The organism is Paenalcaligenes sp., from assembly GCF_030152715.1.
Lineage (GTDB): Bacteria > Pseudomonadota > Gammaproteobacteria > Burkholderiales > Burkholderiaceae_B > Paenalcaligenes > Paenalcaligenes hermetiae.
In genome coordinates, this window is record NZ_JASLIX010000048.1 from 1 (window position 1) to 50,041 (window position 50,041).

52 protein-coding genes and 1 tRNA gene are annotated in these 50,041 nt (G+C 47.3%); 16 read left to right on the forward strand and 37 right to left on the reverse strand.

The window, feature by feature from the left end; translation table 11 throughout:
- The 4 genes from Q1V74_RS03445 to thrS all read right to left on the reverse strand — a co-directional run.
- The coding region (locus tag Q1V74_RS03445) for a PTS sugar transporter subunit IIA (RefSeq protein ID WP_300647065.1) at nt 1-318 on the reverse strand (318 nt) is incomplete at its 3' end.
- Nucleotides 308-1,273 (reverse strand): glutathione synthase, encoded by a 966-nt coding sequence (gshB, locus tag Q1V74_RS03450; protein WP_260648825.1) that lies wholly within the window; start codon nt 1,271-1,273, stop codon nt 308-310. The genes Q1V74_RS03445 and gshB, both read right to left, overlap by 11 nt.
- A gap of 72 nt (nt 1,274-1,345) precedes the next feature.
- Nucleotides 1,346-1,870: a translation initiation factor IF-3 gene (gene infC, locus Q1V74_RS03455; protein WP_260648963.1), complete on the reverse strand. Its 525-nt coding sequence runs from the start codon at nt 1,868-1,870 to the stop codon at nt 1,346-1,348.
- Nucleotides 1,871-1,917: 47 nt separating this feature from the next.
- Nucleotides 1,918-3,840: a threonine--tRNA ligase gene (gene thrS / locus Q1V74_RS03460; protein ID WP_300647066.1), complete on the reverse strand. Its 1,923-nt coding sequence runs from the start codon at nt 3,838-3,840 to the stop codon at nt 1,918-1,920.
- 355 nt (nt 3,841-4,195) lie between these two features.
- Between thrS and Q1V74_RS03465 the strand changes: the two genes are divergently transcribed.
- The 4 genes from Q1V74_RS03465 to Q1V74_RS03480 all read left to right on the forward strand — a co-directional run bounded on the left by Q1V74_RS03465 (nt 4,196) and on the right by Q1V74_RS03480 (nt 6,129).
- Nucleotides 4,196-4,272 (forward strand) — tRNA-Val (locus Q1V74_RS03465).
- Nucleotides 4,273-4,390: 118 nt separating this feature from the next.
- Nucleotides 4,391-4,963: a PACE efflux transporter gene (locus Q1V74_RS03470; protein ID WP_300647067.1), complete on the forward strand. Its 573-nt coding sequence runs from the start codon at nt 4,391-4,393 to the stop codon at nt 4,961-4,963.
- An 81-nt stretch (nt 4,964-5,044) separates the two neighbouring features.
- Entirely contained in the window at nt 5,045-5,815 is a 771-nt protein-coding gene (locus tag Q1V74_RS03475) for an ATP-binding protein (protein WP_260648828.1), read from the forward strand.
- Nucleotides 5,816-5,847: 32 nt separating this feature from the next.
- The gene (locus Q1V74_RS03480) at nt 5,848-6,129 is read left to right on the forward strand and encodes a hypothetical protein (protein WP_300647068.1); all 282 of its coding nucleotides are present in this window, start codon (nt 5,848-5,850) and stop codon (nt 6,127-6,129) included.
- 37 nt (nt 6,130-6,166) lie between these two features.
- Here Q1V74_RS03480 and Q1V74_RS03485 read toward each other — a convergent pair whose 3' ends face one another.
- A complete protein-coding gene (locus Q1V74_RS03485) occupies nt 6,167-7,099 on the reverse strand; it encodes an ABC transporter substrate-binding protein (RefSeq protein WP_300647069.1) in 933 nt (310 codons plus the stop codon).
- A 929-nt stretch (nt 7,100-8,028) separates the two neighbouring features.
- On the opposite strand from Q1V74_RS03485, the gene Q1V74_RS03490 reads away from it, so the two are divergent.
- Both Q1V74_RS03490 and Q1V74_RS03495 read left to right on the forward strand, forming a co-directional pair.
- Nucleotides 8,029-9,000, forward strand: a complete 972-nt coding sequence (locus Q1V74_RS03490; protein WP_300647070.1) for a ribonucleotide-diphosphate reductase subunit beta — start codon at nt 8,029-8,031, stop codon at nt 8,998-9,000.
- Nucleotides 8,990-10,717, forward strand: a complete 1,728-nt coding sequence (locus tag Q1V74_RS03495; RefSeq protein ID WP_300647071.1) for a ribonucleotide reductase N-terminal alpha domain-containing protein — start codon at nt 8,990-8,992, stop codon at nt 10,715-10,717. Before Q1V74_RS03490 ends, Q1V74_RS03495 begins: the two co-directional genes overlap by 11 nt.
- Before the next feature lie 51 nt (nt 10,718-10,768).
- Here Q1V74_RS03495 and Q1V74_RS03500 read toward each other — a convergent pair whose 3' ends face one another.
- The gene (locus tag Q1V74_RS03500; protein WP_260648833.1) at nt 10,769-11,284 is read right to left on the reverse strand and encodes a hypothetical protein; all 516 of its coding nucleotides are present in this window, start codon (nt 11,282-11,284) and stop codon (nt 10,769-10,771) included.
- Between the two features lie 50 nt (nt 11,285-11,334).
- The gene (locus tag Q1V74_RS03505; RefSeq protein WP_300647072.1) at nt 11,335-11,829 is read right to left on the reverse strand and encodes a hypothetical protein; all 495 of its coding nucleotides are present in this window, start codon (nt 11,827-11,829) and stop codon (nt 11,335-11,337) included.
- Nucleotides 11,830-11,885: 56 nt separating this feature from the next.
- Between Q1V74_RS03505 and Q1V74_RS03510 the strand changes: the two genes are divergently transcribed.
- Nucleotides 11,886-12,266 (forward strand): pyrimidine dimer DNA glycosylase/endonuclease V, encoded by a 381-nt coding sequence (locus Q1V74_RS03510; protein WP_300647074.1) that lies wholly within the window; start codon nt 11,886-11,888, stop codon nt 12,264-12,266.
- On the opposite strand, the gene fdxA is transcribed toward Q1V74_RS03510, so the two are convergent.
- Together fdxA and nhaA are read right to left on the reverse strand one after the other, a co-directional pair.
- The gene (gene fdxA, locus Q1V74_RS03515; protein WP_260648836.1) at nt 12,249-12,581 is read right to left on the reverse strand and encodes a ferredoxin FdxA; all 333 of its coding nucleotides are present in this window, start codon (nt 12,579-12,581) and stop codon (nt 12,249-12,251) included. The two genes, Q1V74_RS03510 and fdxA, sit on opposite strands and share 18 nt — an antisense overlap.
- Before the next feature lie 12 nt (nt 12,582-12,593).
- Complete coding sequence (nhaA, locus tag Q1V74_RS03520) at nt 12,594-13,940, reverse strand: Na+/H+ antiporter NhaA (RefSeq protein WP_300647108.1); 1,347 nt, start codon at nt 13,938-13,940, stop codon at nt 12,594-12,596.
- 156 nt (nt 13,941-14,096) lie between these two features.
- On the opposite strand from nhaA, the gene Q1V74_RS03525 reads away from it, so the two are divergent.
- The gene (locus Q1V74_RS03525) at nt 14,097-14,480 is read left to right on the forward strand and encodes a YkgJ family cysteine cluster protein (RefSeq protein WP_300647076.1); all 384 of its coding nucleotides are present in this window, start codon (nt 14,097-14,099) and stop codon (nt 14,478-14,480) included.
- Here Q1V74_RS03525 and Q1V74_RS03530 read toward each other — a convergent pair.
- Genes Q1V74_RS03530 through surE form a run of 5 tightly spaced genes read right to left on the reverse strand, consistent with a single transcriptional unit; the run spans nt 14,477 to nt 19,207 of the window.
- Nucleotides 14,477-15,391 (reverse strand): DMT family transporter, encoded by a 915-nt coding sequence (locus tag Q1V74_RS03530; protein WP_300647077.1) that lies wholly within the window; start codon nt 15,389-15,391, stop codon nt 14,477-14,479. The two genes, Q1V74_RS03525 and Q1V74_RS03530, sit on opposite strands and share 4 nt — an antisense overlap.
- A 25-nt stretch (nt 15,392-15,416) precedes the next feature.
- On the reverse strand, nt 15,417-16,784 hold the full coding sequence (rlmD, locus tag Q1V74_RS03535) for a 23S rRNA (uracil(1939)-C(5))-methyltransferase RlmD (RefSeq protein ID WP_300647078.1): 1,368 nt from the start codon (nt 16,782-16,784) through the stop codon (nt 15,417-15,419).
- A gap of 18 nt (nt 16,785-16,802) precedes the next feature.
- Nucleotides 16,803-17,639: a peptidoglycan DD-metalloendopeptidase family protein gene (locus Q1V74_RS03540; protein ID WP_300647080.1), complete on the reverse strand. Its 837-nt coding sequence runs from the start codon at nt 17,637-17,639 to the stop codon at nt 16,803-16,805.
- Between the two features lie 14 nt (nt 17,640-17,653).
- Entirely contained in the window at nt 17,654-18,445 is a 792-nt protein-coding gene (locus Q1V74_RS03545) for a protein-L-isoaspartate(D-aspartate) O-methyltransferase (protein WP_300647081.1), read from the reverse strand.
- An 18-nt stretch (nt 18,446-18,463) separates the two neighbouring features.
- On the reverse strand, nt 18,464-19,207 hold the full coding sequence (surE, locus tag Q1V74_RS03550; RefSeq protein ID WP_300647082.1) for a 5'/3'-nucleotidase SurE: 744 nt from the start codon (nt 19,205-19,207) through the stop codon (nt 18,464-18,466).
- 106 nt (nt 19,208-19,313) lie between these two features.
- On the opposite strand from surE, the gene plsY reads away from it, so the two are divergent.
- The gene (gene plsY / locus Q1V74_RS03555) at nt 19,314-19,943 is read left to right on the forward strand and encodes a glycerol-3-phosphate 1-O-acyltransferase PlsY (RefSeq protein WP_300647083.1); all 630 of its coding nucleotides are present in this window, start codon (nt 19,314-19,316) and stop codon (nt 19,941-19,943) included.
- A gap of 18 nt (nt 19,944-19,961) precedes the next feature.
- On the opposite strand, the gene tsaD is transcribed toward plsY, so the two are convergent.
- Nucleotides 19,962-20,996 carry a tRNA (adenosine(37)-N6)-threonylcarbamoyltransferase complex transferase subunit TsaD gene (gene tsaD / locus Q1V74_RS03560; protein WP_300647084.1) on the reverse strand — a complete coding sequence of 345 codons (1,035 nt, stop codon included), beginning with the start codon at nt 20,994-20,996 and terminating at the stop codon, nt 19,962-19,964.
- A gap of 94 nt (nt 20,997-21,090) precedes the next feature.
- Between tsaD and Q1V74_RS03565 the strand changes: the two genes are divergently transcribed.
- Nucleotides 21,091-22,383 carry an NCS2 family permease gene (locus tag Q1V74_RS03565; RefSeq protein ID WP_300647085.1) on the forward strand — a complete coding sequence of 431 codons (1,293 nt, stop codon included), beginning with the start codon at nt 21,091-21,093 and terminating at the stop codon, nt 22,381-22,383.
- 108 nt (nt 22,384-22,491) lie between these two features.
- On the forward strand, nt 22,492-22,863 hold the full coding sequence (gene trxA, locus Q1V74_RS03570; protein ID WP_260648845.1) for a thioredoxin: 372 nt from the start codon (nt 22,492-22,494) through the stop codon (nt 22,861-22,863).
- Nucleotides 22,864-22,905: 42 nt separating this feature from the next.
- Here trxA and Q1V74_RS03575 read toward each other — a convergent pair whose 3' ends face one another.
- From Q1V74_RS03575 to Q1V74_RS03600, 6 genes are read right to left on the reverse strand one after another with little or no spacing between them, the layout of a single operon-like run.
- Nucleotides 22,906-23,517 (reverse strand): YigZ family protein, encoded by a 612-nt coding sequence (locus tag Q1V74_RS03575; RefSeq protein ID WP_300647086.1) that lies wholly within the window; start codon nt 23,515-23,517, stop codon nt 22,906-22,908.
- A 2-nt stretch (nt 23,518-23,519) separates the two neighbouring features.
- The gene (locus tag Q1V74_RS03580) at nt 23,520-25,127 is read right to left on the reverse strand and encodes an ABC-F family ATPase (RefSeq protein WP_300647087.1); all 1,608 of its coding nucleotides are present in this window, start codon (nt 25,125-25,127) and stop codon (nt 23,520-23,522) included.
- Nucleotides 25,128-25,162: 35 nt separating this feature from the next.
- A complete protein-coding gene (locus tag Q1V74_RS03585; protein ID WP_300647088.1) occupies nt 25,163-26,113 on the reverse strand; it encodes an LD-carboxypeptidase in 951 nt (316 codons plus the stop codon).
- On the reverse strand, nt 26,110-26,619 hold the full coding sequence (tadA, locus tag Q1V74_RS03590) for a tRNA adenosine(34) deaminase TadA (protein ID WP_260648849.1): 510 nt from the start codon (nt 26,617-26,619) through the stop codon (nt 26,110-26,112). The genes Q1V74_RS03585 and tadA overlap by 4 nt, the downstream gene beginning before the upstream one ends.
- A 3-nt stretch (nt 26,620-26,622) precedes the next feature.
- Nucleotides 26,623-28,113, reverse strand: coding sequence for an NAD(P)H-hydrate dehydratase (locus Q1V74_RS03595; RefSeq protein ID WP_300647089.1), 1,491 nt, complete (start codon nt 28,111-28,113; stop codon nt 26,623-26,625).
- Between the two features lie 10 nt (nt 28,114-28,123).
- Nucleotides 28,124-28,882: an NAD-dependent deacylase gene (locus Q1V74_RS03600; protein WP_300647090.1), complete on the reverse strand. Its 759-nt coding sequence runs from the start codon at nt 28,880-28,882 to the stop codon at nt 28,124-28,126.
- 47 nt (nt 28,883-28,929) lie between these two features.
- Here Q1V74_RS03600 and crcB point away from each other — a divergent pair, with 47 nt between their 5' ends.
- Both crcB and Q1V74_RS03610 read left to right on the forward strand, forming a co-directional pair.
- On the forward strand, nt 28,930-29,313 hold the full coding sequence (crcB, locus tag Q1V74_RS03605; RefSeq protein ID WP_300647091.1) for a fluoride efflux transporter CrcB: 384 nt from the start codon (nt 28,930-28,932) through the stop codon (nt 29,311-29,313).
- 11 nt (nt 29,314-29,324) lie between these two features.
- Nucleotides 29,325-30,311 carry a bile acid:sodium symporter family protein gene (locus tag Q1V74_RS03610; protein WP_300647092.1) on the forward strand — a complete coding sequence of 329 codons (987 nt, stop codon included), beginning with the start codon at nt 29,325-29,327 and terminating at the stop codon, nt 30,309-30,311.
- Between the two features lie 60 nt (nt 30,312-30,371).
- On the opposite strand, the gene betT is transcribed toward Q1V74_RS03610, so the two are convergent.
- The 15 genes from betT to Q1V74_RS03685 form a co-directional block, all read right to left on the reverse strand.
- Nucleotides 30,372-32,348 carry a choline BCCT transporter BetT gene (gene betT / locus Q1V74_RS03615; protein WP_300647093.1) on the reverse strand — a complete coding sequence of 659 codons (1,977 nt, stop codon included), beginning with the start codon at nt 32,346-32,348 and terminating at the stop codon, nt 30,372-30,374.
- 132 nt (nt 32,349-32,480) lie between these two features.
- Nucleotides 32,481-33,287 (reverse strand): prolipoprotein diacylglyceryl transferase family protein, encoded by an 807-nt coding sequence (locus Q1V74_RS03620; protein WP_300647094.1) that lies wholly within the window; start codon nt 33,285-33,287, stop codon nt 32,481-32,483.
- 22 nt (nt 33,288-33,309) lie between these two features.
- Nucleotides 33,310-33,978: a phosphoribosylanthranilate isomerase gene (locus tag Q1V74_RS03625; protein WP_300647095.1), complete on the reverse strand. Its 669-nt coding sequence runs from the start codon at nt 33,976-33,978 to the stop codon at nt 33,310-33,312.
- Nucleotides 33,979-34,042: 64 nt separating this feature from the next.
- Nucleotides 34,043-35,704 carry a TRAP transporter large permease subunit gene (locus tag Q1V74_RS03630; protein WP_300647109.1) on the reverse strand — a complete coding sequence of 554 codons (1,662 nt, stop codon included), beginning with the start codon at nt 35,702-35,704 and terminating at the stop codon, nt 34,043-34,045.
- Nucleotides 35,704-36,333 (reverse strand): TRAP transporter small permease subunit, encoded by a 630-nt coding sequence (locus Q1V74_RS03635; RefSeq protein WP_300647097.1) that lies wholly within the window; start codon nt 36,331-36,333, stop codon nt 35,704-35,706. Before Q1V74_RS03635 ends, Q1V74_RS03630 begins: the two co-directional genes overlap by 1 nt.
- A gap of 114 nt (nt 36,334-36,447) precedes the next feature.
- On the reverse strand, nt 36,448-37,263 hold the full coding sequence (gene truA, locus Q1V74_RS03640) for a tRNA pseudouridine(38-40) synthase TruA (RefSeq protein WP_300647098.1): 816 nt from the start codon (nt 37,261-37,263) through the stop codon (nt 36,448-36,450).
- A complete protein-coding gene (locus tag Q1V74_RS03645; RefSeq protein WP_300647099.1) occupies nt 37,260-38,573 on the reverse strand; it encodes a FimV/HubP family polar landmark protein in 1,314 nt (437 codons plus the stop codon). Before Q1V74_RS03645 ends, truA begins: the two co-directional genes overlap by 4 nt.
- Before the next feature lie 3 nt (nt 38,574-38,576).
- Complete coding sequence (gene asd / locus Q1V74_RS03650) at nt 38,577-39,698, reverse strand: aspartate-semialdehyde dehydrogenase (RefSeq protein WP_260648861.1); 1,122 nt, start codon at nt 39,696-39,698, stop codon at nt 38,577-38,579.
- Between the two features lie 32 nt (nt 39,699-39,730).
- Nucleotides 39,731-40,804, reverse strand: a complete 1,074-nt coding sequence (gene leuB / locus Q1V74_RS03655) for a 3-isopropylmalate dehydrogenase (protein WP_300647100.1) — start codon at nt 40,802-40,804, stop codon at nt 39,731-39,733.
- Between the two features lie 30 nt (nt 40,805-40,834).
- Nucleotides 40,835-41,485, reverse strand: a complete 651-nt coding sequence (gene leuD / locus Q1V74_RS03660; protein WP_260648863.1) for a 3-isopropylmalate dehydratase small subunit — start codon at nt 41,483-41,485, stop codon at nt 40,835-40,837.
- A gap of 14 nt (nt 41,486-41,499) precedes the next feature.
- The gene (gene leuC / locus Q1V74_RS03665) at nt 41,500-42,903 is read right to left on the reverse strand and encodes a 3-isopropylmalate dehydratase large subunit (RefSeq protein WP_260648864.1); all 1,404 of its coding nucleotides are present in this window, start codon (nt 42,901-42,903) and stop codon (nt 41,500-41,502) included.
- A gap of 155 nt (nt 42,904-43,058) precedes the next feature.
- Nucleotides 43,059-43,883, reverse strand: a complete 825-nt coding sequence (locus tag Q1V74_RS03670; RefSeq protein WP_300647101.1) for a M48 family metallopeptidase — start codon at nt 43,881-43,883, stop codon at nt 43,059-43,061.
- A complete protein-coding gene (gene aroC / locus Q1V74_RS03675; protein ID WP_300647102.1) occupies nt 43,883-44,968 on the reverse strand; it encodes a chorismate synthase in 1,086 nt (361 codons plus the stop codon). The genes Q1V74_RS03670 and aroC overlap by 1 nt, the downstream gene beginning before the upstream one ends.
- A 70-nt stretch (nt 44,969-45,038) precedes the next feature.
- Nucleotides 45,039-46,499 (reverse strand): protein adenylyltransferase SelO, encoded by a 1,461-nt coding sequence (locus Q1V74_RS03680; RefSeq protein WP_300647103.1) that lies wholly within the window; start codon nt 46,497-46,499, stop codon nt 45,039-45,041.
- Complete coding sequence (locus tag Q1V74_RS03685) at nt 46,499-46,891, reverse strand: DUF2069 domain-containing protein (protein WP_300647104.1); 393 nt, start codon at nt 46,889-46,891, stop codon at nt 46,499-46,501. The genes Q1V74_RS03680 and Q1V74_RS03685 overlap by 1 nt, the downstream gene beginning before the upstream one ends.
- Nucleotides 46,892-46,953: 62 nt before the next feature.
- On the opposite strand from Q1V74_RS03685, the gene Q1V74_RS03690 reads away from it, so the two are divergent.
- Genes Q1V74_RS03690 through Q1V74_RS03700 form a run of 3 tightly spaced genes read left to right on the forward strand, consistent with a single transcriptional unit; the run spans nt 46,954 to nt 49,872 of the window.
- The gene (locus Q1V74_RS03690; RefSeq protein WP_300647105.1) at nt 46,954-48,288 is read left to right on the forward strand and encodes a YihY family inner membrane protein; all 1,335 of its coding nucleotides are present in this window, start codon (nt 46,954-46,956) and stop codon (nt 48,286-48,288) included.
- A complete protein-coding gene (locus tag Q1V74_RS03695; protein WP_260648870.1) occupies nt 48,272-48,724 on the forward strand; it encodes a CBS domain-containing protein in 453 nt (150 codons plus the stop codon). Before Q1V74_RS03690 ends, Q1V74_RS03695 begins: the two co-directional genes overlap by 17 nt.
- 50 nt (nt 48,725-48,774) lie before the next feature.
- A complete protein-coding gene (locus Q1V74_RS03700) occupies nt 48,775-49,872 on the forward strand; it encodes a nitronate monooxygenase (RefSeq protein ID WP_300647106.1) in 1,098 nt (365 codons plus the stop codon).
- Here Q1V74_RS03700 and Q1V74_RS03705 read toward each other — a convergent pair.
- The coding region (locus Q1V74_RS03705) for a hypothetical protein (RefSeq protein WP_300647107.1) at nt 49,811-50,041 on the reverse strand (231 nt) is incomplete at its 5' end. The two genes, Q1V74_RS03700 and Q1V74_RS03705, sit on opposite strands and share 62 nt — an antisense overlap.

Genomic DNA, 50,041 nt, shown 5'->3' on the forward strand with positions numbered 1-50,041 from the left:
CAGCATACAGACATTGACCCCTGATAAAAGATGTACGTGAAAGCCTTTTAAAAAAAGCTGACGCTGCACCCCTGTGGCAATATGATAAGGAGTAGAGCCATATAGATCACAAAGCATCAACACATGTTGTTTATTTTGGGCTCGCAATTCATTCACAAGTGTGTCGATCCACGGCTCCGGCAAATCCGTAGGCAAAATATCCGCCACGCGCACACTAGGCGGTGTAGCTAATACATGCTGAGCGCAGGCATAGAGCGCTTGCCCCAACGGCGCGTGTGTCACGAGCACTACCGCTAAGGCTGTAGGATCAGGTTTCATTTCCAACCACAGTGGCTAAGGCTTGTGCAAACAGCTCTCCGACATGACAGTCGGTCTGCTCGGTAATCTCTACAAAACACGTTGGGCTGGTGACATTTATTTCTGTAACATAGTTACCAATCACATCCAAGCCCACAAGAAACAAACCACGCTCGACGAGTTTAGGCGCTATGCTATTAGCAATGTGCCAGTCATGCTCGCTAAGCGGTTGTGCTACGCCTCGCCCACCTGCTGCTAAGTTACCCCGCGTTTCTCCCGCTAAAGGAATCCGCGCCAAGCAATACGGCACTGGCTGACCATTAATAATCAAAATCCGCTTATCGCCCTGTGTAATTTCTGGAATATAACGCTGGACCATTAGGCTTTCTGTGCTATTTTTGCTGAGCGTCTCTAAAATCGCCCCCACATTCACCTCGCCTTCGCGCATACGAAAAATCCCCATACCGCCCATGCCATCCAACGGTTTGACGATCACGTCTTTATGCTGCTGATGAAAAGCGCGAATTCGATCCATATCCCGCGTCACCAACGTCGGGGGTGTGAACTCAGGAAATTCCGTAATCGCCAGCTTTTCGGGGTGATTACGTAATGCTGCGCCAGTATTAAATACTTTTGCCCCTTGGGCTTCGGCGAAGCTAAGCAAGTGTGTGGCGTAAAAATACTCCATATCAAATGGAGGGTCTTTACGCATAATAACTGCACTAAAGGCATTTAGTTCCAGCTCAGTGGGCGCTCCGGTTTCCGTCCACCAGTTAGCGCTATGCAAATCGGCATCTGCCGCAATATGAATAGGGGTGGTGCGAGCTTTGACACGACTATTATCGATATACATATCGGACAATAGCGTCACGCTAATTTGATGGTTATGCGCTATTAATGCGCGCATCATCGCTACTGATGTGTCCTTATAGGCGGACAATGACGGCAACGGATCAATAATAAATAAAACGTGCATAATGAATCCTGTAATAAACCCCTTCGTAACGCAAGGCCACGAAGGGGTTAAAGGCAAGTAACGCTATAAGGATTAGGTGGTTTTCTTGCGTGGCGCAAGCACCATCACCATTTGTCGGCCTTCTAGGCGTGGAAAAGATTCCACCTGACAAATATCCTCTACGTCGTCACGTACACGTTCCAAAACACGCATTCCTAGCTCTTGGTGAGCCATTTCGCGGCCTCTAAAACGCAGTGAAACTTTGACCTTGTCCCCGTCCTCGATGAAGCGGCGGACATTACGTAGTTTTACGTTATAGTCCCCTTCGTCCGTGGCCGGACGGAACTTCACCTCTTTGACCTGAACCACTTTTTGCTTGGCTCGAGCTTCTTGTTGGCGCTTTTGTTCCTGATAACGGAACTTGCCGTAGTCCATGAGACGGCACACTGGTGGCGTTGCATTAGGTGCAATTTCCACCAAATCCACATCATGTTCTTCTGCTAAATCTAACGCCTGAGCTACTTTTACGATGCCAAGCTGTTCACCATCAATTCCAATAAGTCGCACTTCATTAACACGGATTTCACCGTTGATGCGATGTTTCTTTTCGGTTGCGATGTCTAAGACTCCTAAGTAATTAAATCAAATCTATGCCAAATGATTGGCTATTGACGTGTGTCAATGTCATTTTGCAGACGATCTGCAAAGTCGGCCAGTGGCATAACCCCTAAGTCGAGGCCCCCACGACCGCGCACAGCGACCGTACCTGCCTCACGCTCCTTATCCCCTACAACTAAGATATAAGGGACTTTTTGCATACTGTGTTCACGAATTTTACGGGTGATTTTTTCACCACGCAAATCGCTATTAACACGGTAGCCTTGTGCTTTTAGCTGATCCGCTACCTGTTTTGCATAATCGGCAGAAGATTCAGCAATACAGCACACCACAGCATGCTCGGGTGCTAACCATACAGGTAAAGCCCCCGCGTAGTTTTCTAATAGAATACCAATAAAGCGCTCAAATGACCCCAAAATGGCACGGTGCAACATAACGGGAGTACGCCGCTGGTCATTGGCATCCACATATTCCGCCCCTAAGCGTGCTGGCATGGAAAAATCCACTTGAATCGTACCACATTGCCAATGACGGCCTATAGCGTCTTTTAAGGTGTATTCAATTTTAGGCCCGTAAAAAGCGCCATCACCCTCGGCGATTTCAAATTCGCAATTGGTACGGCGTAAGCTTTCCATGAGAGCCGCCTCGGCTTTATCCCAAACCGCATCATCGCCAATGCGTTTTTCTGGACGCGTAGCGACCTTATAAAGTATTTCAGTAAAACCAAAATCCTTATAGACTTTTTGCAACAGCGCCGTGAAGTTAATGCATTCTTCTTGTAGCTGGTCTTCGGTACAGAAAATATGCCCGTCGTCCTGCGTAAAACCACGCACCCGCATCATGCCATGCAATGACCCCGAGGGCTCATTCCGATGACACTGCCCGAATTCGCCATAACGGATAGGTAGCTCACGGTAAGAGTGTAAGCCCTGATTAAAAATCTGCACATGACCAGGGCAGTTCATGGGTTTTAACCCGTACACACGGTTTTCTGATTCCGTGGTAAACATATTTTCAGAGTAGTTATCCCAGTGACCCGTTTTTTTCCACAAGGATAAATCCAAAATCTGCGGCGCTTTGACCTCTTGGTAACCATTTTGCTGGTAGATTTTACGCATGTATTGTTCTACCTGCTGCCAAACCGTCCAGCCTTTAGGGTGCCAGTAAATCAACCCGGGTGCGTCCTCGTGAAACTGGAACAAACCGAGCTCACGCCCCAAACGACGGTGATCACGCTTTTCGGCCTCTTCTAGCATGGTTAGATAGGCCTTTTGATCCTCTTTTGTTGCCCACGCTGTACCATAAATACGTTGCAACATTTCATTGTTGCTATCGCCACGCCAATAAGCGCCTGCGACCTTCATCAGCTTAAAGACTTTTAGCTTGCCTGTAGATGGCACGTGGGGGCCACGACACAAGTCAATAAAATCGCCCTCTCGATATAAGCTAATGGTCTCGCCCGACGGAATGGACTCGATGATTTCAGCCTTGTACGTTTCGCCAATGCTTTTAAAAAACGCCACGGCCTCATCGCGGTCCCACTCTTCACGCGAAACGGGAATATCCGCTTTGGCGAGCTCCGCCATTTTTTTCTCAATCGCCGCCAAATCCTCTGGCGTAAAGGGGCGCTTATAAGCAAAGTCGTAATAAAAGCCATTATCAATAACAGGACCAATCGTTACCTGCGCATCAGGGTAAAGCTCTTGTACGGCATAAGCTAATAAGTGAGCCGTAGAGTGGCGAATGATTTCCAAGCCCTCGGGGTCCTTAGCGGTGATAATCGCTAGCTCGGCGTCCTGATCAATGACATAACTGGTATCTACCAACGTAGGCTCAGCCCCTTTTGTCGTCACTCGCCCTGCAAGAGCAGCACGCCCTAAACCTGCGCCAATAGAATGAGCTACGTCACCAACAGAAACAGGCCCATCAAATGAGCGCTGTGAACCATCGGGTAAGGTAATCTGAACCATACAACATCCTAAAAAATAAAAAACGCGGCACCAAGGCCGCGTTTAAGGTATCTGTGATTGGCTTGAATCAACGAGCGAACACAATGCGGCCAATATTATTGTCGCCAGCTAGTCGTTCGCGTTGTGGTCATAAGAGATCCTATTCGTTATTCAAGATTAGTAGTTACTAACAAGTTTACCATTATCACCCCTATTACGCAGCCCAAAGGCATGATTTTTGTTGCTCTATCACGACGCTTGGGTTAAATTATGACCTTTACTAGATAGACACTGTGTTAAGTAAAAAGTTCCCCCCATACTAAACAGCAAAAAACACTTGACACAAAAACATAATCTACGCTATAGTTATATTTTTAGGCGGTTAGCTCAGTTGGTTAGAGCGCTACGTTGACATCGTAGAGGTCGCTGGTTCGAATCCAGTACTGCCTACCAGAATTCATGTTTCACTAGACGTCACAAACCGTCTATAAACACCACAAACCCGCACAGTCATTGGCTTTGCGGGTTTTTTGTTGTCTACTTTCTACCTCGTTTGATCTGACCAGATTTTTTGACAAAAAAGCGTGAGTGCGGTAAAAAAGCAGCGCAGGCGGAAACCGTGGCGCTGCATCCTTGTTTTTCTTCATCGACCGGGACGGGCCGGCTCTTGCATCTGGAGCCTGTCTTAGGCTCAATGGAGTTTATGTTGATTACACTTAGTCCTATCAAAAGACGTATTGTTTACGTCACCATCTTTGAAATTTTTGCTATTTTATTCTCCACATGGATTCTGATGGCACTTAGCCATAGCGATGCTCAAGAATCCTTGCCTGTGGCTATTATGGTTTCCGTAGCCGCTGTGATCTGGAACTACATCTACAACACCCTTTTTGAATCTTGGGAGCGCCGTCAGCATGTTACGGTGCGCAGTCTACGTATTCGTAGCGTGCACGCGATCGGGTTTGAGGGCGGGTTATTATTGATCTGCTTACCGATTTATATGCTGTGGTACGGGGTTGGGCTTTGGAAAGCCTTTACTATGGAAATCGCCCTTTTACTCTTTTTCCTGGTTTATACCTTTGTCTTTACCCTGATTTTTGATAAGATTTTTACCCTTCCCCATCTACAAAATCAAGCCGAGTAATCAGAAGACCACTAAGCATATAACCATATAGGGTATGATGAATTCATTAAAACAAAACCATTCATCACAGCAGGACCCAGTATGGCAATTAGTAAAGATTTTCACGGTGGTTTTTCTCGATTCTTTGATCAGCCGACCCGAGACACATTAAGAGATCTTCTTAAATATGGCTCGGGCGAGGCAAATCAATTTGACTTCAAAGAGATCTGGCCAGAAAAACATAAAATTGCCAAACATATCCTTGCTCTAGCAAATTCCGGTGGCGGCGCGCTGATCATTGGTGTAAAAGACAATGGCGACTTAGAAGCTTCAGGTATACCACCAGGTGGCAAAATCGATAAAACCGATGTCGCCAAGCAGGTTTCTGCATACCTACCTCGCAGCTTAAAATTTGATATTTTGGATTTTGACTATCCCATCGATTCAGAATACGCCAAAATCAAAGGCAAATCCTTTCAGGTGGTTATTGTGAACTGTGACGAAAGTGAGCTGCCTTATCTTTGCTGTAAAGACCACCCTGAACTAAAAAGCAACGTGGTTTATATACGCAAACGCCAAGAATCCACCGAAGCCAATCACGAGGATTTACAAGAGGTGATTAATCGCCGCCTAAAATCTGGGGCGTCGACGCCAAGCATGATCAGCTTAAAAGAAGATCTGGATCAGCTTAAAACCCTTTACAAAGAAATGGATTCTTTTAGTCGTCTTATTCCTATTGAAAGCATTAACCGTTTATTAGGCTACAAACCAAGCCAATATGCCCCAGAGGAATCACTAGAAGAGTTTGTGGCTGAACTAATTCGGCTAAAAAAGGAAAAAATCAAACGGGATTTAGGAATAAGTCTCAGCTAAGCTAACGTTTTTATTTTTTATAAAGGACACCCATGTCAGAATCGATTTCCAATCAAGACCAGCAGGTATTACTCGGCATTGCTTTTGCTGATCAAGCTCTCATCGCTGCTCAAATTGCCCTTTTTGCTGGGAAAACCAATGATGCTAAGGAAACCATTGCCCTATTACACGCTATTGCCGATGAGGTTTCTAACCGCTATCAACTGACTGGGGTGGCCAAAGACACCATGAAGCTACGCATGGAAAAAACCATTCATTTAGCGTCGGCGATTTTAGGGGATAAAACCAGCCAGTCAGAACAAACCGCGCATTAAAAATTCGCGCCCCTAACGGTACTAGGGGCGCTACACATTATTTGCTGTGCTGCAAAGCCACTTGAATTTGCTGCATATTTTGTAGCAAAGCCTCTAAGCCGGCACCATCTAATAAATACCAGTGTGCGGGATCCAAATAAATGATCTGTGGTTGGCGCTCTGTTTGGGTTTGCTCCACCGTCTTCAATAGCTGTTGTGCAGGTGTCGCATCCGCTTTATTTACCGCTGTATCACGATCAATCACATAAATCCAATCTGGATTAATACGCTCAATATCCTCTAGGGTTAGCTCTACCCCTTTGCCTTCGGGGAAATCCGTAAGCGCTGGCCGCACCCCAAATTCATTAAATATCACCCCATAGCGGGACTGTGGCCCTTGAGCAATCAGCTTGTTATTGGTGGTGAGCAGTAATAAGCCTGTACCAGCTTGTGCTGTTGCCTGACGCAAGGCTGCCAGTTGCGTATCCAAGCGCTCAATATAATACGCAGCTCGTTGTTCCTTGCCATACCATTGGCCTAATCGCTGCGTGATTTGTTTTACGCTTTGCACTAAATGCGCTTGATCAAAGCTTAAATCAACAGTAGGTGCCAGCTGCTGTACTGCTTCCAAAGCGCGGGAAGAGCGTCGCCCTACAACAATCAGATCAGGATTGAGCTCACGTAAGACCTGCTCATCTGGCTCAAACAAGGAGCCCGTCTTAACGTAGCTATTCGCTTCATACTGGGCAAGGAACTGTGGATAGCGTGCACTAGGCACCCCAGCCACAGGAATCGCTAAAGACTGAAAAATATCTAACAGTGCCAAATCCTGTACAACTACTTTTTGTGGGAGTGCTTGTAAGGTCATAGATTGACCAGCATATTGCGCTGTGATTGCCATTGGTGCTGTCGACACACACCCCACAAGCCCAGCCAGACTCAACACTACCACACCAACCGTTTTTTTCATTTTTAATGTGCGTAAATTCATGATTTCCTTTTTGATCGTTACCCCAACTATCGCCCATTCAAGCGAGACAAGACGCAAAATACGCGACCTACTATTTGGCCCCGATTATAACCACAAATGAGAATCATAATCATTTTCTAAACAGGTTGAACTCGACCTAAATAAAAACGAAGTGGTAGAATGTGGCTCTTTGCTCAACAAACATGTAACAAGTTGCGAACTGACACTACGTGCCAATACGTATAATCCACCTGAACTCATCTTGCTAAGACCTTTATATACCAACAAAAACCGTGTTTTTTTGCTTAAATTTTTCAACTATAGCTTCACAATCCATCACTATTTTTCCGTATCTTAAAAACAAGGTACCCTTGTCTATACCACAACTTAGGCGTATTATTACTACTGCAAAACACTAAATGTTGTGTTTAATGTGTTTATACTCCTATAGACTCCATGCGTTAAAAACAACAGTACAGCGTGTTTTTTCGTCTCATTAAACAACGACTCGACTTGTTAAATGACGGCAAAGCCCGATCTAGCAAAGCCTTGCGTTTAATGAGCTGTTTTTACAAATAATCAACCCCCTTGTTTTGTGCTTTTTTGCTGTGCATGGTTGTACTAGAATAGCCAGCGGTATCATCGTTCTGCCTCACAACAATGTGTATTGATTGTGTTGGAGCACAAAGCTAAACCACTGCATCATGTATTTTTAGGTGAAAAATACTGTGTAAAACATCAGTCATACCAATTAAAAATTAGGGCGATATTCTGCCCAACCACCCGAATTACCCACTTAACTTAGGGCGATGTATCGCCCTTTGGACGCACTGCTGTCGTCTATAGCCTTTGCGCTACCGATTAGCAACAACTCCGCGCCCATGAATCAGATAAAGGATTAGGAGTTTATGATCTACAAAAGTCAAATAGAGACCCCTACGGATTCCTACGTGGCTAGGTATCCTTGGGCAACGGAAATGGCGATTGGCCAACAGGATATCTATTGGACTGCCGAAGAATTAGGTGTAGAAGAAGACGAACAAGATTTCAAAATCAACCTAAACGAGGCGGAACGTCATGGTGTTATTACTGCGCAATCCATCTTGACCCAATACGAGCTGATGTTAGGCGGCGAGAACCTTTGGGGCGGCAAGATCCCCAAAATGTTCCCTCGCCCAGAAATCGCGCGTATGTGTGCCAAGTTTACGGATGTTGAGCTGCACGTCCACGCGCCCTTCTATGACATCGGTAATGTCGTCATGGGCAACTCCACCGATGAGTTCTATACCCAATGGAAGCGCGATTCCGTGCTCACTGAACGCATTGCTTTTATTGATAGCTATGCCGATAGCGATTGTCCCCTCGAAGTCACCGCCGCTTTGGCCATGCTCGAAGGGGTCGTCCTCTATTCCGCCTTTGGGTTTTTCAAAGGGTTTAACAGCCGCGGTTTTAACCTGATCCCACATTTTGTTTCCGGTATTGACGCCTCGGCCAAAGACGAGAATTTCCACTCTATTGCCTCGAGCTTTTTGCACAAAGAATGCAAGCACGAGCGTCGTGCTTTGGGTTATCACACCGACGAAGATGACCGTAAACTGCGCGAGGCCATCTGGAAAATGGCCGAAGTCCTTTATCTGCACGAAAGCCGCATTATTGATCTGATGTTTGAAATCCCCGGCAACCGCGTTACCACCAAAGACGAACTACTCGAATTTGTGCGCGATCGTATCAATATTGTGTTGGAGCGCCTTGAGATGCCGAAAATGTTTGATCAAGAACCTGGGCTGATTTCCGGCTGGTTCTATAACCAATTAAACACGGTTAAGGTTCCTGACTTTTTTGCGGGCACACAAATTCAATACCGCCGTAACTGGGATCGTTATAAGCTTACATTCAGAAAAGAGGTAGAAAATGTCCTTTAAAGAGTCGGGGATTAGCGAAGAAAAAATCCAAATGTTTGAGCAGCTCAGTGCCGAGCGCAAACATTTGCAAGAAATTGGCCATCTCCCCCCTTGGTACATTACCCAAGGCTGGCAGCTTTTCAAAGAAAAATACCAATACAAAGACGAGCCAGCCGTTTTGGGTCGCCATCGCACCATTGCCAAAACTCTAGCGCAATATATGGTTGGCGAGGAAGCCAAATGGGAAGAGCTCTTTTTCAATGAGCTTTGGAATGGCATTTTGTCACCCGCAACCCCAGCTCTGTCGAACACGGGTACCGATCGGGGCATGAACGTCTCTTGCTCTGGGCAATTTGTTGGCGATAGCGTTGTGTCTTTTTATGATGGCTTAAAAGAAATGGCACTGCTATCAAAAAACGGTTTTGGTACCAGCGCTGACTTTAGCTCCATTCGTCCACGTGGCGCACCGATCACCGCTGGTGGCGAAGCCAGCGGCCCTGTGCCCGTCATGGAAGACTTTTTTACCTGCGCCTCTAAAATCAGCCAAGGCGGTAATCGTCGTGGTGCTGTCGCCGGCTATTTGGATATCGAACACCCTGACTGGGACGAAGCCGTCGATTTACTCATGCGCGACCCAGACGGTAAAAACTTTGGTTGGACCGTACGCGATAGCTTTATCGAAGCCCTAAAAAATGGTGACCCTGAAGCTAACCGTAAATTTACTCGGGCTCTGTATGTAAAACTGGTCACAGGTAAAGGTTATTTCTTCTTTATCGATAAAGCTAACCGACACCGCCCTCAGATGTACAAAGATCACGGCCTAGATATTAAAGCCACGAACTTATGTACCGAGATCATGCTCCATAGCTCAGAGGAGTACACTTATTCCTGCATTTTGGCTTCGATGAACTTAGCCAACTGGGATAAAATTAAAGATTCGGATTCCGTATTTATTGCTACCGTATTCCTTGATTGCTTGTGCGAAGACTTTATCCGCAACAGCAAAGGGGTGCCTGGCTTAGAAAAGGTGCGTGAATTCACCATCAAAGGGCGTGCAATTGGCCTCGGTGCTATGGGTTTTCATACCTATCTCCAATCTAAGGGCATCCCTTTTGCCAGCTTAGAAGCCCAGTTCCTCTCTAACGAAATGGCAAAACACATTTCAGAGGAATCTTTACGTGCTTCAAAATGGTTAGCAGAAAAATTTGGCGAGCCCGAGTGGTGTAAAGGCTATGGCGTACGCAATACCCACCGTACCGCTTATGCGCCTACCAAATCCACCGCCTTACTAATGGGTGGTGTGAGCGAGTCCTGGTCACCTGATCCAGGTATGGTTTTTGATATGGCTTCGGCTGTGGGTGAACTACGCCGTATCCCCCCTGTGTTCTACGAAAAAATGAAAGAAAAAGGGGTTTACAACGAGGAAACCATTCGCGACATCATTAACCATATCGGTAGCGTACAACACGTGGATTGGCTCACACCCGAAGAAAAGCAAGTCTTTATGAATGCTTATGAAATTGAGCAAAAAATCATCTTGCGTCACGCTTCCCAACGCCAGAAATACACGTGCCAAGGTCAGTCCTTGAACTTTTTTGTCGCCGAAGAAGGCTCCGAAGACCAAATTGCGGAACTCATCACCATGGCCTTTTTGGATGAAAACATCCTTAGCCAATACTACTTCTACTCTAAGAGCGGTGTTGTTGTTCCTGACGAATGTCTATCTTGCTCCGCATAAAAAATTAGCCCACTTTCATCGTGGGCTTTTTTTATCTTTGCTCGGATTGTATTAAATCGTACAAACCCGCTCTACAGTAAAAGAGTCGGCGGCTAACATGATTTCATAACCGGACATAATCGCTTGCTCAAGGGCTTCGGCACGAAAAGCGAGTTTTTCTAGCATGGCTTCAATCTGCTCATCAGAATCCAACATCGCATATTCGCCATATAAATCATAACAATTAGGGCTCCAGCAGAAGGAAAAATCCCCATTCGGGCGGATCAAAGCGACCTCGCCTGCCTCGCCGGCGTGCTCTTGGGCTTTGTCTAGGCTACCCGTACCATAAACCGCACGTGATCTAAATGGGATACCAAACTGTTGTGTAAACCAGGCATCAATACGATGGTGTGCGGGCACTGGAATATTTTTGGGCTGACGATTAACTGGAGCATAAATCGTCATTTTGTCTTCGGTAAGAGGACGTGAAAACCCACGGTACACAGGTAAACCCGTGGTTAATGTCTCCCAATCCTCTGCTTTAAACCAAGTACCTTTGCTGCGATCAAATAGATTATGAGTGTTCATTTTAATAGTTTTCCGCAATAAGGTTAGAAAAAAGTTATGTAAGAAAAAGCTTATTCATCTAGCCATTTTATATCACGTAAGTGCCAAGTCTCATGCGTTCGATCAAACTCAACCTGTGCCTCGTAGGTTTTTTTGTGCGTACCACCTGATCGATAGGTAGCTTCTACCGTAGCTTGAATCACAAACTGACATTGACCAATGGCTTTAGAGCTTGCTTTAGGTAAAAACGGGAACTGCACAGACTTCATTTCTGTCATCGACGCTTCGATAGGCTCTTTGGTTTTATTAAACGCCTTTACCACATCGGTGCAAATGGCCGCAATGCGTTTTTCCTCACGATCTAGTGCTGATTGTGAGCGCTTATAAACGAATTCATTCCAAAAGGCTAAGCCTAACATCAAACTCGCCCCTACCGCTATGTAATAAAAGCCCTTACGCTTAATCGGCGCGTATTCAGCACTATCATTATCTCGAAAATATAAGCCACCCCCTTTAATCATCAACCAAATAGAAGACAAGGCGATGACAATCACTATCCACAACATAAATAACAACCTAAAATACGCAAACAAGTCCTGATTGTAATACGTTTATTAAAAACATGACCCGAATTAACTGCATTCCTGTAAACGAGCTCACTCGTGCACATCTCATAGCCGAATATCGTGAGCTTCCACGCGTATTTAAGCTCGCACGCAAAGCGGCCCAACGGGGCTTTCAGGCCAAAGACGGACCAAAAGACTACACCCTAGGCAAAGGACATGTTTTATTTTTTTATACGCGCTTGAGCTATTTAGCTAAACGCCAAGCACAGCTTGTACACGAAATGCAAAAGCGCGGCTATCAACCCCAGTTCACGGATTCCTTATTTGAGACGTATGCGGATATTCCCGCTTATATGTGGAATGATTGGGTACCGACAGCCGCAGCTTTAAAAATTAACAGACAAAGGATTCAAGAGCGCCTAGGTGTGTCGCAATAAATGCTTTTTAGGTAAAACACCCGCCCATTGCTCATGATCTGGCAAAGGGGCTTGAGCACGACGAATACGTTTCCAATTAGGATCATTGGCTAAGCGGGCATTGATTTCAATAAACTCCGCTTGATCTGGTGTAATCTCTGCTGCATTCACGATAGCACCGACTGGACACTCTGCCACGCAGATAGAACAGTCGATGCACTCGTCTGGGTGAATCACAAGAAAATTTGGCCCTTCGAAAAAACAGTCCATGGGGCATACGGTGACGCAATCCGTATACTTACACTGAATACAAGCTTCTGTTACAACGAAGGGCATAATCCAACTCGGTTAAATTTGACGCAAACGTCGAGTATACACCACGCCCCAGACTAAACCGAGTACAGCAGCCACCAACGAAGCGGTTAACACACCCAGCTTAGCAGCACCGAGTAAGACCTCATCACTAAAGGCCAGCGTGCCAATAAATATTGACATCGTAAAGCCAATACCTGCCAATACCCCAATGAGGCTAACGCCAGACCAGCTCACTCCTTCTGGTAATTGGCAAATTTTTAGCCACACTGCCAATCGGCATGCCATAAAAATCCCGAGCGGTTTGCCTAATACTAAAGCAAAGACCACACCGAACATAACGGTCTGCGCGCCCCCACTGGAAATATCAATGCCCTGAAAGCTAACCCCAGCATTTGCCAAAGCAAAAATCGGCATCACTAAAAAAGATACCCAAGGATGAAGCTGCATTTGCACACGCGCTACGGGAGGCAACAGTTCTCGTTGTGCCTGACGAATATTCGCAATGGATTGCAATAGCACGGTTTCATCCGTGTCCGGTTTTTGGCTTTGTTGACGCAACTGCTGTAGATTTTTTTCTACAAGCTCTAACGGATCAGCGGGTAAAGGACGCGCATAAACGGGGGTCATAAGCCCCAAAATCACCCCAGCTAATGTAGGGTGTGCTCCCGTTTTTAATACCCCAAACCATAAAATGGCCCCGGGTAAAATATAAGCATAAGCAGAAGCAATACCTAAACGCTGCCAAGCGATCACTAACACCACGCCCAGCAACACATACCAAAAACCCGTATAGTCCAAACCGCCAGAGTAGAAAAAAGCAATGATTAGCACCGCCACAATGTCATCAATGATAGCAATGGCGAGCAGCAAAATACGTACATTCGAAGGAATCGATTTGCCCAATAAGGCTAATACCCCCACTGCAAACGCAATATCGGTTGCGGTGGGTACAGCCCAGCCTGCACGTAGCGTAGGGTCAGAGTTTAGCGCCACATACACAAGCGCCGGCACAATCACCCCACCAGCTGCGGCCGCTAAAGGAAGCGCGGCTTGTCGTAAGTCAGATAGCGCCCCCTGATGAATTTCCCGACGAATTTCCATACCGACGGCTAAGAAGAAAATCGTCATCAGGGCATCATTAACCCAAAAATGCAGACTGTTGGACATGGCCCAATCGCCCAGCTGAAAACCTACCGTTTGAGTCCAAAAGTCATGATAAGACTGTGCATAAGGCGAGTTTGCCCAAATCAAAGCCACTATAGCAGCCAAAATTAAGACAACGCCACCAAAGGCTTCGATATGAACTAAACGGGAGACTTGTTCCGAAACGGACTGACTGATGCGATGGCCAAGAGGAATAGAAGAGGTGTGTTTTTTCATCATCTCTTTAGAATACAAGTGCATAAGCGGCCCGACTTATGCGTTATCTATTTGCCTAACCCCATGCTAGACAAATACCCGCATAAAGCGTAACGTAATTTATCTGAGTATGCAAACCTCATTCTAGTTTTTTAACTTCATAATGACACGACGACAATGACCAGCTTTAATCCTTGTTTAAGCTGTGGGGCATGTTGCGCCCATTATCGAGTTTCATTCTATAGTGGAGAGCTTGCCGGAGAAACCGGTGGCACCGTACCGATTGAGCTAACAACTAAAATAGGCCCTTTACGGGCCTGCATGAAAGGTACGGAAACTGGCAACGGGCGTTGTATTGCCCTACGTGGTGAGCTTGGGCAGGCGGGAGTTTATTGCTCAATTTACGAACAACGCCCCAGCCCTTGCCGTGATTTTTATGTATATGATAACGATGGCCAGCCCAATCCAGCTTGTCAAAAGCTCCGTTTATCCTTAGGCCTGCCCCCTTTAGCCCCGCAGCGGCCGCGCTTGGTGTCTGATAAGAAAATACAAAACACTTAACGATCGGCGGATTTAACGGTGCGGTTAACTAACACAATACCCAACACCACACACACCGCACCAATAGCAAAAAAGGCATCCACACGCTCTCCCAGTAAAACCACACCTAGTATTACAGCAAACAAAGGGGTTAAAAAAGACAATACTCCTAAGCGCGATGCCAAATAATGACGTAACAGCCAAAACCATAATAGCAGGCTTAAAAAAGACACCACAAAAATCTGAAAGCCTAAATTCACTACTAATAGGCTATCCCAATGCACGGTATCTTGCTCAAAAACATACGCCGCCCCTGTTAATACCACGGCAGCAACCACAAGCTGATAAAACAAGGTCTCTGTCGCTGGTGCGTCATTTAGTCGAGAGCTACGCACCACTACCGTCGTAGCCCCCCACACGGCCCCACCCAAAATGGCTAACATATCACCAAACAACATATTGGGATTCAAGGCGGTATTTTGGCTACCGTCCCTACCTAAAAAGCTAATTGCTATACCTAAAAAGGCTAAAAAGACCCCCACCCACTGAACGCCTTGTAAGCGTTCCTGAGCAGAAGTCAGATGCAAACCTAATGCAGCAAAAATTGGAGCAGTATAAAGAAAAATAGACACATGAGAAGCAGAGGTATAACGCAATGCCTCTCCCATTAAGAAAAACTCGCCACTAAATAACAAGCCAATCACTAGGCCCGGCAGCCACCCTTTGCGTACCGTCAGTAATGGCTTGCCCTGAAGGAGCACCAGTAAAACTGTCAACACAGCGGCGCCCCCAGAGCGAATCCCAATCTGCAAAATGGGGGACATAGCGGTGGCATTATATTTAATCGCTATTTGTGCCAGCGCCCAAATAAAGCAAATTAACGCCATGCCCCCCATAGCGCGAGCATCCAAAACAGAGCGTGTCGCGCTCACAAGCCGTCTCCTGAATTAATAAAAATTAATCGTTCATAAGAGTGGTATCGTCTTCGATTGTGGTTTTTAAAGGCCCTGTCTGCCCTGCTTCAAACACAGCGATTGACTCAATATGACCAGTATGAGGAAACATATTAATCACACCAGCTGCTTGTAGCTCATATCCACCCACATGCACCAATATGCCTGCATCTCGTGCCAACGTGGCTGGGTTACAGGAAACATACACAATACGTTTAGGACGCTCTTGCAACGATAAAGCAGAATAAGCCTTAGCAACTGCCAACGCGCCATCACGAGGGGGATCTATCAACACCCGGTCAAAATAACCTAATTCACGCAACCAGCTCTGATCCACCTCGAATAAGTTCAGCGTACTAAATTGGGTTTTATGGTCTAGGTCATGACGTGCAGCCGCTTCTGTGGCTCGCTCTGTAAGCGCCGTACTGCCCTCGATGCCCACCACCTCTTTAGCAAAACGTGCCATGGGTAAACTAAAGTTCCCTAAACCACAGAACAAATCCGCAACACGGTCTGTGGGCTCTATGGCTAACAGGCGTAAAGCACGACGAATTAGCTCGCGGTTAATTTGGTGGTTTACTTGTGTGAAATCCGTGGGCTTAAAAGGCATGCGCAAGTCATAGTCAGGCAAATCATAATAAAGCCTGTCCACGTCTTCTGGCACTAATGGATGTACTGAATCTGGCCCTTTGGGCTGCAGCCACCAACTCACCTGATAAGTTTGCCCAAACTGTAATAGCGTTTGAATATCCGTATCGGTTAAGGGTTCTAAATGGCGCAGCGTAAGCACCATACAGGCATCCCCCACAGCCAACTCAATTTGTGGGATACGATCTGGACGCGATAACGTTCCTAACATATCGCGTAAAGGACGCAACAGATCAGAAACGGCGGCAGGCACGACCAAGCACTGATCCATGTCCATGACATAGCTGCTATTGCGTTCCCTAAAGCCAACCAGCATCCCCCCTTTTTTCTGTACAAACCGAGCAGAAAAACGGGCGCGATAGCGATAACCAAAGTATGGGCCATGCATAGCAGCGAGCATTTGTTTGGGCTTGACCTTGCCGATATGCGTAAAAGCGTCCTCAAGAGCACGTTGTTTAATAGCTACCTGGGCAGCAGGCTCTAGATGCTGCATCACACAGCCACCACAAATACCAAAAGAAGGACACGGGGGCTCAACCCGCTGCGAGGAGGGTCGTATGACCTCCAAGAGCTTAGCCCGGTCATAATTGGTTTTTTGGCGCGTTACCTGAGCTCTGACTAATTCGCCGGGCAACGCGCCATCTACAAACACAACTTTGCCATTATGGTGAGCTACACCGCGGCCTTCTAAGTCTAACGATTCAATTTCTAATAAATAGCTCATGTTACGCGCTACAAAAAATTAACGTGAGGGTAAATAGGAAAGAGGGTTGATGGGTGTTCCACGTCGGCGAATCTCAAAGTGTAAACGCGGCGAGGTGGTATCGCTTTGACCTAAAGTAGCGATTTTTTCCCCTTTTTTAATTTCTTGTCCTGTTTTCACCAACAACGTGTCATTGTGGGCATAAGCAGTAATAAAACCGTTAGTGTGTCCCAATAAGATCAAATTACCTAAGCCACGTACACCATTGCCTGCATACATGACCTTGCCATCTGCTGCGGCGACCACTGGATCCCCAATTGCACCCTCGATGTCAATACCTTTGGTGTTCGCTGTAAACCCTTGAATAATCGGTCCATTAGCTGGCCAACCCCAGTTGATGACATTCGCATCGCTGGCTCGCGGACTACTTGTATTAACGGAAGACGCCGGTGTGGTTTCGGTTTTAGGTGGCGTCGCTGGTGTTTCTACAGGAGTCGTAGTTGGGCTTGTAACAGGAGCAGGTGCTACCGCCACAGCAGAAGAGCCCCCGTTAATTTGCAAAACCTGCCCTACTCGTAATTGAGAAGGGTCTGTAATACCATTCGCATTCGCAACGGCTTGAACGGTTGTGCCATGCTGCTGAGCAATTTTAAAAAGCGTGTCCCCCGGTTGCACGGTATAGCTTTGTCCACTCACAGTAGGCACAGGGGCACTGGGCGTTGAACTATGAATATCGGTAATCGGTGCCGGTGTATTCGTACTACAACCGGCCAGCACCATCGACATCACCAACGAGCCTGTCAATACCCAATGAAAAGGACGTTGAATAACCGACGACATGGCAACGGATGACAGGATCGTGCCGGTTTGCTGCATATTGCTCTCCTGAGTTAAATTTGTATTCCAGATTTTAGAGGAACAAAGCGCACCGCTTCAAGCTCATGCTTTTGCCAATGATTTGGAGCCGTGCGCTGAATATAAGCTAAGCGTTGTTCTGTTGTACCAATAGGAGCGATCAGACGCCCACCAATAGCCAACTGATGTAATAAGTTTTGTGGTATTGTTTTGCCGGCAGCTGCAATAATAATGGCATCAAAAGGTGCGGCCTGCTCCCAACCTAACTGACCATCACCAAATTTTAAACGAACTCGATCCTTTAAGCCTAATGCTTCTAAATAGCGCTGTGCCATTTGATAAAGCGGATAAATGCGCTCAATGGTATGAACCGTTTCAATCATTTGAGCCAATACCGCTGCCTGATAACCACAGCCTGCTCCTATTTCTAACACCCGTTGCGGTTTAGAGGGATAGCAGGCCAAGGCGATCATTCGCGCAACAATGAACGGCTGTGAAATAGTTTGACCATAACCAATGGGTAGCGCATTGTTTTCATATGCTCGACTCGCTAAACCCTGATCTACAAAAATATGGCGAGGAACTTGCTGCATCGCCGCTAAGACCGGCTCATACTCAATACCTTGCGCGCGCAAGCGCTCGATCATCATGCCACGAGCCCGCTCTGAATTCAAACCTAAATTAACGCTTGTTAGCAGTTGCAATGCCTTCACAGCCTGACTTTGCTTTGATTGGGGTAAATCAAGCCGCGTATTGCTACACACAATACTTTTTCCATCATCCAATCGAGACTGGCCGAAACGATTCTTTGTTCCAGAATGTGTCATAACCACGATAAGAAGGCATTAGGCATTAACCCAATTTTCTATTTGGCTTAATTGCTCGTGATGGGTAAGATCAAAACGCAATGGGCTAATAGAAACTTGTAGATTTTGTGTTGCACCAAAATCCGTATCTTTGGCTGCATCTAAAGCTTGACCCGCTGGACCAATCCAATAGATAGGCTCCCCATAGGGAGTGCTACTTTTAATCACGGGTTCGGATGGATGGCGCTTACCAAGACGAGTTACTTGATAGCCTTTTAATGCATCATAGGGAACAGCAGGAATATTCACATTTAGCAGTGTTCCAGTACCTAAGGGCTGTTGAATAGCCCGCTGCACTACCTCTTTGGCGACCCGCGCTGCGGTATCTAAGTGCGGCCACCCTTTTTCTACTAATGAAAAAGCAATGGCTGGTATTCCAAACAAATGCCCCTCCATTGCTGCGGCCACTGTTCCTGAATATAAAGTATCGTCCCCCATATTGGCACCATTATTGATGCCTGACACAATCAGATCCGGCTTAAAATCCAATAGTCCAGTTAAGGCGATATGAATACAATCAGAGGGCGTACCATTGACATAATAAAAACCATTATGCGCCTGCTGTACAGAAAGAGGACGGTTCAGTGTGAGCGAGTTGGATGAACCACTGCAATTACTTTCTGGAGCAATCACCGTTAGTTCCCCTAAGCCAACCAATGCATCATAAAGGGCTTGAATCCCTTTTGCTGTATAACCATCATCATTAGCGATAAGAATTTTCATATAATTGCTCATTAAGATTGCAAAACGTCACCATTGTACCTGTTTTGCTTTGTAGAATTGAGGGCATCAAGTAGAATTGCCCCACTTTCTTATACAGGGATGCTTCATGCTTTGGATTATTGCTTTGGCTACTGTTGTGGCTGCCTATGGATTAGGCTCTTTACCTTTTGCGGTGATTGTAAGCCGCTTAATGGGTTTAGCCGACCCCCGTACATTTGGTTCAAATAACCCAGGGGCGACCAATGTATTACGCTCAGGGAATAAACTTGCTGCTGCCCTAACGCTTATAGGTGATTTATTAAAAGGCAGCGCTGCAGTGTGGTTAGCGCAATGGGTCAGCCACAGTTTTGAACTCAACACCCTTGTCGTCGCCGCCAGTGCTATCGCTGCATTTTTAGGGCATGTTTTCCCATTTACCCTAGGGTTTAAAGGCGGTAAAGGCGTCGCTACGGCAATTGGTATTTTAATTGCTATCCAACCAGCCTTAGCACTTGCTTGCGCTTTAACCTGGCTCTTGGTCGCCTATGCCACACGTTACTCATCCCTATCTGCTATTATCGCAGCCATATTAGCCCCCGCTTATTATTTCTTAGGTGCAGGTAGCTTGTGGCCCATGGATAAAAATCTTGCCCTTTGTGTAGGGGTGCTTAGTTTGTTGCTGCTTTGGCGCCATCAAGCCAATATCAGCCGCCTATTACTAGGTACAGAAAGCCGTATTGGCCAAAAAACCAAATAAAACAAGCCAAGCATTCCGTTAATGTGTTACATCCTCTAGATCCCAACGCGGCTTCACCTTAAAACTGGAGGATGTGTCCGGCTGCTGTACGCCAGACTTAACACGCATTGCCGCAGCAAAAGCAATCATTGCCCCATTATCCGTACATAGGCTCACTGGTGGGAAATACACCTGAGCACCCATTTTTTCAGATTCGATTTCTAACTGACGACGCAATAAACGATTCGCTCCTACTCCCCCAGCAACCACTAAGCGTTTTAACCCGCTTTGCTTTAGGGCTCGAAGTGACTTGATCGCCAATACATCGACAATCGCGGCCTGTGTAGCAGCAGCTAAGTCCGCTCTATCTTGCTCCGTTATTACGGATGATTCCGCTTCTAATTTACGTAAAGTCGTTAAAACAGCCGTTTTAAGCCCACTAAAACTAAAGTCTAAATCCCCGCTGTGCAGCATAGGGCGTGGCAGCTGAAAACGCTCCACATTGCCTTTTTCAGCTAGAGCCGATAAGGCTGGCCCACCAGGATATGGTAAACCCAGTAATTTCGCACTTTTATCAAAGGCTTCGCCCGCCGCATCATCCAAGGTCTCGCCCAATAGCTGATACTGCCCAACCCCGTCCACTTGCATGATTTGGGTATGGCCACCTGACACCAATAACGCAACAAAGGGAAAATCAGGCGCCGGATCGGCCAATAATGGAGAAAGCAAATGGCCCTCGAGATGATGAATGGGTAGTGTAGGAATACCTCTGGACCACGCTAAAGCACAAGCAAAGCTCGCCCCCACCAACAGAGCCCCATTTAGCCCAGGACCTGCCGTATACGCAATGGCATCAATGTCCTCTAGAGTCATCCCTGCCTGTGCGAGTACTTCTTTGGTTAAAGGTAAAACGCGCCGAATATGATCCCGTGAGGCCAGCTCTGGCACAACACCACCGTAGGCGCGATGCATGGCAATTTGACTATGTAGGCCATGCGCGATCAAGCCTTTTTCTGTACACACTATCGCGACACCGGTTTCGTCGCAAGAACTCTCGTATCCAAGTATTTTCATAATTTATTTCTAGTTGTTGCCATAGCGCCTTCGCGCAAATCAGCATAAAATCGCATAATTATCTATTTTACGACTTTTATCCACAGGAAACCTTATGTTTGAGCGCCTATTTAAGCTAAGCGAACATGGTACCACTACCAAAACGGAGATCATGGCAGGAATCACCACCTTCCTGACCATGTCTTATATTATTATCGTGAACCCAAGTATTTTATCGAGCACCGGTATGGACCATGGGGCGGTGTTTGTTGCGACGTGTTTAGCCGCCGTAGTCGGTACACTGATTATGGCCTTTGTAGCAAACTGGCCCATTGGCATGGCGCCAGGCATGGGGTTGAACGCTTTTTTTGCTTTTACTGTGGTTGCTGCACTCGGTTATAGCTGGCAACAAGCACTAGGGGCTGTTTTTATCTCCGGGGTGATTTTTCTATTACTGACTGCCACCGGTATACGCTCTTGGATTATTGAGGGGATCCCTCGCTCCTTACGCGCAGCGATTGCGGCAGGTATTGGCCTATTCCTAGGCATTATTGCCATGATGAATGCAGGCATCGTTGTCGACCACCCTGCCACAAAAATCGGTATTGGTGATCTAACCCAACCAAGCGCCCTGTTTGCTATCTTGGGTTTTTTTATCATCACCGCACTAGATGCCCTTAAAATACGGGGGGCGATCTTAATTGGTATTTTAACCGTTACCGCTCTTGCCACACTAACAGGCCATAATGATTATCAGGGCATTTTCTCTATGCCTCCAAGCATTGCGCCCACGTTTATGCAGCTAGATATTATCGGCGCGTTACACATGGGGCTTGCTCATGTGATTTTAGTCTTAGTATTGGTCGAGGTATTCGATGCCACTGGCACCATGCTCGGCGTTGCTAAACGGGCCAACCTCATTACCGACGACAATCCCGGCCGCTTAGGCCGAGCCTTGTTTGCAGACAGTACAGCTATCGTTGCGGGCTCTCTAATCGGCACCAGTAGCACCACCGCCTATGTAGAAAGCGCCTCTGGCGTACAAGCCGGTGGCCGCACAGGGCTGACTGCGCTAACGGTTGCCGCTTGTTTCTTATTAGCGTTGTTTTTTTCACCCTTAGCAAAAATGGTTCCCGCCTACGCAACCGCGCCGGCATTACTTTATGTGGCTGGGCTAATGCTGCGCGAAGTGGCTGAAATCAACTGGAATGACATGACGGAAGCCGCCCCCGCTGCACTAGCGGCTCTGACCATGCCATTTACCTACTCCATTGCCAACGGACTGGCTTTTGGTTTTATTAGCTATGTAGTGATTAAACTAAGCACAGGAAAAATCCGCGACATTCATCCCGCAACGGCAATTGTGGCAGGGTTATTTATTGTGAAATACGCATTTTTTCCGGATTAAGGGGTTTTTTTATTTTGAAAACGCGTTACACTACAGATATAACATAGTTATAACTACCAATTATAAAGCGGCTATATTAATAGCCGCTTTTTCATTTAAGGAAGAATTATGAGCACCGTAGATCTTACTCAAGACACCTTCCAAGCGGCCATTGATAGCGACAAACCTTTAATCATTGATTTTTGGGCCCCTTGGTGTGGTCCATGTCAGCAGTTTGGCCCTACTTACGAAGCCGTCGCCGCTAAGCACCCTGATATGACTTTTGCTAAAGTCAACACGGAAGAAGAGCAAGACCTAGCCGCCGCTATGCGTATCCGCTCTATCCCTACTATCATGGTATTCCGCGAAAAAGTCCTGTTGTTCCAACACTCCGGTGCTTTGGCAGAATCACAGCTTGAAGAGCTCATTACCCAGGTCAAAGCAGTCAATATGGAAGAAGTCCACGCGGAAATCGCGGCCCAACAAAATAACCAGGCCTAATTTTCCCGCATACATACCCCGCTTGTACAGCGGGGTATTTTTTTACTCTAAAGACTGACTATCCGTCTGCTCTTGTTTAGACCAAAACCCTTGGCCTCGTGTCAGATTAGTAAACGCTTGTTCAAAAGCCTCGACCTGATCCAAAGGTAAAGCCAAATGCCACTCAACCCCCGTTGCTCCAAACTGCTCGGCTAGCACTTGGGCTTGATACTGAGCAAAACGGGAGCGCACCAAATCACTATCGCTGTATTCACATGAACACAATACCGTTTGCAGCGGCACAATAGGACTTTTAGGTGCTAAACGCAAACACGACGCGGCCACGCCCCCATAAGCGCGTACCAATCCACCCGTACCCAGCTTAACACCGCCAAACCAACGAATCACCAGTACCACTACTCGATCGCAGCTTTGCCCCTCTATGGCCTGGAGCATAGGACGCCCTGCCGTCCCCCCTGGCTCGCCATCATCATTAAAACGATACTCATCACCGATTTTATATGCCCAGCAGTTATGGGTCGCATCAGGCACACTGTGCTGCTCTAAAAAAGCCATGGCGTCGCTCGCGCCCTGTACTGGCGCAGCGATCGCTAAAAACCGGCTTTTTTTAATGTCTTCTTCGTATTGGTAAATATCGTCTAATTGATAAAGCATGGTTACACTGTTGTTTGGCTATCCCGATAAGCTAAGTAGTCGTCATACGCACCGACATAATCCACCAGTTTACCATTGGGGAAAATTTCAATAATTCGTGTGGCAACACCAGAGACAAACTCACGGTCATGCGATACAAAGATTAAAGTGCCCGCATATTTTTCTAACGCCATTTGTAAGGACTCGATAGACTCCATATCTAAATGGTTAGTGGGCTCATCTAGCATGAGCACATTATGCCTAGATAGCATTAACCGACCGAAACTTAAACGGTTTTTTTCCCCGCCAGATAATACTTTTACGGATTTTTTAATATCATCGCTAGAAAATAACAAACGCCCTAGTACCGAACGTAAGGCCTGATCATCATCCCCAGGCTGGCGATAATCAAGTAGCCAATCAAAAAGGTTACTGTCCTGGGTAAAAGCATCGGAGACGTCTTGCGCCATATAACCAATGTCAGCGTTCTCAGCCCATGTTACTTTCCCCGCATCCGGAGCAAGATCCCCATACAATAAGCGTAATAATGTTGTTTTACCTACGCCATTCGCACCAACAATAGCAATACGCTCGCCTGCCTCTATCGTAAGATTCAGCTGATCAATAATAGGACGGTCATAAGCTTTGCTCAGGGCTTCTGTGCTCACAGCTAACCGATGCAACGGCTTAGCTTGTTCAAACCGAATATAGGGGTTTTGGCGAGAAGAGGGTTTGACCTCAACCGTCTCTGACTTAATACGATCAATTTGTTTAATGCGCGAGGTTGCCTGACGCGCCTTAGATTTGTTGGCTGAAAAACGTCGCACAAAATCTTGCAGTTCACTAATGCGTTCTTTGGCTTTGGCATTGGCATGCAACAAACGTTCCCGTGCTTGCGCCGAGGCCAACATATAATCATCATAGTTACCCGGATAGATACGCAGCTCACCATAATCCAAGTCAGCCATATGGGTACACACTTGGTTTAAAAAGTGACGGTCATGACTAATAATAATCATCGTACTGTCATAACTATTTAAGGTTTCTTCGAGCCAACGAATCGTATTAATATCCAAGTTGTTGGTGGGCTCATCAAGCAGCAGCACATCAGGATTAGAAAACAAAGCTTGCGCTAACAATACCCGCAACTTCCAACCTGGGGCTAATTCACTCATTAATAAATGATGCTGCTCGGTGGGGATCTCCAGACCTAAAAGTAGCTCTCCAGCTCGTGCCTGTGCGGTGTAGCCATCGTATTCCGCGAATAAGCTTTCTAGCTCTGCGGCACGCATATAATCGTCTTCGCTGGCCTCCATGTCTGCATAAATGGCGTCGCGCTCAGTCATGGCCTGCCACATTTCCGTATGCCCCATCATTACCACATCTAATACAGTATGCGTCTCAAAGGCAAACTGATCTTGGCGCAGCTTACCTAAGCGCATGCCTGGATCTAACGTCACACTACCGGCTGTGGGCTCCAAATCGCCACCAATGATTTTCATGAGAGTGGATTTTCCCGAGCCATTCGCTCCGATGAGGCCATAACGATTGCCCCCTCCAAATTTGGCATTTACATTTTCGAATAAGGGTTTGGGTCCAAATTGGATAGTTAGGTTTGAAGTCGTAATCACAACAAAATATCTTAAAAAATAATCAATAAAGGGGCTTATTCGTGATGATGTTCTTCGATCAGCAAATACGCCATATCATCCTCGGTAGCCACACCAATTTTTTTGCCGATGGGTAAGGTGGCTTTCAAAGGCACATGCCCATATGGCAAATTTAAAACCACCGGTTTTTTGACCGTTTGGCGTAACCACTGTATAACGGTCTGTATATCGTAGCCTCGGTCATGCTCAGCCAAATGGTAACCTGTGAACTGCCCCAAAATAATGGCTTGCTGCTGGGCCAGCACCCCCGCCTGCCAGAGCTGATTTAAATAGCGTTCAATACGATAAGGATGCTCGCCCACATCTTCTAAAAACAAAATGCCATCGGACACCTGAGGGAAATAAGGCGTTCCTAATAAAGAGCAAAGCATGGCGAGGTTCCCCCCCCAAAGCACACCCCGTGTATCAACGGCATCGGAGCCTTCTGCCTCAAAGCTCAGCACCTCGAGCTGATTGGTCATGGCCTCATGGAATAAGTCCAATGTTAGATCGTCGGGCTGCTCCACCCCAAAATCAAAAGCCGCACACGGCCCTGCGTAGCTTATAGCCCCCGTCTGGGCTAACAAAGCCAAATTAAACGCCGTAAAATCACTATGCCCTACAAAACGCTTACCGCTTTGCGCCACGGCTTTCCAATCAATGAACGGTAACAGCCGGCTTAGCCCATAGCCTCCTCGGCTCGACAACACCACATCATGGGGCTGGTTTAACGCCCGCTCTATGGCTGCTAAGCGTTGAGCGTCACTGCCTGCAAAACGCTGGTGCACGGCTAGTGCATCTCCATCCAGTTGCACTTGCCAACCTAAGGCGCGTAAATGCTGCTGAGCCCAATGTAATTGACTGGCATCTTCTACCGCACTAGAAGAAGAAATAATATAAATGCCCTCGGGCGTGGCGGCATGACATGAGGCCTGCTCACCCTTTTGCGTGATTGATTCGGTTTTCATAAAGTCTGTTTACGTTGTTTAGCCAACTGCCGGCGCTCTTTAAAAAAGTCTCGCAATAACTGCGCCGCTTGATCTTGATAAAGCCCAGCTTGTACCTGAGTGTGATGATTCAGAGCAGTATGCTCATGCAAGCAAAGCTGGCTGCCACACACACCGGTTTTAGGATCGGCTGTGGCATACACAATCCGCGCAACGCGTGCATGCAGCAACGCACCTAAACACATCATGCACGGCTCTAGGGTCACAAAAAGCTGCGCACCCGGTAAGCGGTAATTTTGCTGTTGTTGCGCGGCTTGGCGCAGTGCCTCAATTTCGGCATGCCAAGTCGGATCAGCCTGCGTAATAACCTGATTGTAGCCCTGCCCAATGATTTCACCTTGGGCATCGACCAAGACCGCCCCTACCGGTACTTCCCCTGCCTGCCACGCTCGCTGCGCCAATTGTAGCGCTAATTGCATGGTCTGCTCATCACTTTGACTAAATTTTTCTCTCACATCTACATTCATGGGTTAATTCATACGCCCTATTTGCTGCCAAATTGTCGGAATAGACTGCACGAGATCTTCTGCGATTAAACCAGCCCCCAAGATCAAGCCAGCCTGACTATGCATCCATACCGCCATATTGGCCGCCAACCAAGGTGACATCCCTTGTGCTAAAAGGCCCGTCATCATACCAGCTAATACATCACCGCTACCGGCTGATGCCAAATACGGTGAGGATTGCGTTTGCACCGCCGCCCGTCCATCGGGGCTTGCAACCACAGTGTCACTACCTTTTAGAAGCACGATCGCACCGCTGCGTGCGGCAGCCTGACGTGCCCGCTCAACTTTATTTTTCTGATTTGAATGTAAAGCCAAATCGGGAAATAGTCGTGCAAACTCCCCCTCATGTGGGGTCAGAACCACTTGCGCTGCACTAGTATGTATGCCCTCAAATAAAGACTCTGGCTGCGAAGCAAAAGCGGTCAATGCTCCCGCGTCCACCACCCAACTTGAAGCCTGAGTTTGCAACAAACCACGCATAACAAGCTCTTGTGTGCTGGGCTCTGGCGCCAAACCGGGCCCTATCAGTACCGTTTGATAGGTAGAGCTATGACTCAGAGCCGCCGCTTGGCTTAGGCTGTGCCAACGTTTTACCATCACCGATTGCATGCTTTGTGCATAAATAGCCCATACATCTGACGCGCAAGCAATTGTCGTGGCTCCTGCGCCTGCCCGCGCACACGCTAAAGCACTCAAACGCGCTGCCCCCGTCATTTCACTGCCCCCATACACCAAGGCTGCACCGCGCTGATACTTATGCTGCAAAGGTTGTGGCGACGGGATCGCCGACTGCCACAACGCCGGTTGGTTTTCATATAGGTACGAGGGGGGTGTCACATCCTCTTCGCATAAGCCAATATCCACGACCTTAATCTCACCACACAAAAATCGACTAGGAGCAAGCACATGTGCTAATTTTTTTCTAAAAAATGTAATTGTTAACGCTGCTTGTAATGGAGCCTCTGCCCAACACCGGCCATTACCATCAATACCAGTGGGTACATCGATCGCACAAATAGAGGCGGAGCTGGCCTGCAAGCTCTGTAATACTGTCTGAAGCGCAGCAGACAGTGGGCGCTGCAACCCCATACCAAGTAGCGCATCCACCACAATATCCGCTGCCTCAAAAGCCGTCTCATCTAAAGGCTCGAGCGCGACTAGACACTGCTCTCGATGAGCCTGCGCTTCAGCAGAACGCGCTCGCTGCGGTGCATACTCCATCACTCGTACTGCACGCCCCCAGCGATGTAACTGCGAGGCGAGGCGATACCCATCGCCCCCATTATTACCCGGCCCACACAAAACCAAGATTTTTCCTGTTGGCCAACGAACATGGATTTGCTCTGCCGCCGCTACCCCAGCTCGATCTATTAAGCTATAGGCACTGATCCCCCGCGCTATCGCCGCCCTATCAGCCGCATACATTTGCTCTGTATCTAAAATAGAATCCATCATTCTGTGATCTTTAGTTATGTATACCGAGTTTTTCTACTATTTGTGGTAGAACATGAGCCGCCGTCGACCGAATATTAATGTCACAGAGCTCATCTAATGCTGTAGGGTTCGGATTAATCTGAATCACCTGTGCCCCTTGATCTTTTGCCCATTGAGGAACTAGCGCTGCTGGCTGCACTAACCCTGATGTGCCAATCGCAAGCACTAAATCGGAGTTTTCAGCCTCATAAATAGCAGCGCGTAAACTGGCCTCATCTAGGGCCTCGCCAAACCATACTACGCTAGGTCGCACCAAGCCACCACATAACTTGCAATGGGGCGGATCAATTAGCTGACCAATCTGCTCTGAGGTCTCCTCAAGCGCTGTAGGCTTATGGGGGGCTCGGCAACGATGACAATGTGATGCAAACAGCTCCCCATGCACATGCACCACCCCATAGCTTCCAGCTCGCTCATGTAAATCATCCACATTTTGTGTCACGATCCGCAGTGGATAAATACGTTGCCATGCCGCAATCGCACGATGACCCGCATTTGGCTCAACCTCTGCCACTTGTTGTCGGCGCCACATATACCACCCCCAAACCAAAGCAGGGTCTCTCTCAAATGCTTCTGGGGTCGCCAAATCCATTGGGTCATATTGCTCCCATAATCCTGTTAGCTCATCCCTGAAGGTTGGTACCCCACTTTCTGCTGACATACCGGCGCCACTGAAGATTAAAATACGGCGAGCTTGCCCTATGGTATTCATTAACTCATCATTAATCATGTAGACTCTCTCTATAAGATAAAACATTGTCGTCCTAAGGAGACATTTTGCTACTTAAACAGACGCTCATCGTAGGCCTAGGCGGAGGCTTAGGTGCAGTCACACGTTGGCTTATTGGCGTATCTTTGAACCAACTGTTCCCCTTTATCGCTCTTGGCACTCTCGGCGCCAACTGGCTTGGTGCTTTTTTTATGGGGTTACTTTTTGGTGCGGTTCAATTTGCTTTCTCCCTAAACGCTTATTGGCAGCTTTTTTTAGCTACCGGTTTTTTAGGTGGGCTTACTACCTTTTCCACCTTTACTGCCGAAGGCTTTACTTTGCTCCAACAACAATATTTTTTCTATTTGTTTTTACACCTATTACTACATTTAGTAGGATCTTTTTTGTGCTTTTACCTTGGCTGGTTTCTTATTAAAACGCTAAGTTCATAGGTTGATAACGTATGCTTGCTCGATTACGTCTAATTTTTGATAATTTCACACTTATTCTCATTACCGTAGTGATTACAGCTACGCTCTTGCCAGCCAAAGGGGATGCTGCCATATTCTTCGAGTGGCTCACTCGGTTTGCTATTGCTTTATTATTTTTTATGCATGGTGCCAAGCTCTCACGCGAAGCCATTATTGCTGGCATGATGCACTGGCGCTTACACCTATTAGTATTTAGCTTTACCTTTATTGCCTTTCCTATCATTGGTTGGCTAAGCAAACCCATTCTAACGCCTTTATTAGGGGTGCCTTTAACCATAGGTGTCTTGTATTTATGCGCTCTACCTGGCACCGTACAATCAGCTATTGCGTTTACCTCTATCGCTAAAGGCAATATTCCTGCTGCGGTGTGTAGTGCCTCGGCTTCTAGTCTAATTGGTATTGTAGCGACCCCCGTGGTCCTGAACCTAATGCTTGATACTAATGCTGGCACAACCGGTATGGGTAAAGCCATTATCGATATTAGTTTACAGTTACTCCTACCCTTTTTAGTAGGACATTTATCACGCCCTTTGACTGCCCACTTCATGGTCAAAAACGCTCGCTGGCTCAAAAACGTCGATCAAAGTTCCATTTTGCTCGTGGTTTATACTGCTTTTAGTGCCTCTGTGGTTAGCGGCTTATGGCAAACTGTTCCCCTACCCGCATTAGCCGCCTTATTTATCGTATGCATGGTGCTTTTGGTTTTTGTATTATGGTTAACCACTTTCCTAGCACGTCGCTTTGGGTTTAATCGTGAAGACGAAATTACCATTGTTTTTTGCGCCTCTAAAAAGAGCTTAGCAACCGGGGTACCCATGGCCCAGGTATTATTTAGTAGCGCTATGCTTGGCCCTGTGCTATTGCCAATCATGATTTTTCATCAAATACAACTCATGGCTTGCTCGATGCTTGCTAGCCAATATGCAAAGCAAAGCTCCGCCGACTCTGAACACGTATAAGCCACAGAAAAAAAGCCACTCGGGATTACGCCCAAGTGGCTTTTGCATTAGCTATATCGATTAACGAATCAGATGTAGATAATGTAAGTGACGTTCGTATTGATCTAAAATATCATCAATCACTTCGGCTCGACTCCAGCCCATCACGTCGTAATTCTGACCGCCCTCACGTAAATGCACTTCGGCACGGAAATACTTACGTTCCGAGTTATTATCATCGTCTTCCTCCTCGTCATTTTCCACAAAAGCAGGCAAAGGATAAGCTTCTGGGCGCACTTTATACACAAAGTCTAACTCACTATCGTGCTCCACATGTAAAGCAACCTGTTTAGCGGTTTGCTCTACCGTAGTATTGGCCCCCTGCTTGGTTAGCGCCGCGGCGACCTCTTCTAGTGCTGGCGTCACCACATCTTCCATAAAGCGCTGAATATGACGACGACGTGGATAAGTAGTTAAATTACGTAAACGACGCTGCCAATCTAGCGTAGTAGGCCCGCCATGACGTGGGGCCAAGTGTAGCTGTGTGTGCGTATCACGCTTGGTCACATCCTCACGCAACGCTTTGACTAACCCCCACATCACCACAAGCAATACGCAAGCAAAAGGCAAAGCAGAAGCCAGTGTAGCGGTACTCAATGCTTGAAGACCATCAGCTAAGAGCAAAGCTATCGCCATCCCCCCCATTGCTAAGGCCCAAAATAACCGTTGCCATACGGGTGTTTCGGCATTGCCACCCGAGGCTAACATGTCGACCACTAAAGCTCCTGAGTCAGCCGAGGTGACAAAGAACACCAGCACCATGACCACAGCAACCAGACTCAAGAAGGAAGAGAAAGGGAAATTCTCTAAAAATACATACAGTGCTAAGGAGCTATCTTTTAAGGTCGCATCAGCAATTGCCTGCACGCCTTGGTTCATCACCAAGTCAATAGCACTGTCCCCGAATACGGTCATCCAAAGGAACGTAAAAGCGGTGGGTAATAAAATCACACCAGCAATAAACTCACGGATGGTACGACCACGGGAAACACGCGCAATAAACATGCCCACAAAAGGCGACCAAGATAGCCACCAGCCCCAGTACAGCAAAGTCCAACCACCAAGCCAATCCGTTTTCTCGTAAGCATATAAATTAAAAGTTTTGCCTACAATTTCAGATAAATAGCCCCCCGTATTTTCTACATAAGCCTTAATCAAAAAGACGGTCGGCCCCAAAATCAATACAAATAGCAGTAATGCCACTGCCAAAATAATATTGAGTTCAGATAGACGGCGCACTCCTTTATCCAGCCCTAACGACACCGACAAAGAGGCTAATAATGTAGCGCCAATAATCAATAAAACCTGTACGGTAGAGTTAACGGGAATATCAAACAAATGGTTCAAACCACTGTTGATCTGCAGCACCCCAAAACCTAGCGATGTGGCTACCCCAAGTACAGTACTAACCACCGCAAAAATATCCACAGCATTACCAATTGGGCCATGGATGCGCTCACCAATCAAAGGGTACAGCGCTGAGCGCAAGGTCAAAGGTAAACGATAGCGATAAGCAAAAAATGCTAAGGCTAAAGCTACTATTCCATAAATCGCCCAGGCATGGAAACCCCAATGGAAGAACGTAATACGAATGGCTTCACGGGCAGCTTCAGGGGTATTAGGTTCGCCCACTGGTGGTGCCAGAGTATGCATTAATGGTTCGGCTACACCAAAGAACATTAAGCCGATCCCCATCCCTGCCGAAAACAGCATGGAAAACCAAGTAATGGTGTTGTAGTCTGGAGTACTGTGATCTGGCCCTAGCTTAATATCGCCAAAACGGCTGAACATACAAAAAACGGTGACCAGTAGAATTACTGCCACCACCAAAATATAAAACCAGCCGACATCATTTACAATCCAGCTCTGCACTTGATCAAATACTTTGAGTGAACCTTCGTGGAATACGGTCACCACAAAAGCCAGCAAAAGCAAAATACCGGCCGAGCTGAAAAAAACCGGCTTGCTTATTGTGCTTGTTGAGGTCTTTTCATTCATAACCTAAACCTATTGATGAATAAGGTTTTTTATTCTAACAATCTGTTATGACTTTACCACCCCAAAAAGTTATAAAAAGACAAATCCGTAACAAATTAAAACAAAATAAGGGCTGTTTTGCACAAATAGACGCTATTTAAGTGTAGATAGGTAAGCGTTAAGCGTTGCCTGAGAAAGCTCGCCCATACGATAACTTTGTATGCGACCCTTTGCATCAATAAAAAGTGTCGTCGGCAGCCCACGGCTTTGAATTAGCTCAGCGAGCTGCGTATTTTTATCAAGTAATACGTTTTCTAATTTTAGCGACTCTGTATCTAGATACTGTTGCACAATCTGTGCGGTTTCCGCCTGGTTAGCAAAAACAAAATGTAAGTCCGGATGGGATTGTTGCGCCGCTTCTAAAACCGGCATTTCACGTCGACATGGTGGACACCAGCTTGCCCATAAGTTCAGAACCACCGGTTTTCCTTCGTACTCGACCAAAGACACGGCTTTATTTTCTAAATCGACCAATTGAATTTTAGGCATCTGTTGCGCGGGTGAAGGCGCCCATAAGCTAAAACCACCCCACAGCAGCCCAAACGTAACCACTGCAGCACCAACACTACGGAACACTCCATGACGTAATGATGGGCGCCGCCATACCAGCGCCATCATCAAAACGACCGCAAAAACCAAAGCGGCCTGCCACATAAATCCCCCATCACGCAAGTTAATGATTGCCACCCAGTCCCCACGATAATCCGCCCAGAACCGTGCAACAAAACTCAAGCGCCCAACAAGTACCGCCCCTAAAGTGATCCACCACAGCGTTGACTCTATGTTTTGTTGTTGTTTTTTTCCTAGGTGGCCAGCCACAAAAAACATCAACATCAAAGCCACCAACGCAAACAGCAAGCTCGCATTCATAGAAAGTGGGCCTAAGGTGATAACCTGCATACGTCTGTCCTAAAAGTCGATCTTACTCATCAGACTGCTGGAATGGCGATTGGTTCATTATTCGCATAAACTGCTGTATTTTTTCTGCATTTTTTATACCTGGGGCATCTTCAATCGCACTACTTACATCTACCGCAAAAGGATGATGACGCTGTATTTGTGCCAATACATTATGATGGCGAATCCCCCCTGCCAAAATTAACGGCGGATCCTGAGGACGATGCTGGGCATGCAAGGCCTCTAATAAGTCATCATCAAAGCGCACACCGCTCCCGCCATATGCCGATGTATAACTGTCGAACAACCACCCTTTAGCCGAAGCATAGCGACGACAATTTTGTACAATTTTTGTAGGCGTATCTAAATCAGGAGCCCCCACCCGAAAAGCCCGAATATATGGATAAGCAAATGACTCACAAAACGCTACGGATTCCTCGCCATGAAACTGCAACAAATCTGGCTGCATTTGCTGTATAACCGTTTGTACAAAAGCGGGCGTAGGATTAACAAATAAGGCCACGGTTTGCACAAAAGCGGGAACATGTTGCGCTAAAAGTCGGGCTTGCTCTGGGCGCAGATAACGCTGACTTTTAGGGTAAAAAACAAAGCCCAGGGCATCTGCACCGGCCTGAACCGCTGCATCGATATCCTCTATACGTGTAAAACCACACATTTTGACTCGGGTACGCATTTTTTCCTCAACAACAAAACAGGCTGGATACCCCAGCCTGTTGATCATAACTATTACCACTTATTTACTGAAAGGGGTTAGCACCATAGCCGTAATCGTCATCACCGTAGGAGCTTTCTATACCAAACTGGATCTCCGACGGGTCGATTTGGATTTCACCGGCTTTGTAATGCGTAACTAAACCTGGGAAGGCTAATACCGCGACCACCATCAAGATTTGAATCATAATAAAAGGCACGGACCCCCAGTAGATATCACCCGTAGTAACACGGCGTACCGTTTTACCCGTAATACTATCTACATAGTCCTCACGAGGGGCTACGGAACGTAGGAAAAATAAGGCAAAGCCAAAGGGTGGATGCATAAAGGAGGTCTGCATATTGACCGCTAGCAATACCCCAAACCATATCAAGTCAATGCCCATTTTATCCGCGACTGGGCCCAGTAACGGCACAATAATAAAGGCCAGCTCGAAAAAATCCAAGAAGAAAGCCAAGAAAAAGGTTAATAGGCTCACAGCAATCAAAAAGCCCATTTCTCCACCTGGCAAGTCTATAAGTAAACTCTCTACCCATAAGTCGCCATTAATACCACGGAAGCTTAAGCTAAATATGGTGGAGCCCACAAGAATGAACACCACAAAACATGATAAGCGCGTGGTGGTTCCCATGGCTTGGGCTAATAACTTAAAGGATAAACGCCCTCTGGATACAGCCATGATGATCGCCCCGACCGCCCCCATCGCTCCCCCCTCTGTGGGCGTAGCCACGCCAATAAAAATTGTGCCCAACACAAGGAAAATTAAAAACAAAGGCGGAATCATCACAAAGGTGACGCGCTCAGCAATCTGCGAAAGCAAACCGAGCTTAAAGGTTTTATTGACTAAAGCAATCAATAAAGCGACCATGCCCCAAATCAGCAACGCAATGACCACCAGCTCATCAATGGGTGCATTTTCATGGGTGGCAAAGTAGTACTCGGTACCAAAAAAGGATACGACAGCAGCAATAACCGTTAACACAAATAACGAACGCAAGCCACGACTGCCGTCAGGCTCTACATAAATACGTGCTTCGGGCGGCAAAGCTGGCGCGCTTTTGGGGCGAAGAATCGCCAACACCACAATATATAAAATATAAGTTAGCGTCAGCAATAAGCCTGGCAGCATTGCACCCCGGTACATATCACCAATCGAACGCCCAAGCTGATCCGCTAAAATAATCAAGACAATAGAAGGGGGAATGATCTGCGATAAGGTTCCTGACGCCGCGATGACCCCCGTCGCTAAGCGACGGTCATAGCCATAACGCAGCATAATCGGTAGCGAAATTAACCCCATCGAAATGACCGACGCCGAAATCACCCCTGTCGTTGCAGCAAGCATGGCCCCCACAAAAACAACGGCTATTGCTAACCCGCCGCGTACTGGCCCAAACAGCTGCCCAATGGTATCAAGCAGGTCTTCGGCCATACCTGATCGCTCTAAAACCAAACCCATCAGGGTGAAAAAAGGAACCGCTAGCAGGGTGTCGTTTGAAATAATGCCAAAAATACGCTGCGGTAATGCCTGAAACAAGGCCGGTTGCATCAAATTGAACTCAATCGCAACCAAACCATAAAGAATCCCTGTCGCTGCCAAAGTAAATGCAACCGGAAACCCCAAAAGCAAAAAAGCGATGAGGTTAATGAACATTATGGGTGCCAAGTTAGCAATAATAAACTCCATCATACGGCACCTTTTTCAATGTGTTGACGCTGCTGCTCGAGTTTTTCCTCTGCATGCTGACGAATGACATCCGCCGCATTCACCTCGGCTTTTTGCATGGCTTCCGCTTGTGCTAATGGATCCGGACAACGCCCTTGTAAAAACCCTATGCATTTAATCAAATGCGACACCCCAGATAAAATCAATAAACCAAAACCAACAGGTATCAGTAATTTAACCGGCCAGCGAATCAGCCCACCGGTATTCGAAGACTGCTCTAAGAGCACATACGATTTATAAAAATAAGGAATTGATAACCAAAAAACCAAAAGGCACGCCGGCAGTAAAAAGAAAACCACACCGATGATTTCGATATAAATTTGCGTTTTACGTGTAAAGCGCTGCGCCACCACATCTACGCGCACGTGTTCATTACGCAAAAACGTATATCCCGCCGCCAATAAGAAAATGGCACCAAATAAATACCACTGTAACTCTAGCCAAGCATTCGAGCTAACACTAAAAATTTTGCGGATAATAGCATTGGTTGCACTAACGACCACAACAAGCAGTGTTAGCCATGCCACAGCCCGCCCTACCGTTTGATTTAAACGGTCTATAAGCGATGAGAATTTAAGTAAAAATGACATAATTTCATACTACAAAAAGCGGGTGCATAAAATTGCAAAAAGTGAACCCCACAATTTTATACGATCGCCGAACCACAACTAAGAAAAAATCCAAAAGGCTAGGGAAAACCACAGTTATGATTTACCCCACTGAATCCCTAAAAAACGTTGGCATAGCTGCATACTGCTCGTGGTGGGCAAACCATACTCGGCAGGATAATCCACCCCTGTTAAATACAACCCATCAGCAGCAAAAGTCGGTGCCGCTAGGCGACGATCTTTGTGTTGCAATAATTCGGTGACCCACTCTGGTGCTTGACGCCCCATCCCCACATACACTAATGCCCCCATCAAATTACGAATCATATGATGCAAAAACGCGTTAGCCTCGAACTCAAACACAAATAATTCGTGATCTTGATGAATGGTTAATTGGGTTAGCTCGCGCACTGGACTCGCTGCCTGACACTCTGCTGCTCGAAAAGCACTAAAGTCATGCTCTCCTAATAATAATGCAGCGGCTTTACGCATCGCATCCAAAGATAAAGGCTGGAAAACCCAGCCTACTTTACCTTGCAACAATGGAGAGCGTACCCGAGCGTTGCGCAATAAATAAATATATCGTCGTCGCTGCGCCGAAAACCGGGCATGAAATGAGGTGTCAACCGACTGTGCCCATTGTACTGAAATGCTCGATGGCAATAAGGTGTTTAAGCCACGAATCCAAGATTCAGCCGACCGTTGTGCGCCGGTATCCAAATGCACTACTTGATTAAGCGCGTGCACCCCTGCATCTGTGCGCCCTGCACAAAGCGTTTGTACCGGTTCGGCCAAAAACTGGGCCAGCGCTTTTTCCAATTGATCTTGAATCGTGCGCCCTGAAGGCTGAGTTTGCCAGCCCTGCCAGTTTGTGCCGTCATAGCACAAACCTAAAGCGATGCGTTGTTTCACTCTTTTATTTCCCTCAGCTCAACCTCGTCCGGTGATACCGGATTACGTCGCAATACCCATGCTACAAGGATCACTGCTAAAACCAAAAAGCCTGCCCACCAGCCAAACCAAGAACGGGAAGCGACCGCTTCAGTGCTAGAAGTAGGATCCGTATCTGCACTCGTACCACGACTGGATGCTGCCAATGGAGACGCAACTGCTGCCGTGGGTTCCAAGGCATCCACAGCCGGGGCTAACGTCGTATTTTTTGATTCTGATGATTGTATAGCAGACGAGTCTAAAGAGGGGCTTGTGTCCTTGAGGGAGCCATTGCTTTCTTTGACAGTATCAGCGCGCTCGGCTGAGGTGTTTTCCAACTGTGCCAAACGTTGTGCCGTATGCGTGATTTCTTGTGCCACAGCCACTGCTTGGTCCGCTTGTATCGAATCCGTATCGGCTCGACTTAACTGAAGGCGATCAGTTGCTGTATCCAACGTTATCGGTGTTTTTGTGCTGGTTGTTTCTGTCTCGGGCATCGGCACAAGGCTTTGTCCCGTAGCTAATCGCTGGCGATATTCATCAAACCACTGTAAATGACGTTGATATAACTGCTTCGCTTGTTCTGGAGTCATGGCAGCTAAAGTGGCCGCATCAGGTTTTTGTAAGCGAGCCCCTGCGCGTAATAAATTTATATTGCCGTGACTAAAAGCGTTGGGGTTGGCCTGAAAAAGAGCGGCCATCATTTGCTGATCGCTATACCCCTCTTGTCGCCATTGGCGAGCAATACGATAAAGTGTTTGCCCTTGACGCACTGTTAGCGTCGAGGTTTCTGAACTAGACATGCTTGCTGCCACCTGAGGTGCAGTGGCTATAGCTGAGGTAAGCGGAGCTGCCGCCGCTACCGTCATCGGCGTAGGGACTTGGCTAGCTAAAACACTGACTTGATGGCGCTGCGTAGAAACCGGCGTTTTCACATCTATCAGTACATCTAGCACCTGTTGAGCGACGGCATGTGGGGACTGCAGCACGATCTGCATGGCATTCGGCTGCACAGCAGGAATTAAGTGTGCACTGAGCGAATCCAAGGCCACGGGTGGCGTTAGCCCTGCCTCTTGCCAAGCCGAAGATGGTGCGATTTGCACAGAAACACGTTGTAGTTCAGCCGTACTTAAATCCTTAAGCTGAACCACAATGCGTAAGGGCTGATCGGGTAAAGAAGTAACCCGACTATGCCCCAACACAGCCGCCTGAGCGCTCAGTGCAGCGAACACTGCCGCTGCACCAGCACTGAGCAAAAATAGCGCCGATCTACGGCGACAGTGTCTGCGCATGACTTAGAGCTCTCCTAGAGCAATACGTAACATACGACGTAGTGGCTCGGCGGCCCCCCACAATAACTGATCACCTACGGTAAAGGCGCTGAGGTAGTCACCACCCATAGCCAACTTACGCATACGACCCACAGGGATATCCAAGGTACCTGTCACCGCTACAGGCGTTAGCTCATGCATGGTACGCTCACGCTCGTTTGGAATGACTTTAGCCCATTGAGAGCCCTGAGTAATGATATCGTTGATCTCATCCAAAGGTAGGTCTTGACGTAGCTTAATGGTTAAGGCTTGGCTATGTGAGCGCATCGCCCCAATACGTACACATAAACCATCGATGGGAACATAGTTTTCTGCAGTATGACCAAGAACCTTATTGGTTTCCACCCCACCTTTCCACTCTTCGCGTGACATACCATTGCCTAAGTCAGAATCAATCCAGGGGATAAGGTTTCCACCAAGCGGTACACCAAAGTGCTGATGATCCAAGTCATCCGCTTTTTGTTTTGCCAAGACCTGTCGATCAATTTCTAAAATAGCACTAGCAGGATCATCCAATAATGGCTTTACGGCGGCATTGATCTCACCAAACTGTGTCAAAAGCTCGCGCATATGTTGTGCCCCACCACCGGAGGCCGCTTGATAAGTCATGGAGGTCATCCACTCTACGAGGTTGTTTTTAAAGAGCCCCCCTAATCCCATCAACATACAGCTAACGGTACAGTTCCCACCAATAAACTGTTTAATACCGTTTTTTAAGCCTTGATCGATTACATCGCGGTTAATTGGATCCAACACAATGATAGAGTCATCATCCATGCGTAATGTACTCGCCGCATCAATCCATAGGCCATCCCAGCCAGCATCGCGTAGTTTTTTGTAAACCGCCGACGTGTAATCCCCGCCCTGAGCAGTAAGAATAATCGGTAATTTTTTCAAGGCATCAATATCGTAGGCATCCTGTAGAGGACCCGCGCCATCAGCCCAGCTGGGAGCGGCACCGCCTGCGTTACTTGTTGAAAAGAAAACGGGCTCAAAAAGAGCAAAATCGTTTTCATCGCGCATACGCTGCATGAGCACAGAGCCCACCATACCGCGCCAACCGACCAAACCTACTGCTTTTTTCATGAAAAATCACCTAAATAAATAAAAATGGCGTTTTAACTAAGTGCGTTAAGAACAGCATCACCCATTTCTGAGGTGCCGACCAACTGCGTGCCCTCGCTATAAATATCAGCGGTACGTAATCCTTGTTCAAGGACCGTAGCGACAGCCTGCTCTACTTGCAATGCTTGAGCTTCACGTCCTAAAGAGTAACGCAATAACATCGCTGCCGATAGGATGGTTGCCAAAGGATTGGCTTTATTTTGCCCTGCAATATCAGGGGCTGAACCATGACTTGGCTCGTAAAGCCCCTGATTTGAAGCATTGAGCGAGGCCGAAGGAAGCATACCAATCGAGCCTGTCAACATCGCTGCCTCGTCAGACAAAATATCACCAAAGATATTTCCTGTCACAATCACATCAAACGCTTTAGGCGCGCGTACCAGCTGCATAGCGGCATTATCCACATACATATGGCTTAATTCTACATCAGGATAGTCCTTTGCGACCTCTATCATGATGTCACGCCACAACTGTGAGGTTTCTAGTACGTTGGCTTTATCTACGCTACATAGTTTTTTATTACGCTTTTGCGCCGCTTCAAACGCTACTTTTGCAATACGACGGATTTCTGTTTCCGCGTAAAGCATCGTATCAAAGCCCTGTTTATCCCCTGCAAAAGGCCCCTCTTCGACTACACGTACCCCACGTGGCTGACCAAAATAGATATCCCCAGTTAATTCGCGAATAATTAAGATATCCAAGCCAGAAACAATTTCAGGTTTGAGGCTCGATGCTTGAGCAAGCTGGGGATATAAAATAGCTGGGCGGAAGTTAGCAAACAAGCCCATGGCTTTGCGTAAACCTAAAATCGCTTGTTCTGGGCGTAACTCGCGAGGCAAATTATCGTACTTCCAATCCCCTACGGCACCAAATAAAATGGCGGCGGACTGCTGTGCTAGGTCTAAAGTTTCTTGGGGTAAAGGATGACCGTGAAGATCATATGCTGCCCCACCTACTGGAGCTTCGACCAATGTTAAATCAGGAGCAACAGCCTGAAGCACACGAGCGGCTTGAGTCGTGATTTCCTGCCCAATGCCGTCTCCAGCTAATACTGCAATTTGTGTCATGAAAAATCCTTTTATCTATCTAAGCAACATTTACGCTAAAGCATCCGCCACTAACCATGGGTGACGTGCTAGCCGCTCGGCTTCAAACTGTTTGATCAAATCGGCTTTTTGTAGAGTCTGACCAATTTCGTCTAAACCGTTTAATAATGAGTTTTTACGTGAAGCATCAATAGCAAAAGACAGCTCCTCGCCAGCGGGGGTTACTACAACCTGACGCGCTAAATCCACCGTTAGCTCATAGCCAGGGAACGCTTTTACCTCGTCAAAAAGACGGGCTACCTGTGACTCGGAGAGCACGATAGGCAACAAGCCGTTTTTAAAGCTATTGTTAAAGAAAATATCCGCAAAAGAGGGGGCAATAATGGCACGAAAACCATATTGCAACAACGCCCAAGGCGCATGTTCTCGACTGGATCCACAACCAAAGTTTTTACGTGCTAATAATATTGACGCACCCTGATAGCGGTCTTGATTTAACACAAAATCTGGGTTTTTAGGACGTTTATCATTGTCCATCCCGGGTTCGCCATGATCCAAATAGCGGAGCTCATCAAATAAGTTTGGCCCAAAGCCTGTACGCTTAATGGATTTTAAAAACTGCTTAGGAATAATTAAATCCGTATCGACGTTTTCGCGATCTAAGGGAGCCACCAGTCCTTTATGGGTAGTAAATGCTTGCATTTTGGTTCCTTGAATTAGTTGTAGTTACGAACATCCACAAAATGACCCGCGATCGCTGCTGCCGCGGCCATGGCTGGGCTGACTAAGTGGGTACGCCCGCCCATCCCTTGACGCCCTTCAAAGTTACGATTAGATGTAGCCGCACAGCGCTCACCAGGCTCAAGACGGTCTGCATTCATAGCTAAACACATCGAGCAACCCGGCTCTCGCCACTCAAAACCGGCCTCAATAAAGATTTTATCTAAGCCCTCTTGTTCTGCTTGTAATTTAACTAAGCCAGAGCCCGGCACAATCATGGCTTGCTTAACATTCGAAGCCACTTTACGCCCCCGAGCCACCTTTGCGGCATCACGCAAGTCCTCGATGCGCGCATTCGTACAGGAGCCGATAAAGACTTTATCAATGCGAACATCCGTAATAGGCTGCATGGGATTCAAGCCCATGTACTCTAAGGCGCGAATCATGCCATCCCGTTTTACGCTATCTTTTTCTTTATCTGGGTCTGGTACCGCTTGAGTGATATCAATCACCATTTCAGGGGATGTACCCCATGTGACCTGCGGTGCAATGTCGGCGGCATTCAGCTCAATGACTTTATCGAACTGCGCTCCCTCGTCAGAGTGCAACGTTTGCCAATACTGCACGGCCTGATCCCACAACACCCCTGTTGGCGCATAAGGACGGCCACGGAAATAATCGATGGTTTTTTGATCCACAGCAACCAAACCAGAACGCGCGCCGGCCTCGATCGCCATATTACAGACCGTCATGCGTCCTTCCATGCTTAAATCACTAATGGCTGAGCCTGCAAACTCAATCGCATACCCCGTGCCGCCAGCTGTACCAATCTGTCCAATAACATACAAAATCAAGTCTTTGGCCGTACACCCAAAAGGCAGCTTACCATTTACCTTAATCAGCATGCTTTTGCTTTTTTTCATGTATAGGGTTTGGGTAGCTAAAACATGCTCGACCTCAGAGGTCCCTATACCAAAGGCCAAGGCCCCCACTGCTCCGTGCGTGCTGGTATGGGAGTCCCCACAAACCACTGTCATGCCAGGCAAGGTGGCGCCCTGCTCTGGTCCAATAATATGCACAATCCCTTGACGGCGATCGTTCATATCGAACAGAGTAATGCCATGTTTTTCGCAATTTTTCACCAAAGTATCTACTTGCAATTTAGAAATTGGATCTTCGATACCCTCGGCACGGGATGTAGTAGGCACGTTATGATCTGCCACGGCCAAGTTAGCGCTAATACGCCATGGCTTGCGCCCAGCAAGCTCCAGACCCTCGAATGCCTGTGGACTCGTCACTTCGTGTAAAAGCTGACGATCAATATAAAGCAAACAGGTTCCATCGTCTTCGCGATGCACCACATGCGAATCAAATAACTTGTCGTATAAGGTTTTTGCCATCTGAGTCTCGCCCATAAAAAGTTTTCAAGATGATTTTATTATGCCAAGGTTTTACACCGGTACAAGACCAATACATATCCTAGTATAAAAAATAATAGGATAAAAAAAGCTGTGTCTAAAGAACACAGCTTTTTTGTATGAGTCGCTAAGTGGACTTAACGTTTATTCTGCTGGTAAATCGGCATAACGCGCTCAGCAGCTACCTGTAAATCATTAATCCGCGATGCCGGTGATGGGTGGGTAGACAAAAACTCGGGCGTACCATTACCGCTTAGGGCTTGCATTTTTTGCCATAGTGTTACCGCAGCTCTCGGGTCATAACCGGCACGAGCTGCCAGCTCCACCCCTAAACGATCAGCCTCGGTTTCGTGAGTGCGACTGTTAGGTAAGTTAAACATTACATCCGTTAATGTGCTGCCTAGGTCTCCTACCAGCGAACTTCCGGTCACCGCCGATAATACGGACAGCCCAATATTGGTTGCCATTTGCTGAGACATCTGCTCACGAGCATGCTCACGCAAGGCATGGGCCATTTCATGTCCAATTACCGCAGCCAGCTCATCATCGGTGGCTTTGGTTTTGTTGATCAAGCCAGAATAAACCGCCATCTTCCCACCAGGCATACACCACGCATTTACTTCGTCGCTATTAATCACATGGATTTCCCAGTTCCATTGTTGTGCATCGGGTCTAAACACCCCCACCTGTTGGATTAAACGCTGAGCAATGGTACGTACACGCTGGGTTTGTGCCTGGTTCACATCAAGAGCTGATTGCGCTCGTGCTTGGCTGATCATTTGGTTATATTGCTGCGCGGCGGTTTGATTCAGATCAGCTTCCGAGACTAGGCTCGACATATACTGTTTACGCTCAATACCCACCATGCCAGAGCTTGTTGTATCCATCGCCGTGCAGGCGACCAATAAGCTGGTTGTGCCTAGCGCTACCATCCATTTTGCTTTTTTAAGTAAGGTTCGCATTAGTCTTCTCCTGGTATTAACCAATGATCGGCACACTGTGCACGCTGGCGCAGCAACTGATCCATAATCACAATCGCTAATAAACTTTCTGCAATGGGAGTTGCACGAATCCCTACGCACGGGTCATGACGGCCTAGGGTCTGCACCTCGACCGGCTCGCCCTCTGTATTAATGGAGGGGCGCTTGATGCGAATACTGGAAGTCGGTTTAATGGCTAAAGACACTTCGATATGTTGACCAGTGGTGATGCCGCCCAAAATCCCCCCAGCATGATTCGATTCAAAGCCGGTTGGTGTAATCGCATCACCATGTTCAGAGCCTCGCTGCGAAACCGACTCAAACCCCGCACCGATTTCCACCCCCTTGACCGCATTAAGCCCCATCATCGCATAGGCAATCTCGGCATCCATACGTGCATAAATAGGTTCGCCCAAACCAGCGGGAACGTTCTCGGCCACCACCTCGATCCGTGCTCCAATCGAGTCGCCCTCTTTGCGCAAAGCATCCATATAGGCTTCGAGTTCAGGTACCACATCCGCATTCGGAGCATAAAAGGGATTGTTAGAAACATGCTCCCACGATTGAAAGGGAATCACAATCGGGCCAAGCTGGCTCATATACCCACGAATTTTTACCCCATATTTTTCCGCTAACCATTTTTTAGCAATCGCACCGGCAGCCACTGTTGGCGCCGTTAAGCGCGCTGAGGATCGCCCACCCCCTCGTGGATCACGGATACCATATTTGCGCCAATATGCATAATCTGCATGCCCTGGCCTAAACGTATCCACGATATTGCCATAATCCTTACTGCGAGCATCGGTATTACGAATCAATAGGCTAATAGGCGTTCCTGTGGTTTTACCCTGATACACACCTGACAGAATTTCCACTTGATCTGGCTCTTGGCGCTGGGTGACATGACGCGATGTACCCGGACGACGACGATCTAGCTCCACCTGAATATCGGCTTCGCTAAGCGCCAATCCTGGTGGACAACCATCAATCACAGCACCAATGGCTGGTCCGTGTGATTCACCATAGTTAGTAACACGGAATAATTTACCTAAAGTATTGGCTGCCATAACAACGTTTTATCCCAAATAAAGGTTTTATGATTGCTGCTAATCATAACCAAATAATGCCAATCTCACACTATGAAGAGCAGCTTAGCGCGGGCACGCTTTGATCCGGAGTGGGCGGCAATGCCAAATCATCGTAGCCTTCATGCCAATCATAAGGATTTTCTAATACAAAAAACAAACGCGCTAGGGGCTCAGTATCCCCTTGTTGCACCGCTTGAATCACCTGTTGCGCCAAATGATTGCGCAATACATATAGTGGGTTGTGCTGATCCATTTGTTCTTGGCGCTGCTGCGGGCTGTGCTGATTAAGCGCTGAGCGTTGCTGATAACGCGCTAACCACTGTTGCGCGGCTTCGCTGTGTCCAAATAAAGCCAACCATGAGTCGGGCTGTTCAAAAACCAAGCTTAATGCCCTAAAACTTAAACTAAAATCAGCCTGATGGTCGTGTAACAACTGCCACCAATCATTGGTTAAATGATGATCCTGCGCTTGCCACTGATCCCACCCCAACTTTTGCTGCATATTATGCGTATACTGCGCCACATAATCGCTTTCAAAGTGCCCCAGTACTTCTTGCAATTGAGACTCTGTACACAAATCCAAAAAGCAGCTTGCTAAGCGTGCTAAATTCCAATGCACAATGCTGGGTTGTTTATACCAAGCATAACGCCCACCGCTATCAGTTGTATTGCAAATATAGTCAATGGCAAAGGCATCCATAAAAGCATAAGGCCCATAATCCATGGTCAACCCTAATACCGACATATTGTCCGTATTCATAACCCCATGACAAAACCCCACCGTTTGCCAATGCGCAACCATTTGTGCGCTACGCCGTACAATTTCACGTAATAGAGCCAAAGCCAACTCTGCATCTGGCGTCAAGCCCGGCGTACCGCACTCAGGATAAAAATAATCCACTACATAATGCAATAATTGACGTAGCTGCTTAGGGTGATTAAACCAATGCTCAAAAGAACCAAAACGAACAAAGCTGGGGGCCACTCTACACACAATGGCCGCGGTCTCCTTAGTTTCCCTGTATACCGGATCCTCTGACATGACAATCGCCAATGCTTCTGTGGTGGGTATCCCTAAATTCTGCATGGCATGGCTAGCTAAATATTCCCGCAATGAAGAGCGCAATACCGCACGCCCATCACCCATCCGAGAATAAGGGGTTAATCCAGAGCCTTTTAGCTGTAGTTCTAACACCTCGTGCTCGGTTTGAATCGCCCCCAACAAATGCGCGCGCCCATCACCTAACTGCCCCGCCCAATGTCCAAACTGGTGGCCACTGTAGACCGCCGCTAAGGTATCTCCGCCAGGCAATGGCTCATTGCCTGACATAATGCGTAAAAATGTTTCAGACTGGATCTGATCCGTCTGCAAGCCTAGCTTTTTAGCAACCGCTGGGTTCACATGCAATAACTTAGGGTTCGTTAGTCCTTGCGGCGCTAACCGTGTATAAAAAGCAGAGCCTAAGCTCGCAAAATGGTTCTGCGTTCGCAGTCCGTCAAATAATCCCATTATGCATCCTGTTGATGAGTGACTTTTTTACGCTGTTTTGCCGCTTTTTTTGCAGGCCATAAATAAAACAACGCACAAAGATAAAAAACAAAAGACAAAATAATTTCTATGCCTGCCATCATGACGGACATGGGATTTGGATCCGACCATGCTCGCGTCACCCCTTCCATAAAATAAAGCAACACCAGCATAGAAGACCACTGCAAGGTGTAAATATTTCCTTTTAACACCCCACGCAAAGGAAACAATAAAGGAATCACTTTTAATACTAAGTAAGATCCACCCGGGCGCACTGGCGCCACAAAAAGCTCCCAAACAAGGCAAAGAATGATTAAGCCAACGAGAGCAACGGCAGCAACTCGATACAAAATAGGGTTTAATTGAGGTTTCATATTGTTATGATGATTTAACTTAACGGTTTAATCGCATCCATTTTTGTCTGGAGTTTAGACATATGCCTACACCAGCGCCCCGCGTCGATACCACAGCACCAACACAAACATCGTGGTGGGACAATGCTAAAGACAGTGCTGCTTTTATTTTAAAGCGCTTACTGCAACGTAATCTTACTCAGGTAGCATCCAGCCTTACCTTTACCACGATTTTAGCTATCGTGCCGTTACTGGCCGTTATTTTGGCGCTATTTACGGCTTTTCCTTTGTTTGATGATTTTCGCGAAGCATTACAAGGTTTTTTAACTTCGAATCTGATGCCCGAGGCCGTATCAGAAAATGTCATGGACTACCTGAATCAATTTGCGGCCAAAGCGTCCAGTTTAACCGCAGTCGGGAGTTTATTTTTAATTGTCACATCCATTATGCTGATATCGACCATTGATGAAACCTTCAATGCGATCTGGCTCGTTTCTGAACAACGCCCTTTGGCGCAACGGATTCTTGTGTACTGGGCAATTATTTCCTTAGGACCTATTGTGGCCGGAGCAAGCATCTGGGCAAGTACCGTTTTGGCTAGAGAGTCCCTTGGTTATATTGGCAATTTATCTGTATTGGCCTCATTTGCCCTCTCCGCTATTCCTCTTGCCCTAACCGCACTCGCCTTTAGTGCGCTTTTTGTGTATGTGCCTAACCGTAAAGTCCTGTGGCGTGACGCTATCACCGGTGGTATCGCCACCACCTTTGCACTAGAAGTACTAAAACAAGGTTTTGCCTTTTATTTAACTCAATTTCCCACGTATACTTTGATTTATGGTGCTTTTGCTACATTACCTATTTTTTTAATGTGGATGTACTTATCGTGGATGGTAGTCCTGCTTGGGGCTAGCCTCGTTGCGATTATGCCAAACTTACGCCGACGAAACTGGGTAAGCACAAAACATGCTGGTGCAAGCTTTGTCAATGCGCTTTCTCTTTTGCAGCTGCTTTGGCAACAGCGCACGCCTTTGCCTAACGGCATGAATGTCGATGAGATCAGCAACTACTTAAAGCGTGACCCAGCAAGTCTATCCTCTTTGCTTAAGTCCCTAAAAAAAATGGGCTTTGTAGTAAACACCATGGAAAACGAAGATGAGAAATGGGTTTTAGCCTGTGATCCAGCCATCACCCCCTTGGCGCCTTTAGTGGATGCCTTTCTCCTTGATCGTCATCAAGCCGATACACCTGCATCCACATGTATGGTGAAACTGATTGACGCTACCTTAGCTAACCCGTCAATCACTCTTTCAACGTTATTTGAAAAACCCGACTTATTTCATCAATTGAGTCAACAAATACAAAAAAACATGCTGTTGCCCACACAACACCAAGGAGTTAACTATGCTCAAAGTCAGTGAAATTTTACGTGTAAAAGGGGATATTCTTTATACCGCTACGCCTGACACCCCACTCACTAAGGCTATTGAAACCATGAGCGCCCAAGACGTCGGCTCTCTTGTCATTATGGAGCACGGTGAGCTCGTCGGCATGCTGACCTTTCGCGAAATTATTCGCCATCTACACCAACAAGGTGTTGCCGGCCATGAATTCACCATCCGCAGCATTATGGATGATGCCCCCATCAGCGTCACCCCAAACACCAGCGCTGAAGAGGTCCAGCGCCTTATGTTAGCCAAACATGCTCGCTATCTCCCCGTCATGGATGGTCCTGTTTTGCTAGGGGTGATTTCTTTTTATGACTTAGCCAAAGCCTTAGTCGAGGCACAGCAGTTTGAAAACAATATGCTTAAAGCCTACATCCGAGACTGGCCAACCGACACGCTTGCTGAATAACCCATCGCCCCAAGTTAATTTGGGGCTTTTTACTGCATAAGGAGCGAAACGTGGCAACATGGTGTGATTTTTTTGAATTACCAATCCCTTTAATTCAAGCGCCAATGGCCGGTGTCAGCACACCTGCCTTAGCAGCAGCCGTCTGTAATGCTGGCGGTATAGGCTCACTGGGCTTAGGCCATCTCTCCATCGAGCAGGCGCGCCAACAGATTCACGCCCTTAAAGCGCTCACTGCTCGTCCTTTTAATGTCAATTTTTTCTGTCATCAACCCGTAGCGCCCTTTCCAGCCGCAGAGCAAAAATGGTTAGAAATCCTTGAACCCTATTTCGCCGAGTTCGGGGTAGCTCCCCCCTCAAGCCTCTCTATCCCTTATATTACTGCTCAACACAACCCCGAGCTCATCGCCATGTTATGCGAGGAACGTCCTGCTATTGTGAGCTTTCATTTTGGGATCCCTGAACCCCATGTCATCCAACAGCTCCAACGCGCTGGCATCGTGGTGTGGGGTTGTGCCACGCAACTCTCTGAGGCCTTAGTCTTAGCCCATAGTGGGGTAGACGGCATCATTGCGCAGGGCTTCGAAGCGGGTGGGCATCGCGGCGTCTTTGACCCCAACGAGGATTTACAACTGGGCCTATTACCATTAATAAGCTTATTAACGCGCCATATCGAGCTACCTATTATCGCTGCTGGGGGCTTGATGACGGGACAACAAATTGCCGCCGTTTTAAAGCTCGGTGCTCACGCCGTACAACTGGGCACTGCTTTTATCAGCTGCCCCGAGTCAGCGGCTGACTCCCATTATCGCGCACAGCTACTCAGTGCGCACAGCCTAAACACAGACGTTACCTCGGTTATTTCAGGGCGCCCTGCTCGTGGTCTAAAAAACCGTATGCATACTGAAATTGCCACCTTTGCAGATTTTGTGCCTGATTACCCCATTGCTTATAGCGCCGGCAAAGCACTGCACGCTGCTGCCCTGCAGCACAACAATACCGATTTTGCCGCTTACTGGGCGGGTCAGGGTGCTCCCCTAAGCCGAGCTATCGCTGCCGCTGACCTCATCCAACTGCTCTGTGTAGAAGCTATTGACATCCTCCCCGGCCTGAAGGCCGAAGATTCCTACGGCGCTCAGGGGCGGCATTGAGCCACTCCTGAGTCGCTTCGGTGGGTTCCTGGGCCGAGTGCGCAACCGCTGCTCGTATCTCCACAGGCGTTACTTCCGGCATGCCCTGCCGTAGGCTGCCTTGGTTGTCGGCAGCAATGCCATTATAGGACGGCTGCGCCGTCCGCGCTATCCTTCCCCGCCCTGAACG

Coding starts and splice junctions, on each gene's coding strand:
- gshB (WP_260648825.1), bottom strand. CDS start 1,273: ATGCACGTTTTATTTATTATTGATCCGTTGCCGTCATTGTCCGCCTAT.
- thrS (WP_300647066.1), bottom strand. CDS start 3,840: ATGGTTCAGATTACCTTACCCGATGGTTCACAGCGCTCATTTGATGGG.
- Q1V74_RS03475 (WP_260648828.1), top strand. CDS start 5,045: ATGGCAATTAGTAAAGATTTTCACGGTGGTTTTTCTCGATTCTTTGAT.
- Q1V74_RS03480 (WP_300647068.1), top strand. CDS start 5,848: ATGTCAGAATCGATTTCCAATCAAGACCAGCAGGTATTACTCGGCATT.
- Q1V74_RS03485 (WP_300647069.1), bottom strand. CDS start 7,099: ATGAATTTACGCACATTAAAAATGAAAAAAACGGTTGGTGTGGTAGTG.
- Q1V74_RS03495 (WP_300647071.1), top strand. CDS start 8,990: ATGTCCTTTAAAGAGTCGGGGATTAGCGAAGAAAAAATCCAAATGTTT.
- Q1V74_RS03500 (WP_260648833.1), bottom strand. CDS start 11,284: ATGAACACTCATAATCTATTTGATCGCAGCAAAGGTACTTGGTTTAAA.
- Q1V74_RS03505 (WP_300647072.1), bottom strand. CDS start 11,829: ATGTTGTGGATAGTGATTGTCATCGCCTTGTCTTCTATTTGGTTGATG.
- Q1V74_RS03510 (WP_300647074.1), top strand. CDS start 11,886: ATGACCCGAATTAACTGCATTCCTGTAAACGAGCTCACTCGTGCACAT.
- fdxA (WP_260648836.1), bottom strand. CDS start 12,581: ATGCCCTTCGTTGTAACAGAAGCTTGTATTCAGTGTAAGTATACGGAT.
- nhaA (WP_300647108.1), bottom strand. CDS start 13,940: ATGAAAAAACACACCTCTTCTATTCCTCTTGGCCATCGCATCAGTCAG.
- Q1V74_RS03525 (WP_300647076.1), top strand. CDS start 14,097: ATGACCAGCTTTAATCCTTGTTTAAGCTGTGGGGCATGTTGCGCCCAT.
- rlmD (WP_300647078.1), bottom strand. CDS start 16,784: ATGAGCTATTTATTAGAAATTGAATCGTTAGACTTAGAAGGCCGCGGT.
- Q1V74_RS03540 (WP_300647080.1), bottom strand. CDS start 17,639: ATGCAGCAAACCGGCACGATCCTGTCATCCGTTGCCATGTCGTCGGTT.
- Q1V74_RS03545 (WP_300647081.1), bottom strand. CDS start 18,445: ATGACACATTCTGGAACAAAGAATCGTTTCGGCCAGTCTCGATTGGAT.
- surE (WP_300647082.1), bottom strand. CDS start 19,207: ATGAAAATTCTTATCGCTAATGATGATGGTTATACAGCAAAAGGGATT.
- plsY (WP_300647083.1), top strand. CDS start 19,314: ATGCTTTGGATTATTGCTTTGGCTACTGTTGTGGCTGCCTATGGATTA.
- tsaD (WP_300647084.1), bottom strand. CDS start 20,996: ATGAAAATACTTGGATACGAGAGTTCTTGCGACGAAACCGGTGTCGCG.
- Q1V74_RS03565 (WP_300647085.1), top strand. CDS start 21,091: ATGTTTGAGCGCCTATTTAAGCTAAGCGAACATGGTACCACTACCAAA.
- trxA (WP_260648845.1), top strand. CDS start 22,492: ATGAGCACCGTAGATCTTACTCAAGACACCTTCCAAGCGGCCATTGAT.
- Q1V74_RS03575 (WP_300647086.1), bottom strand. CDS start 23,517: ATGCTTTATCAATTAGACGATATTTACCAATACGAAGAAGACATTAAA.
- Q1V74_RS03585 (WP_300647088.1), bottom strand. CDS start 26,113: ATGAAAACCGAATCAATCACGCAAAAGGGTGAGCAGGCCTCATGTCAT.
- tadA (WP_260648849.1), bottom strand. CDS start 26,619: ATGAATGTAGATGTGAGAGAAAAATTTAGTCAAAGTGATGAGCAGACC.
- Q1V74_RS03595 (WP_300647089.1), bottom strand. CDS start 28,113: ATGATGGATTCTATTTTAGATACAGAGCAAATGTATGCGGCTGATAGG.
- Q1V74_RS03600 (WP_300647090.1), bottom strand. CDS start 28,882: ATGATTAATGATGAGTTAATGAATACCATAGGGCAAGCTCGCCGTATT.
- Q1V74_RS03610 (WP_300647092.1), top strand. CDS start 29,325: ATGCTTGCTCGATTACGTCTAATTTTTGATAATTTCACACTTATTCTC.
- betT (WP_300647093.1), bottom strand. CDS start 32,348: ATGAATGAAAAGACCTCAACAAGCACAATAAGCAAGCCGGTTTTTTTC.
- Q1V74_RS03620 (WP_300647094.1), bottom strand. CDS start 33,287: ATGCAGGTTATCACCTTAGGCCCACTTTCTATGAATGCGAGCTTGCTG.
- Q1V74_RS03625 (WP_300647095.1), bottom strand. CDS start 33,978: ATGCGTACCCGAGTCAAAATGTGTGGTTTTACACGTATAGAGGATATC.
- Q1V74_RS03630 (WP_300647109.1), bottom strand. CDS start 35,704: ATGGAGTTTATTATTGCTAACTTGGCACCCATAATGTTCATTAACCTC.
- Q1V74_RS03635 (WP_300647097.1), bottom strand. CDS start 36,333: ATGTCATTTTTACTTAAATTCTCATCGCTTATAGACCGTTTAAATCAA.
- Q1V74_RS03645 (WP_300647099.1), bottom strand. CDS start 38,573: ATGCGCAGACACTGTCGCCGTAGATCGGCGCTATTTTTGCTCAGTGCT.
- asd (WP_260648861.1), bottom strand. CDS start 39,698: ATGAAAAAAGCAGTAGGTTTGGTCGGTTGGCGCGGTATGGTGGGCTCT.
- leuB (WP_300647100.1), bottom strand. CDS start 40,804: ATGACACAAATTGCAGTATTAGCTGGAGACGGCATTGGGCAGGAAATC.
- leuD (WP_260648863.1), bottom strand. CDS start 41,485: ATGCAAGCATTTACTACCCATAAAGGACTGGTGGCTCCCTTAGATCGC.
- leuC (WP_260648864.1), bottom strand. CDS start 42,903: ATGGCAAAAACCTTATACGACAAGTTATTTGATTCGCATGTGGTGCAT.
- Q1V74_RS03670 (WP_300647101.1), bottom strand. CDS start 43,883: ATGCGAACCTTACTTAAAAAAGCAAAATGGATGGTAGCGCTAGGCACA.
- aroC (WP_300647102.1), bottom strand. CDS start 44,968: ATGGCAGCCAATACTTTAGGTAAATTATTCCGTGTTACTAACTATGGT.
- Q1V74_RS03680 (WP_300647103.1), bottom strand. CDS start 46,499: ATGGGATTATTTGACGGACTGCGAACGCAGAACCATTTTGCGAGCTTA.
- Q1V74_RS03685 (WP_300647104.1), bottom strand. CDS start 46,891: ATGAAACCTCAATTAAACCCTATTTTGTATCGAGTTGCTGCCGTTGCT.
- Q1V74_RS03690 (WP_300647105.1), top strand. CDS start 46,954: ATGCCTACACCAGCGCCCCGCGTCGATACCACAGCACCAACACAAACA.
- Q1V74_RS03695 (WP_260648870.1), top strand. CDS start 48,272: ATGCTCAAAGTCAGTGAAATTTTACGTGTAAAAGGGGATATTCTTTAT.